The 57,671-nt window shown below is 40.0% G+C and carries 52 protein-coding genes, 1 pseudogene and 1 riboswitch (2 of these 54 cut by a window edge); of the genes and pseudogenes, 46 read left to right on the top strand and 7 right to left on the bottom strand.

The annotated features are described in order from the left end of the window. The 24 genes from ABOA58_RS11305 to ABOA58_RS11420 all read left to right on the top strand — a co-directional run. Window positions 1-814, top strand: the 3' portion of a protein-coding gene (locus tag ABOA58_RS11305; RefSeq protein WP_350302363.1) for a helix-turn-helix transcriptional regulator. Its footprint begins 656 nt before the window's first position; 814 of the gene's 1,470 nt are visible here — the last part of the coding sequence; the start codon falls outside the window, past its left edge; the stop codon is at window positions 812-814. A gap of 195 nt (window positions 815-1,009) precedes the next feature. Further along, complete coding sequence (gene hutU, locus ABOA58_RS11310; RefSeq protein ID WP_350302364.1) at window positions 1,010-2,686, top strand: urocanate hydratase; 1,677 nt, start codon at window positions 1,010-1,012, stop codon at window positions 2,684-2,686. Continuing rightward, window positions 2,683-3,981, top strand: a complete 1,299-nt coding sequence (gene hutI / locus ABOA58_RS11315) for an imidazolonepropionase (RefSeq protein WP_350302365.1) — start codon at window positions 2,683-2,685, stop codon at window positions 3,979-3,981. Before hutU ends, hutI begins: the two co-directional genes overlap by 4 nt. Before the next feature lie 227 nt (window positions 3,982-4,208). Then, entirely contained in the window at window positions 4,209-4,361 is a 153-nt protein-coding gene (locus tag ABOA58_RS11320) for a hypothetical protein (RefSeq protein ID WP_350302366.1), read from the top strand. Between the two features lie 211 nt (window positions 4,362-4,572). Continuing rightward, window positions 4,573-5,958 carry an MFS transporter gene (locus tag ABOA58_RS11325; protein WP_350302367.1) on the top strand — a complete coding sequence of 462 codons (1,386 nt, stop codon included), beginning with the start codon at window positions 4,573-4,575 and terminating at the stop codon, window positions 5,956-5,958. An 82-nt stretch (window positions 5,959-6,040) separates the two neighbouring features. After that, window positions 6,041-7,600 carry a histidine ammonia-lyase gene (hutH, locus tag ABOA58_RS11330; RefSeq protein WP_350302368.1) on the top strand — a complete coding sequence of 520 codons (1,560 nt, stop codon included), beginning with the start codon at window positions 6,041-6,043 and terminating at the stop codon, window positions 7,598-7,600. A gap of 94 nt (window positions 7,601-7,694) precedes the next feature. Continuing rightward, window positions 7,695-8,834 (top strand): N-methyl-L-tryptophan oxidase, encoded by a 1,140-nt coding sequence (gene solA / locus ABOA58_RS11335; protein ID WP_350302369.1) that lies wholly within the window; start codon window positions 7,695-7,697, stop codon window positions 8,832-8,834. Between the two features lie 254 nt (window positions 8,835-9,088). Next, entirely contained in the window at window positions 9,089-9,847 is a 759-nt protein-coding gene (gene pxpA, locus ABOA58_RS11340) for a 5-oxoprolinase subunit PxpA (RefSeq protein WP_350302370.1), read from the top strand. A 120-nt stretch (window positions 9,848-9,967) separates the two neighbouring features. Then, window positions 9,968-11,107 carry an NRAMP family divalent metal transporter gene (locus ABOA58_RS11345; RefSeq protein ID WP_350302852.1) on the top strand — a complete coding sequence of 380 codons (1,140 nt, stop codon included), beginning with the start codon at window positions 9,968-9,970 and terminating at the stop codon, window positions 11,105-11,107. Between the two features lie 89 nt (window positions 11,108-11,196). Next, the gene (locus tag ABOA58_RS11350; protein ID WP_350302371.1) at window positions 11,197-11,988 is read left to right on the top strand and encodes a putative hydro-lyase; all 792 of its coding nucleotides are present in this window, start codon (window positions 11,197-11,199) and stop codon (window positions 11,986-11,988) included. A gap of 22 nt (window positions 11,989-12,010) precedes the next feature. Beyond that, complete coding sequence (pxpB, locus tag ABOA58_RS11355) at window positions 12,011-12,769, top strand: 5-oxoprolinase subunit PxpB (RefSeq protein ID WP_350302372.1); 759 nt, start codon at window positions 12,011-12,013, stop codon at window positions 12,767-12,769. After that, the gene (locus ABOA58_RS11360; RefSeq protein WP_350302373.1) at window positions 12,766-13,761 is read left to right on the top strand and encodes a biotin-dependent carboxyltransferase family protein; all 996 of its coding nucleotides are present in this window, start codon (window positions 12,766-12,768) and stop codon (window positions 13,759-13,761) included. The genes pxpB and ABOA58_RS11360 overlap by 4 nt, the downstream gene beginning before the upstream one ends. Window positions 13,762-14,547: 786 nt before the next feature. After that, the gene (locus ABOA58_RS11365; RefSeq protein ID WP_350302374.1) at window positions 14,548-15,630 is read left to right on the top strand and encodes a hypothetical protein; all 1,083 of its coding nucleotides are present in this window, start codon (window positions 14,548-14,550) and stop codon (window positions 15,628-15,630) included. After that, a complete protein-coding gene (locus tag ABOA58_RS11370; RefSeq protein ID WP_350302375.1) occupies window positions 15,617-17,785 on the top strand; it encodes a molybdopterin oxidoreductase family protein in 2,169 nt (722 codons plus the stop codon). The genes ABOA58_RS11365 and ABOA58_RS11370 overlap by 14 nt, the downstream gene beginning before the upstream one ends. After that, complete coding sequence (locus ABOA58_RS11375; RefSeq protein WP_096338634.1) at window positions 17,786-18,346, top strand: 4Fe-4S dicluster domain-containing protein; 561 nt, start codon at window positions 17,786-17,788, stop codon at window positions 18,344-18,346. Window positions 18,347-18,357: 11 nt separating this feature from the next. Continuing rightward, complete coding sequence (locus ABOA58_RS11380) at window positions 18,358-18,885, top strand: Rieske (2Fe-2S) protein (protein ID WP_251539171.1); 528 nt, start codon at window positions 18,358-18,360, stop codon at window positions 18,883-18,885. A gap of 186 nt (window positions 18,886-19,071) precedes the next feature. Next, window positions 19,072-19,383 (top strand): hypothetical protein, encoded by a 312-nt coding sequence (locus ABOA58_RS11385; protein ID WP_350302376.1) that lies wholly within the window; start codon window positions 19,072-19,074, stop codon window positions 19,381-19,383. Continuing rightward, the gene (locus tag ABOA58_RS11390; protein ID WP_350302377.1) at window positions 19,370-19,657 is read left to right on the top strand and encodes a hypothetical protein; all 288 of its coding nucleotides are present in this window, start codon (window positions 19,370-19,372) and stop codon (window positions 19,655-19,657) included. Before ABOA58_RS11385 ends, ABOA58_RS11390 begins: the two co-directional genes overlap by 14 nt. Continuing rightward, window positions 19,650-21,155: a nitrate/nitrite transporter gene (locus ABOA58_RS11395; protein WP_350302378.1), complete on the top strand. Its 1,506-nt coding sequence runs from the start codon at window positions 19,650-19,652 to the stop codon at window positions 21,153-21,155. Before ABOA58_RS11390 ends, ABOA58_RS11395 begins: the two co-directional genes overlap by 8 nt. A gap of 197 nt (window positions 21,156-21,352) precedes the next feature. Continuing rightward, entirely contained in the window at window positions 21,353-22,003 is a 651-nt protein-coding gene (locus ABOA58_RS11400; protein ID WP_350302379.1) for a sensor histidine kinase, read from the top strand. Between the two features lie 88 nt (window positions 22,004-22,091). Beyond that, entirely contained in the window at window positions 22,092-22,745 is a 654-nt protein-coding gene (locus tag ABOA58_RS11405) for a response regulator transcription factor (RefSeq protein WP_101221836.1), read from the top strand. Next, window positions 22,735-23,196: a GAF domain-containing protein gene (locus ABOA58_RS11410; RefSeq protein ID WP_350302380.1), complete on the top strand. Its 462-nt coding sequence runs from the start codon at window positions 22,735-22,737 to the stop codon at window positions 23,194-23,196. The genes ABOA58_RS11405 and ABOA58_RS11410 overlap by 11 nt, the downstream gene beginning before the upstream one ends. A 23-nt stretch (window positions 23,197-23,219) precedes the next feature. Further along, entirely contained in the window at window positions 23,220-24,947 is a 1,728-nt protein-coding gene (locus tag ABOA58_RS11415; protein ID WP_350302381.1) for a sensor histidine kinase, read from the top strand. A 258-nt stretch (window positions 24,948-25,205) separates the two neighbouring features. Then, entirely contained in the window at window positions 25,206-25,961 is a 756-nt protein-coding gene (locus ABOA58_RS11420) for an IclR family transcriptional regulator (RefSeq protein WP_350302382.1), read from the top strand. Window positions 25,962-26,187: 226 nt separating this feature from the next. On the opposite strand, the gene ABOA58_RS11425 is transcribed toward ABOA58_RS11420, so the two are convergent. Then, window positions 26,188-27,210, bottom strand: coding sequence for an NAD(P)H-dependent amine dehydrogenase family protein (locus tag ABOA58_RS11425; RefSeq protein WP_350302383.1), 1,023 nt, complete (start codon window positions 27,208-27,210; stop codon window positions 26,188-26,190). Between the two features lie 555 nt (window positions 27,211-27,765). Between ABOA58_RS11425 and ABOA58_RS11430 the strand changes: the two genes are divergently transcribed. From ABOA58_RS11430 to ABOA58_RS11450, 5 genes are all read left to right on the top strand, one after another. After that, entirely contained in the window at window positions 27,766-29,046 is a 1,281-nt protein-coding gene (locus ABOA58_RS11430; RefSeq protein ID WP_137018415.1) for an MFS transporter, read from the top strand. A gap of 324 nt (window positions 29,047-29,370) precedes the next feature. Beyond that, entirely contained in the window at window positions 29,371-30,159 is a 789-nt protein-coding gene (locus ABOA58_RS11435; protein ID WP_241588830.1) for an SDR family NAD(P)-dependent oxidoreductase, read from the top strand. A gap of 216 nt (window positions 30,160-30,375) precedes the next feature. After that, window positions 30,376-31,170, top strand: coding sequence for an alpha/beta fold hydrolase (locus ABOA58_RS11440; protein WP_350302384.1), 795 nt, complete (start codon window positions 30,376-30,378; stop codon window positions 31,168-31,170). Window positions 31,171-31,239: 69 nt separating this feature from the next. Further along, on the top strand, window positions 31,240-31,488 hold the full coding sequence (locus tag ABOA58_RS11445; protein WP_350302385.1) for a ferredoxin: 249 nt from the start codon (window positions 31,240-31,242) through the stop codon (window positions 31,486-31,488). A 216-nt stretch (window positions 31,489-31,704) separates the two neighbouring features. Then, window positions 31,705-32,697 (top strand): NAD(P)/FAD-dependent oxidoreductase, encoded by a 993-nt coding sequence (locus tag ABOA58_RS11450; protein ID WP_350302386.1) that lies wholly within the window; start codon window positions 31,705-31,707, stop codon window positions 32,695-32,697. 323 nt (window positions 32,698-33,020) lie between these two features. Here the strand turns inward: ABOA58_RS11450 and ABOA58_RS11455 are convergent, their stop codons facing one another. Beyond that, the gene (locus tag ABOA58_RS11455; RefSeq protein ID WP_350302387.1) at window positions 33,021-33,929 is read right to left on the bottom strand and encodes a LysR family transcriptional regulator; all 909 of its coding nucleotides are present in this window, start codon (window positions 33,927-33,929) and stop codon (window positions 33,021-33,023) included. Between the two features lie 437 nt (window positions 33,930-34,366). Here ABOA58_RS11455 and ABOA58_RS11460 point away from each other — a divergent pair, with 437 nt between their 5' ends. From ABOA58_RS11460 to ggt, 4 genes are all read left to right on the top strand, one after another. Further along, window positions 34,367-35,341: a TAXI family TRAP transporter solute-binding subunit gene (locus ABOA58_RS11460; RefSeq protein WP_350302388.1), complete on the top strand. Its 975-nt coding sequence runs from the start codon at window positions 34,367-34,369 to the stop codon at window positions 35,339-35,341. Between the two features lie 85 nt (window positions 35,342-35,426). Continuing rightward, complete coding sequence (locus ABOA58_RS11465) at window positions 35,427-35,933, top strand: DUF1850 domain-containing protein (protein ID WP_350302389.1); 507 nt, start codon at window positions 35,427-35,429, stop codon at window positions 35,931-35,933. Beyond that, window positions 35,926-37,920 (top strand): TRAP transporter permease, encoded by a 1,995-nt coding sequence (locus ABOA58_RS11470; protein ID WP_350302390.1) that lies wholly within the window; start codon window positions 35,926-35,928, stop codon window positions 37,918-37,920. Before ABOA58_RS11465 ends, ABOA58_RS11470 begins: the two co-directional genes overlap by 8 nt. Before the next feature lie 222 nt (window positions 37,921-38,142). Further along, the gene (gene ggt, locus ABOA58_RS11475; protein ID WP_350302391.1) at window positions 38,143-40,218 is read left to right on the top strand and encodes a gamma-glutamyltransferase; all 2,076 of its coding nucleotides are present in this window, start codon (window positions 38,143-38,145) and stop codon (window positions 40,216-40,218) included. Window positions 40,219-40,362: 144 nt separating this feature from the next. Here ggt and ABOA58_RS11480 read toward each other — a convergent pair whose 3' ends face one another. Continuing rightward, window positions 40,363-41,547: an acyl-CoA dehydrogenase family protein gene (locus ABOA58_RS11480; RefSeq protein ID WP_350302392.1), complete on the bottom strand. Its 1,185-nt coding sequence runs from the start codon at window positions 41,545-41,547 to the stop codon at window positions 40,363-40,365. 376 nt (window positions 41,548-41,923) lie between these two features. On the opposite strand from ABOA58_RS11480, the gene ABOA58_RS11485 reads away from it, so the two are divergent. From ABOA58_RS11485 to ABOA58_RS11505, 5 genes are all read left to right on the top strand, one after another. After that, window positions 41,924-42,796, top strand: coding sequence for a transporter substrate-binding domain-containing protein (locus ABOA58_RS11485; RefSeq protein ID WP_230176422.1), 873 nt, complete (start codon window positions 41,924-41,926; stop codon window positions 42,794-42,796). Window positions 42,797-42,982: 186 nt separating this feature from the next. Further along, the gene (locus ABOA58_RS11490) at window positions 42,983-43,690 is read left to right on the top strand and encodes an amino acid ABC transporter permease (protein ID WP_137018429.1); all 708 of its coding nucleotides are present in this window, start codon (window positions 42,983-42,985) and stop codon (window positions 43,688-43,690) included. A gap of 12 nt (window positions 43,691-43,702) precedes the next feature. Next, window positions 43,703-44,416, top strand: coding sequence for an amino acid ABC transporter permease (locus ABOA58_RS11495; protein WP_241588817.1), 714 nt, complete (start codon window positions 43,703-43,705; stop codon window positions 44,414-44,416). 20 nt (window positions 44,417-44,436) lie between these two features. Further along, entirely contained in the window at window positions 44,437-45,192 is a 756-nt protein-coding gene (locus tag ABOA58_RS11500) for an amino acid ABC transporter ATP-binding protein (RefSeq protein ID WP_350302393.1), read from the top strand. Between the two features lie 348 nt (window positions 45,193-45,540). Beyond that, a complete protein-coding gene (locus tag ABOA58_RS11505; RefSeq protein ID WP_350302394.1) occupies window positions 45,541-46,071 on the top strand; it encodes an SF0329 family protein in 531 nt (176 codons plus the stop codon). 238 nt (window positions 46,072-46,309) lie between these two features. Here ABOA58_RS11505 and ABOA58_RS11510 read toward each other — a convergent pair whose 3' ends face one another. Continuing rightward, on the bottom strand, window positions 46,310-47,212 hold the full coding sequence (locus ABOA58_RS11510; RefSeq protein WP_350302395.1) for a LysR family transcriptional regulator: 903 nt from the start codon (window positions 47,210-47,212) through the stop codon (window positions 46,310-46,312). A gap of 123 nt (window positions 47,213-47,335) precedes the next feature. Here ABOA58_RS11510 and hutG point away from each other — a divergent pair, with 123 nt between their 5' ends. From hutG to ABOA58_RS11530, 4 genes are all read left to right on the top strand, one after another. Then, window positions 47,336-48,292 (top strand): formimidoylglutamase, encoded by a 957-nt coding sequence (gene hutG, locus ABOA58_RS11515; protein WP_350302396.1) that lies wholly within the window; start codon window positions 47,336-47,338, stop codon window positions 48,290-48,292. A 261-nt stretch (window positions 48,293-48,553) separates the two neighbouring features. After that, window positions 48,554-48,709: a hypothetical protein gene (locus ABOA58_RS11520; RefSeq protein ID WP_350302397.1), complete on the top strand. Its 156-nt coding sequence runs from the start codon at window positions 48,554-48,556 to the stop codon at window positions 48,707-48,709. 60 nt (window positions 48,710-48,769) lie between these two features. Next, window positions 48,770-49,441, top strand: a complete 672-nt coding sequence (locus ABOA58_RS11525) for an SOS response-associated peptidase (RefSeq protein WP_350302398.1) — start codon at window positions 48,770-48,772, stop codon at window positions 49,439-49,441. Between the two features lie 262 nt (window positions 49,442-49,703). Continuing rightward, window positions 49,704-49,811, top strand: a riboswitch (SAM riboswitch). A 190-nt stretch (window positions 49,812-50,001) separates the two neighbouring features. Next, entirely contained in the window at window positions 50,002-51,318 is a 1,317-nt protein-coding gene (locus ABOA58_RS11530; RefSeq protein WP_350302399.1) for a Na+/H+ antiporter NhaC family protein, read from the top strand. A 171-nt stretch (window positions 51,319-51,489) separates the two neighbouring features. Here ABOA58_RS11530 and ABOA58_RS11535 read toward each other — a convergent pair whose 3' ends face one another. The 3 genes from ABOA58_RS11535 to ABOA58_RS11545 are packed head-to-tail and all read right to left on the bottom strand — an operon-like array spanning window position 51,490 to window position 53,033. After that, the gene (locus ABOA58_RS11535) at window positions 51,490-51,753 is read right to left on the bottom strand and encodes a transposase (protein ID WP_434547778.1); all 264 of its coding nucleotides are present in this window, start codon (window positions 51,751-51,753) and stop codon (window positions 51,490-51,492) included. Window positions 51,754-51,812: 59 nt separating this feature from the next. Next, the gene (locus ABOA58_RS11540; RefSeq protein ID WP_350302400.1) at window positions 51,813-52,358 is read right to left on the bottom strand and encodes a chromate transporter; all 546 of its coding nucleotides are present in this window, start codon (window positions 52,356-52,358) and stop codon (window positions 51,813-51,815) included. A gap of 48 nt (window positions 52,359-52,406) precedes the next feature. Continuing rightward, window positions 52,407-53,033, bottom strand: a complete 627-nt coding sequence (locus ABOA58_RS11545) for a chromate transporter (RefSeq protein ID WP_350302401.1) — start codon at window positions 53,031-53,033, stop codon at window positions 52,407-52,409. Window positions 53,034-53,277: 244 nt separating this feature from the next. Between ABOA58_RS11545 and ABOA58_RS11550 the strand changes: the two genes are divergently transcribed. The 4 genes and pseudogenes from ABOA58_RS11550 to ABOA58_RS11565 form a co-directional block, all read left to right on the top strand. Continuing rightward, window positions 53,278-54,156 carry a LysR family transcriptional regulator gene (locus tag ABOA58_RS11550; protein WP_350302402.1) on the top strand — a complete coding sequence of 293 codons (879 nt, stop codon included), beginning with the start codon at window positions 53,278-53,280 and terminating at the stop codon, window positions 54,154-54,156. Window positions 54,157-54,395: 239 nt separating this feature from the next. Next, a pseudogene (locus ABOA58_RS27755) lies at window positions 54,396-54,691 on the top strand (IS1595 family transposase); the annotation flags it as partial. Between the two features lie 214 nt (window positions 54,692-54,905). Continuing rightward, entirely contained in the window at window positions 54,906-55,373 is a 468-nt protein-coding gene (locus ABOA58_RS11560; RefSeq protein ID WP_350302404.1) for a DUF2975 domain-containing protein, read from the top strand. A gap of 358 nt (window positions 55,374-55,731) precedes the next feature. Further along, a protein-coding gene (locus ABOA58_RS11565; protein WP_350302405.1) for an alkyl/aryl-sulfatase crosses the window boundary here: on the top strand, window positions 55,732-57,671 show its 5' portion. It continues 52 nt past the right edge of the window; only the first 1,940 of its 1,992 coding nucleotides appear in the window; its start codon is at window positions 55,732-55,734; the stop codon falls past the right edge of the window.

The raw sequence follows: 57,671 nt of genomic DNA on the forward strand, positions 1-57,671 counted from the left end.
AATGGATGAGCCCCTTGCCATCATTATAAAAGCGGCATCTTCAGATGAGTCTTTAAAAAGGATGTATCAGCAAACACGTGAATTTACGAGACAAATCTTTTTCGATGGATATGATATCATTTTAGCCGAAAGTCAACAAACTTCGCATCAAGAGATGGATCCGTTCCTCACGCCTCTTGAACAAAGACTTTGGATAGAAATGCTCGAACGACGGGATGCGAAAGCCATCAGGAACTGGATTGAGCGTGAATTCCTTACCTTTGAACGACCATACCCCGACCCGGAAATCGTTCGTATCCGCCTTACAAGCGTACTTGCGCAGATTCGTAGGCATATGAAATCATACAACTTGCAAACTGCCTCTTTAGAAGCAATATACTATGATGTATTTCAGCAAATTGTACATAAACCCGTCATTCATCAAATAGTAAAAGAGCTGCATGCGTTCACGACCCATATGCTTCTGCAGGATCATGGACAATTACAGGAAGGTGCGCGCACAATTAGTGAAAAGGCAAGAGAGCTGATCGAGTCCAACTATTGGGACGCCCAGTGGAATCTAGCAAGTTGTGCAGAGACTCTGCGTATCAATAAAAGCACACTCAGCCGACGTTTTGCGGCTGAATCCGGCGAGTCTTTTCGAAATACGCTGCATCAAGTTCGAATTAGGGAAGCTAAACGTTTATTAAAGGAAACGGATTTATCATTGGAGGAAATCTCACAATTGGCCGGCTATTCACATCAAACTTATTTCAATGCAAAGTTCAAATTGCTTGAAGCTTGTACACCATCAGCATATCGGTCTGGATTATAAAAAAGGACGATTCAATAAATGAATCGTCCTTTTTTATTTATTTCATAACAATGTAATTAATGAAATTATTCATAAAAAAATAAAGATAACTACAAAAAGTGTAATTAAATTATAAAAATATCATTAAATTATAATGAATTATTCTGAATTTTTCTTATAGAATGAAAATATAACAAACCAAGGGGGAAAGTGAAAATGAATACGATTACAAACAAGGTTATACGTTATAGAGGTACTGATTTGCATACGAAAGGCTGGCAACAAGAGTCAGTGCTTAGAATGCTGATGAATAATTTGGATCCTGAAGTCGCTGAACGTCCTGAAGATTTGGTTGTATATGGAGGGATTGGGAAAGCAGCACGTAACTGGGAATGCTTTGATGCAATCGTCAAATCACTAAAAGAGCTTGAAAATGATGAAACTTTATTGGTCCAATCAGGGAAACCGGTGGCAATTTTTAAAACGCATACCGATGCACCCCGTGTCCTGATTGCCAATTCAAATATCGTCCCGGCGTATGCAAACTGGGAAACATTCCATGAACTTGATAAAAAGGGCTTGATGATGTATGGGCAAATGACGGCTGGCAGCTGGATATATATTGGCTCTCAAGGAATCGTACAGGGTACATACGAGACATTTGCCGAGCTTGCAAAACAACATTTCAATAACTCGTTAAAAGGCACCATCACTCTTACGGCAGGTCTAGGCGGCATGGGTGGGGCACAGCCACTGGCAGTTACGATGAACGGTGGGGTCTGTATCGGAATCGATGTTGATGAGACAAGAATTGACCGGAGGATCGAGACTCGTTATACCGATGTGAAAACGGATTCTTTGGATGAAGCCATTCGTTTAGCCAAAGAAGCTAAACTTGCAGGAAAAGCATTATCGATTGGTTTGATTGGGAATGCTTCAGATATTCTTCCGGAAATGATCGCAAGGAACTTCATTCCGGATGTCTTGACTGATCAGACTTCGGCCCATGATCCGCTAAATGGATATACACCTTCAGGTATGTCAATGGCGGAGGCGGCAGAATTACGAAATGCGAATCCAGAAGAGTATATTAAACTCTCTAAAGCTTCAATGGCGAAACATGTTAGCGCGATGCTTGAAATGATGGAAAAAGGAGCCGTGACGTTCGATTATGGCAATAACATCCGTCAAGTTGCGAAAGATGAAGGCGTAGAGAATGCTTTTGACTTCCCTGGCTTCGTTCCAGCGTATATCCGTCCACAATTTTGTGAAGGAAAAGGTCCATTCCGCTGGGTCGCTTTATCTGGTGATCCTGAAGACATTTATAAAACAGACCAAGCAATTTTACGCGAATTCGCGGATAATGAACATTTATGTAACTGGATTAGAATGGCTCAAGAAAAAATTCAGTTCCAAGGTCTGCCTTCCCGCATTTGCTGGCTTGGTTATGGGGAGCGCGCCCGTTTTGGTAAAATCCTTAATGATATGGTTGCCAGCGGTGAATTGAAAGCCCCGATAGTAATTGGACGTGACCATTTGGATTCAGGCTCTGTCGCTTCTCCAAATCGTGAAACGGAAGCCATGAAGGATGGATCGGATGTAGTGGCTGACTGGCCGATCTTAAATGCAATGGTGAATGCAGTGGGCGGCGCAACTTGGGTATCCGTACATCATGGCGGTGGCGTAGGAATGGGATACTCAATGCATGCTGGCGTGGTAATTTTGGCTGACGGCACCGAAGAAGCAGCAGCCAGGATTGAGCGAGTGCTGACAACGGACCCTGGGATGGGCGTAGTGCGTCATGTTGATGCAGGATATGAACTTGCAGAGGAAACAGCCCGTGAAAGAGGTATTAATATCCCGATGCTTGATAAAGGAATTGATAAACAATGACAAAGCCAATTTGGATAAAACATGCCGCTCAACTTGCTACCCTTACATCTGAAAGGAAAGGTCCGCGTTCCAAAGAGGCAATGTCGGAGCTTGGTTTGATAGAGGACGGAAGTATATGGATCGAATCTGGGTTGATTCAAGCTGTCGGTACAACCAAGGAATTGGAAAAACTCTATGCTGATAGAATGCATGAAGCTGAAGTTTTCGATGCTACTGGCCATTTGGTGACACCAGGCCTTGTTGATCCCCATACGCATGTTGTATATGGCGGAAGCCGTGAGCGTGAATTCGAAATGCGTCTAGAAGGTGCAACATATATGGACATCATGAACGCAGGTGGGGGCATTCATGCAACCACCCGCATGACAAGGGAAGCAAGTGAAGAAGAGTTGATGGAACAAACCAAGCGCCGCCTTGATTCGTTTCTCGCTCATGGCGTGACTACTGTAGAAGGTAAAAGCGGTTATGGAATGAATTTGGAAACCGAATTGAAGCAGTTGCGGGTGATGAAGAAGTTACAGGAAGAGCATCCGATTGATTTAGTTCCTACTTTTATGGGAGCCCATGCGGTTCCAAAGGATTATAAAGGTCGTGAGGATGAATTTGTCGATCATCTGATTAATGATATGCTTCCAATCGTCTCTGAAGAAAAGCTTGCTGAATTCAATGATGTGTTTTGTGAAAAAGGGGTTTTTACCCCTGAACAATCAGAGCGGATTTTAAAGGCGGGGAAAAAGTACGGCTTGATCCCTAAAATTCATGCTGATGAAATTGAGCCATACGGGGGAGCGGAACTAGCTGCCAAAATAGGGGCTATATCAGCTGAGCATTTATTAAAGGCTTCCGAAGAGGGAATTCAAGCCATGGCTAAGTCAGGAACAATTGCCTGCTTGCTTCCAGCCACAGCTTTGTATTTAAGAGAAGATGCGGCCCCAGGACGCCGAATGGTTGATGAAGGTGTAGCTGTTGCCATTTCGACCGATTGCAATCCCGGATCCTCGCCGACGACTTCCATGCCGCTTGTCATGAACCTGGCATGCATCTCGATGCGGCTGACCCCTGCTGAAGCGCTTACGGCGGCAACATACAATGCTGCTTGTGCAATCAACAGACAAGAAAAGGTAGGTTCACTTGAAGTGGGAAAACAAGCGGATGTCGTTTTATGGAATGTTGAAAACTATCAGGAATTGCAATATTTATTTGGGGTTAACCATGTTAAGACTGTATGGAAAAACGGTGTTCAAGTTGTGAATGATAAAGTGAAGTCTGATTCCAAAAGCCTTACGGGCCTTTAAAAATCAATATTCTCAATCAATGTCTACCCATTCCATCCGCTGAAAAATTCAGGGGATGGAATGGGCTTTTGGAAGTATACAACAAATGTAATGGTGCTGAATAGTAGGATGATGATCTATCATCCTACCCATTTTCAGCGTTAAACACTTTACTGCTTTACAGTGAAATTAAATGAAAGTGTTTTAAGGAATTCGTGGAAATGATTCTTCCATGTGGAGGGAATTTTATGTGGATAATCACTATCCATTCGAAAAATGGCATAAAAATGTTTGAGTTTACCACAGAAAAGGAAGCTAGGGAAAAATTCGAGGTAATGGAAGGCTGTAAAATACTTAGTGAAGTCATTTATTTCAATGATATACAATTGATCGAATCTTAAACTATATTTTCATATATTAAATAAAATTTAAAAGGTAGTATGATTTGATATAGTTTATAAAAAGAGTATTATTTCATAATATTCTTTGCTGAATTTTTTTATAGTATTAAGCTTAATCGATTCATTCAATTTCAGGGTCACTACTGAGTTTTACAGGAAGAGTGTTTTTTGAATCGATATATCTTATAAAGCAAAAAGTGGAGGGGATTCTTTGAACGTACAAAAATTCACTATTGACGATGCCCCATTTAATAGGTTTCATTTTCGAATTGCAGGACTTACATTCGGTTCCAGCTTTTGTGATGGCTATTCTTTAGGGATCATTGCGATGGCCCTGACAGTATTCGGGCCTCAAATGAATATGAATTCAATGTGGACAGGGCTGATCGGCAGCTCTGCTTTAATCGGTCTGTTTGCGGGATCTTTAATACTTGGAAGACTTTCTGACCGTGTAGGCAGACAGAAAATCTTTCTCGTAAACTTTTTACTTATCACGGTAGCTACTATTTTACAATTTTTTGTTAGCAGCCCAGAACAGCTTTTTATTTTACGGTTGCTGATTGGATTTGGACTTGGAGGAGATTACGCTGTCGGTACGACTTTGCTTGCCGAGTTTTCACCTAAAAAGTATCGCTCCTCTCTCCTCGCGTCTATAAACGTAGTATGGACGCTTGGATATGTAGCATCAAACTTTGTTGGTCATTACCTGGGACAAGCTGGTTCAGACTCATGGCGTTGGATGCTTGTCAGCGCTGCCATTCCGGCTATTGTGGTTTTAATCTTAAGAATAGGAACGCCTGAATCACCAAGATGGCTTGTCAGCATGGGGCGAGTCGAAGAAGCTCGCCAGATTGTAAAAAAACACCTTGGATCGAACGTTGAAATGGGAGAAACGACGACTGGCACAGAAAAACAAAAGACTCTGGGATTTCGTGGACTATTCAGTAAAAGGCTTCGTAAGCGTTTGGCTTTTGGCGGAATATTCAAATTAACTCTTGTTATTCCGTACTTTGCAATTTACACTTTCCTGCCTTCCATACTTAGTACAATGGGTTTTGAACAGAACTTTTTTGCCGATACAATGTTAAATCTATTCTTGCTTGTTGGGGCAATTGTTGGTCTTTGGCTGCTTGCAAAATTTTCTCGTAGAGGATTTACCATCGGGGCTTTCACGATCCTTACCGTTTCATTGTTTTCACTCAGCTTCTTGCACAATGGTTCTCAATTCTTAATGTTGTTAGCCTTCTTGATCTTTACTTTTTTCATGTCAGCAGCATCGAACCTTACATTAGTATACCCGGCAGAGCTTTTTCCAACTGAGATCCGTGGCTCGGGAATAGGCATGGTTACGGCAATTAGTCGGATTGGTTCTGCAATTGGAACATTTTTGCTGCCTGTTTCTTTAAGTTCATTTGGATTAAGTGCCTCAATGGCAGGAATGGCAGCCATTCTGCTGGTCGGCTTGATCGTATCGATCGCCTGGGCACCTGAAACGAAGAATCTTTCATTACATGAAGCAAGTGACCCTTTGCTAGAAGCGGAGAATTCTCCGAAGGGAACCGCTCTTCCCTTTACAGAAAATGAAAAAATAACATAAGATTGACTTCCAGCGAATAAATGAGAAGGACCAAAACATTTTTCTCCTTCTTGATCAGTCATACGAGAGGAGATGTATAAGGATGACAACTACCGATTGTTTACATCCTATGGATATTAAAGAGGTTGTAATAGGAGATGATGCCATCTCAATCGAAGAGGTAATTGCGGTTGCAAGATATGGTGCAAAAGTTACTTTCACTGAGGCATATTGTGAAAGGGTGGATAAATCACGAAGCTTAATAGACATGTTTTTAGATGATAATAGATTGATTTACGGTGTAACGACAGGTTTTGGCAGTAATATGACGGAGGTGATTTCTCCAAAGGACGCCGAAACCCTTCAACGGAATATTGTTCGTTCACATGCCGTTTCTGTTGGGGAAACTCTTGAAAAAGAAGTCGTAAGAGCCATTCAATTGATGATCCTCGTGAATTTAGGCCAAGGGTATTCAGGGGTCCGTTTACAAGTTTTAAAGCTTATCGCTTCACTGTTAAATCACGATATACTTCCCTATGTTCCAGGTGATGGGTCAGTGGGGTATCTTTCTCCTGAAGCTCACATGGCCTTAGTGGTGATTGGTGAGGGAAAGGCATGGTATCAGGATGAGCTCATACCTGGCAGGGAAGCTTTAGAGAAAGCTGGTTTAGCACCTGTTACGTTAGGTGCTAAAGAAGGATTGGCACTTATAAGCGGGACTACTTCCGTTACTGCGATGGCTGTCCTGGCTTTATACAATAGTATGCAAGCCGCGAAAACCGCCGACATTACGGGAGCTATGTCTTTAGAAGTGCTAAAAGGTACAATAAAAGCATTTGATCCCCGTTCTCACGCATTGAAAAAACATGAGGAACAGGCTAAGACAGCCAGAAATGTTACAAGGATTCTTGAAGGCAGCCAAATCATTGAAACTTACAAGGAACATAGATTACAAGATGCACTTAGCTTACGATGCATTCCACAAGTCCATGGAGCCGTAAAAAGAGTTTTGAAGGACGCTGCTGTTTCGATCGAGAATGAAATGAACTCTGTAAGTGACAATCCTCTGATTTTTCCGGAAGGGGAAGATGGAATTGCCCTGATGGCGGGAAATTTCGATGGTTCATTTGTTGGGATTTATACGGATGCGATTTCCATCGCGTTAGCAAACTTAGCAAAAATAACAGAACGCAGAATAGATCGGCTTGTAAACCATCACCTTAGTGAATTACCTAATTTCTTAGTGGTTAATCCAGGTTTAAATAGTGGCTACATGATTCCGCAATATACAGCCGCCGGACTATTGAATGAAATCAGGGTGCTCTCGCATCCAGCCACAATAGATAATATCCCTACCTGCGCAAATCAAGAAGACGTGATAAGTTTTGCCTATTTCGCTGCGAAGAAAGCCTATCGGATTTCGAAGAAACTTGAATATATTTTAGCCATTGAACTGATGACGGCAACCCAAGCAATGGATTTTCATCTGCCCTTGAAACCGTCACCGGTTACGGAGGGGGTATATCATTTAGTTCGGAGCGAAGTCCCGATGGTTGAAGAAGACCGCTTTTTCCATCCTGACATTGAAGCGATATATAGGCAAATTCATGAAGGGGAAATAGTGAAGTTCGTTGAAACGTCAATCGGGGAAATAGAGTTCTAAAACTATGTGGAAGCTGTTTTACTTTATTAAATAAGGTAAAATGGCTTCCTTTTTTTAAAATGAAGGATCATATTTAAAGGAGGAGGGATGAAAGATGCATTATGATGTAATTGTAATTGGAGCAGGAACTATGGGAATGTCTTCAGGTTATTATCTATCAAAAAATGGACAAAAAGTATTATTATTGGATTCCTTTGCTCCTCCTCATAATAAGGGCAGCCATCACGGGGAAACAAGAATTATTAGACATGCTTATGGTGAAGGCAGGGAGTATATTTCTTTGGCACTTAAATCCCAAGAGCTATGGGGTGAGTTGGAAAGAAATTCGGGGAAACAATTATTTCTTCCAACGGGGGTCCTGAATGCTGGTAGCGAAAATTCCACTTTCATTAAGCAAGTGATAGCGGGTTCAAACGAATATGGGTTACCTATGAAAATCTTGGATTACCATGAAATTCATGATAGATGGCCTGGGATAAGACTGCCGGAAGACTACATTGGATGCTATGAATCGACTTCGGGCGTATTGAAAAGTGAAGAGTGCTTAAGAGCGTATCAGCAACTTGCGAAATCTCATGGTGCCGACATCAGGGTAAACAGTGAAGTGAAGAAGATAGTTGTTCATGGGGATGGGGTCACGATTAAAACGGATGAACAGACATTCCACTCAGAATCTTTAGTGGTTGCAGTTGGGGCGTGGGCACCGAAAATATTGGCGATGTTAGATTTAAATCTGCCGCTGGAACCCATCAGAAAAACATTTGCCTGGTTTCATGCAAATGAAAGATTATATAATCATAATGATTTTCCGGCTTTTTCTTTTGATACTTCAGTTGGTACATACTATGGCTTTCCTAGTATAAATGGTTCTGGAATGAAAGTAGGGAGACATGATGGGGGAACCCGTATAAATCCTGATGGCTGTATTGAAGGTTTTGGTGAATTGGATGAAGATGAGGGAGATTTGGTGAAGTTTTTGCGGAAATATATGCCTGCTGATCAAAAATTGAAATATGGGAAAACTTGCATCTACACCATGACCCCTGATGAGCATTTTATAGTGGATAAACATCCTTATTATCCACACATTGCCATAGCGGCAGGTTTCTCTGGACATGGTTTTAAATTCAGCAGTGTCATGGGAGAAATATTGAGTGACTTGATTATCTCCGGAACTAGCAAGGAAGATATTTCATTGTTTTCTATTAATCGATTTAAAAATTCATTGTCATAATATACTCCTGATTTTAGTGCTGTAATCATTGCCGTTGCTTCCTTTCAAAGGAAACAACGGCTTTTTAGCATTAAACAGTAAATGTTAGGTTACCTAACAAAATATTGTCGAAATAATTAATATATGCTAGAATGAGAATATTCCGAAATATGAAACTCTAATTCCGAATTTCGGACCTAACACATTTGAGTGATTGAAAGAGTAACTACATATTTTTATTTACTGAAATTTCCGTTAATAAAGGAGAGGGTAGTATGAACACGGTTGATTTGAATTGTGATTTAGGAGAAAGTTTTGGCGCTTATAGGATTGGTAATGATCAAGAGATTTTGGATTATGTAACATCTGTCAATGTAGCTTGTGGATTCCACGCTGGTGATCCGACAGTCATGAGAAAAACGGTTCAGCTTGCTTTAGGGAAAGATGTCAAAATCGGAGCCCACCCAGGTTTACAGGATTTAATAGGATTTGGCAGACGCAATATGAATATTTCACCACAGGAAGCTTATGATATTGTCGTCTATCAAATTGGTGCATTGAATGGCTTTCTGCAATCCGAAGGCGGAAGTATGCAGCATGTGAAACCGCATGGGGCTTTATACAATATGGCCGCAAAGAACAAAGAGTTATCCATGGCCATTGCCGAAGCGGTATATAAAGTGAATCCTGAGCTTATCTTATTTGGTTTGTCAGGCAGTGAATTGATACGTGCCGGACAGGCTATCGGATTGCAAACCGGGAGTGAAGTATTTGCCGATCGAACCTACCAACATGATGGTTCATTGACTTCCCGATTGGAAAAGGACGCATTGATCGAAAACGATGATGATGCCGTTGCCCAAGTCATTCGCATGGTGAAGGAAGGGAAAGTACTGTCTCAGCAAGGCTCAGATGTGGCTTTAAAAGCAGATACCATTTGTATTCACGGGGACGGGGTACATGCTTTATCCTTTGCACGGCATGTTAAGGAATCATTACAATTATCTGAAATAACAGTCAAGTCCTTTACTTGAAAAAAATAAACAATCAGGAGGCAGATTCCATTGGAGCCATTCAAAAATACAACAGCACAGAAAAAGAATCCGACTAAGCCAAAAACGAACCGCACTTTATTGTTAGGTGCGGCATTCCTAATGGCAACTTCGGCAATAGGACCTGGCTTTTTAATGCAAACAACCGTCTATACCCAAAGTCTTGCGGCAAGTTTCGGTTTCGTTATTCTTATTTCGGTCATTCTTGATATATTTGCCCAAACAAATGTATGGCGCATTATTGCTGTATCCGAAAAACGCGGTCAGGAAATTGCAAACATGGTCCTTCCTGGGCTGGGTTATGTACTGGCAGCTCTGATCGTCATGGGCGGGCTGGCATTTAATATTGGAAATATAGCAGGAGCTGGATTAGGTCTTAATGCAATGACGGGAATATCTCCAACAGCCGGGGCGGCAATAAGTGCAGTCATCGCCGTACTGATTTTTGTAGTGAAAGAAGCAGGAAAAGCGATGGACCGTTTTACGCAAATCGCCGGATTTTTCATGATTTGTTTGATGATTTACGTTGCTTGGACAACCTCTCCTCCTGTAGGGGAAGCGGTAGTGAAGACCTTTGTGCCTGATAAAATCGACATTATCGCGATCGTTACATTAGTGGGTGGATCTGTAGGCGGCTATATTACTTTTGCGGGAGGCCATCGTCTATTGGATGCAGGCGTGAAGGGCGTTGACTCATTACCACAGGTCACGAAGAGCTCGGTAATGGGGATCCTGATAACGACGGTCATGCGTGTTGCGTTATTTCTAGCAGTACTGGGTGTTGTATCGAAAGGTTTACAAATTAATCCGGATAACCCTGCAGCATCCGTTTTTCAACTCGCTGCGGGTGATATAGGATATAAAATCTTCGGTATTGTCATGTGGGCAGCAGCTATCACATCGGTTGTAGGAGCTGCATATACTTCGGTTTCATTTATCAGAACTTTCAGCGAAAAGATAAATAATAAGGCTAACTGGATAATCATTGGCTTTATAGCCGTATCGACCATATGCTTTCTATTGATTGGTCAACCGGTTAAAGTACTGCTTGTAGTTGGGGCCATTAATGGACTCATCTTACCAATTGCTCTTGGAACATTGCTGATTGCCGCATATAGGAAAAACATCGTGGGTGATTATAAGCATCCTTTATGGTTAACGATTTCCGGTGTATTCGTGGTAGTCATCATGGCGTTAATGGGCGTATATACATTAATGAAACAACTGCCCGCACTTTTTTAATGATTAATCAATGTAAACCCAATTAATAAAGGTGGAAGTGGCGTGCCAGTTTGTGACTGGCTGCAGTTCTTAATAGGAGATGAATACTAATGATCGACCTTTCTCAAGCTACCCCGGCTAAGTTGCGTTCAATGATTCGAAACAACGAATTGATAAAACCGACCGCTGGCATGGCTAACGGTTATGCACAAGCGAACTTAGCCATCTTAAAAAAAGAGCATGCTTTTGATTTCTTATTGTTCTGTCAGCGTAACCCTAAATCCTGTCCATTGCTGGACGTTACGGAAATTGGTTCACCCATTCCCGCATTTGCAGCAAATACGGGGGATATACGCACCGATATTCCTAAATATAGGGTATATAAATATGGAGAATTAGTGGAAGAAGTAACGGATATCTCAAACTACTGGGAAGACGATATGGTTGGATTTTTAATCGGGTGCAGTTTTACATTCGAACACGCCTTATTGAATAATGATATATCGATTCGTCATATTGAAGAGGGATGCAATGTACCTATGTATAAAACCGATATCCCTTGTATTGAAGCAGGGATTTTTCATGGGAAAATGGTGGCTAGCATGAGGCCGATTCCACAAAAGGATGTTGTGAGGGCAACTCAAGTGACATCGCGGTTTCCTGCCGTTCATGGCGCTCCGATCCATATTGGTGACCCTGAAGCGATCGGTGTTTCCAGCATTCAGCAACCGGATTTTGGTGATCCAGTAACGATTCGTGAAGGGGAAGTCCCGGTCTTTTGGGCATGTGGTGTGACACCTCAATCCATTGCTATGGAGACTAAACCGGAGATCATGATCACGCATGCACCTGGATATATGTTCATAACGGACATTCGTGATGAAAAATTAGGAGTTTTATAACGTACAGAAAGAGATGATTCCTATGCCGGAAAAGCTTTTGAAAAAAACTGCATGTACACTTTCTCCATTGGGCGATTCCGCAATCGTGATAACATTCGGGAATGGAATGGAATACAGCGTTCACAAGAAAATAAAATTGTTAAAGGATTTGCTGGAGAATGAACCTTTTGCAGGGTTTATAGAATGTGTACCGGCTTATATCAATTTGACGGTTTTTTATAATCCACTCGTTATTTATAAGGATCAAAATAAAAGCAATGGTAGTGAAACCATTTCTCCCTTTGATGTGGTCCGTTCCATCTTGGAAATGAAATTACAGGATTTACAAGAAGATAAGAAACTCATACATCGAACGGTTACCATTCCCGTGTGCTATGGGAAGGAATATGGACCCGATTTGGAATATGTTGCCCGCTATAATGATTTGACCACTGATGAAGTCATTCATATTCATTCAACCGGGGAATATTTGGCTTATATGATCGGGTTCGCACCGGGTTTCCCGTTTCTTGGCGGACTGTCAGGGAACATCGCGACACCTAGGCGTTCCTCTCCCCGAATGACCATTCCGGCAGGGGCGGTAGGGATCGCCGGTAAGCAAACGGGTGTATATCCTATATCAACGCCTGGTGGATGGCAATTGATCGGACAAACGCCAACCAAACTATTTTTACCAAATGTAAATCCTCCAAGTCTATTACAAGCAGGGGACATTGTGAAGTTCCATCCGATTACGGATCAAGAATATAAAGAAATGATTACTAAGGAGGAGATACAGTGAGCCTGCGCGTAATCAAACCGGGAATATTGACCAGTATACAGGATCTTGGAAGAAAAGGATTCCAGCAACATGGGGTGATTGTAAGCGGGGCGATGGATGCACATTCGTTACGAATTGCCAATATGCTGGTTGGCAATGAAGAAGGAGAAGCGGCCTTGGAAATTACATTAATGGGGCCGACCATTAAAGTCGAGAAAAATTGCCTGATTTCGATAACGGGTGGAAACTTATCACCTACAATCGATAATCATGCTGTACCGATGTGGAGGCCCATTCTTGTGAAAAATGGATCGATGCTTCGATTTGCAGGGTGTAAATCAGGTTGCAGGGCTTACTTAACTGTAGCGGGAGGCTTTGCTATTCCTGAAGTCATGGCCAGTAAAAGCACATATCTAAGGGCTGGGATTGGCGGCTATATGGGGAGGGCATTAAAGGCTGACGATGTCTTGGAGTTTAATGAACCTTCGAAAAATCTTGGTGATCGGACGTTCAAAGGTTCATTTTCCTTCCCAAAGTGGTTTGTCAATGAGAAGGAGTTCATGCCAGGAGGAAAAGCTCTCATCCGGTTCATCGATGGAAGCCAATATGAATATTTCACAGATTACAGTAAAGATAGTTTTGTAGCGGGTGCCTTTAAAGTTTCCAATCAATCCGACCGCATGGGATATAGATTATCGGGCCCTACACTGAAATTAAAGGATAATGGGGAGTTATTATCTGAAGCGGTCACAAATGGGTCCGTTCAGGTTCCTCCTGATGGAAATCCAATCATTCTCCTTGCGGATAGCCAAACAACGGGGGGGTATCCTAAGATAGCTCAGGTGATTACGGCAGATTTACCAAGTATCGCTCAGGTTAAACCAGGGGAATCCATACAGTTCTCAAGGGTGAACTTAAAGGAAGCTGAGCGGCTTTTCCTTCAAAAAGAACGGCAATTGAAGGAATTGCAAGTTTCGATTTCCTTGGCCCTGAACAAATGGCTGGATATATAATTGCTTCGATAAAAAACGCAAACGATGAGAAAGTACTCTTAATGAGTGCTTTCAGGCTGTAGACAAACTCGATGGAAATCGAGTTTGTCTACATTTTTTTTTGCTTGTACAAATTTGACGTTGATTGGAACGTAGGGCACTCGCCTTCCGCGGGCGGTCCGGGAGCCTCCTCGGCGCACTTGCGCCTGTGGGGTCTCCCTAGGACTCGATATTCCCGCAGGAGTCTCGCACACCCGCTCCAATCAACTATGTTTAAAAAATTGGATAGAACTCCTTTTGCCTACAGTCTTTTTTGTTTTAAAAGGGAAGTTTAAAAGTGGTTCGGAATTTTTTAATTCCGCCCCCCTTTTGTCTGCAAACTGAAAGTACTCCTAAAGAGTGCTTTCTTTTTTGTTTCATTAAACAAAGTACATGATAAAGACGTTTCCTTTCTACCCTTTATCCAATGCTGTCTTTAAAAGATGGCTTTTTTTGCTGGACCCGTTTTGCAATTCGAAAGGGAGGAGAAGTTGAGATGCATTTTTTTCTCCAAAAAAATCTTGAAATATTGAAACCTAACATCCTCATGCGTACTTATTTACATTATTACATCATTCCCAATAAAGAAGTGAGGAAATCGGTATGATGAAATTCGAAGTAATCAACATTCTGGCATCTTAATTTTTGTTTATTTTCAAAAGTTAAGGGGATTTTTCCAATAGGATGGGGAAGTTCCCCGATATCGAACAATCAGGCAAGATCTTACAATAAAGGTATGGTAATTGTTTGTAATGAGGAGGAATAATAATGCAGGCAAAAGTCGCCGTAAATCAAAAAACAGGAAAATCGATTGATGATGCTTTTGCATCACATTTTGCCAAGTCTATGTTTCTAGCAGTTTGCGGACTTGTATTCTTATCGTTTATAGGTACGAGAATGTTTACACATGTGGATTTAAACCTTTATGGCTATATGGTGGGGACGTTTATTTTTATTGGGGGTTTCTTTTACAGATTTATCGCATGGGGAGAAAGGCCGCCAACAAAGGTTTTTATAAAAAAAGGAATCAAAATTCTCTTAAGAAGATCAACGCCCAAAACAACAGTTGAACATTTAGCAACATACAATTTCATCTGGAACAGGGGGATTTACCGATGGACTCAGCACGTTCTAATGGGCTGGGGCTGCATACTTTCCTGCTTCGTGACCTTTCCTCTAGTATTTGGATGGATGTACTTCACAATGGACGACAACGGTTACTACAACATCATCGCTATGGGGATCCAGGTAATGACAGTGCCAGCTGATGGGCTTATTGCGACGTTATCATATAACGCACTGAACATTACAGCAGTGATGGTCATTTCCGGTGTATGCATGGCCCTTTATCGCCGTTTGAAAAATATGCAGGCAAGGGCAGAGCAACAATTCATGTATGACTTCCTTCCATTATTCATGCTGTTATTGGTCAGCGGTACAGGACTGGGACTAACCTTCATGAACATTTTTATGCATGGTGCAGGACAGCCAGCCATGTCCCTGATACACCAATGGTCAGTCATCATTACATTGATTTATCTTCCGTTCGGAAAACTTGCGCACATACCTTTCCGCCCATTGAGTGTATTTGCAAGAAACTACAGAGAGCATTATGCGGAACAATCCATGAAAGGATGCAAAGTATGCGGTAATGAGTTTGTTTCAACAGAACAATCAAAAGATGTCATAGAGGTTCTCGGCAGGAATGATATAGAATTTCAAGCGAAAGAAGGCCACCATCTCGCTGAAATGTGCCTACCTTGTCGAAGAAAATACAGGATTGCCCAATTTTCCGGGTTCCCCATCCATGATGTAAAAGTTAAGGAGGCAAACCAGGATGCAAAAGGATAAGTTTTTTAAAGCAGAAAGTAATGTGATACACCCGAATGAAACATTGGTCAAAACCCATTGTGCTTATTGCGGAATGCAGTGCGGAATGAATTTAAGGGTAAATGTTGCGACGAATAAAATCATTGGGGTTGAACCCCGTTATGACTGGCCTGTAACCGTTGGGAAAATGTGTCCAAAAGGGGTTACAGCTTACCAGCAGACGAATCATGATGATCGTATTTTAAAACCGCTTATTCGTGATGATGCATCATTAAAGGGAACAAAGGAAGGTTTCCGTGAAGCAAGCTGGAATGAGGCGTATGATTTAATCGCAAATAAGTTCAGGGAACTTCAAGGTAAATATGGAAAAGATTCATTATCCGTTTTCAGCGGGGTATCAATGACAAATGAAAAATGCTATTTAACAGGGAAATTTGCACGTGTTGCTCTTGGAACTCGCTACATTGATTATAATGGCCGATTTTGCATGTCGAGTGCAGCCGGGGGATTCCTTCGTTCTTTTGGAGTTGATAGAGGTTCAACATTACCCTGGACTGATATTCATGAAACGGATTGCTTATTTATTGCAGGTAGCAACACAGCAGAATGTCATCCGACTTCTATGTTCCGAGTCTGGAACGTTCAAGAAAGAGGAGGATACATTATCGTGGCAGATCCCCGTGAAACTCCTATTGCGAGAAGAGCAGATGTGCACCTTGACCTGAAACCGGGAACCGATCTTGCCCTTGCTAATGGAATCTTAAATTTATTAATTCAAAATGGTTATGCGGATGAAGGGTTTATTAATAATCATACAAACGGGTTTGAAGAAACAAAAGAGCTTGTACGAGAATTTACACCGGAATATACGAGTGAGCTTACAGGTGTGGCACCGGAAAAAATTATTCGCGCAGCAGAGATTTATGGGAAATCACCGAATGCAGTTGTGATGTTTGCACGTGGAATCGAACAGCAGCAAAAGGGTGTTGACAATGTATCTGGATATACAAACTTGGCGCTTGTGACAGGTAAAATCGGACGGCCCAAGTCTGGTGTAGCGACATTCACTGGTCAAGGAAACGGACAAGGGGGACGGGAGCATGGCCAGAAAGCCGATTTATTGCCAGGATACCGTAAAATTACAAACCCTGAACATGTAGCAGAAGTTTGTAAAGTATGGAAAATCACTCCGGAAGAAATGCCCCAGCCGGGTGTTTCTGCATATGAAATGTTTGAATTGATGGAACAAAAAACGATTCGCGGATTGTATCTGCTATGTTCTAATCCTGCAGTATCTGCGCCGAATCTGAATTTCGTCAGAAGTGCGATGAAAAATCTTGATTTTATGTTGTGTTCGGATTTCTATCTTTCTGAATCAGCAGAGTTCGCGGATGTGATCCTGCCATCTGTAACGTGGTCAGAAGATGAAGGAACAGTTACAAACCTTGAAGGAAGAATTATTAAGATAAATAAGGCACAAGAACCAATCGGTGAATCTAAGCCCGATTGGCAAATACAAGTAGAACTTGCAGAACGTCTTGGAAGAGGAAAATACTTTTCCCATTTGAAAACAGCAAAAGATATAGCTGATGAATTCAGACTGGCTAGTAAAGGAGGATATGCCGATTATTATGGTGCTTCATGGGATAAAATCGACAAACAGGACGGAGTATTTTGGCCTTGTAAGGATGAAAATGATATGGGAACGCCGCATATGTTCCTGGATAAGAAATTCTATCACGCAGACGGCAAAGCGAAAATTTGTGCGCTTCCTTACCGTCCCCCTGCTGAGGAGCCAGATGAAAAATATCCACTTCGTTTAACAACCGGGCGTGTCGTTTACCACTACTTATCTGGAAACCAGACGAGAAGAATCCAGTTCCTGCGTGATATGTGCCCGGAGCCATACGTCGAAGTACATCCGGAAACGGCAAAAAAATACAATATGGATCATGAGGATAACGTCCGCCTGTACACCCGAAGAGGCGAGGCAATCTATAAAGTGAAAATTACAGAAGCAATTCGTGAGGACACTGTATTTGTTCCATACCACTTTGGGCACGAGCAATCTATCAACCTATTAACCATCGCAGCACTTGACCCAATGTCCCGTATGCCGGAGTTTAAGGTCTGTGCGGCTCAATTGGAAAAAGTCGAAATAAAGAAGGTGCAATAAATGAAAAAGAGGCTCTACTTAGAACTTGAAAACTGCATAGGATGCCGGTCATGCCTTGCTGCTTGTACACAATGCGGAGGGCATGAAGAGCGGAACAGGAACTACGTTTATGATGTAAACCCTCTGGTCAATCGGCAGACGATGCCTCTTATGTGCCTCCATTGTGTGAATCCGGCCTGTGCAAGAAGCTGTCCTGCCCAGGCAATCCAAATACATGAGACAGGGGCCGTCTTATCAGCTCTCGTTGAAAAATGTATTGGCTGCCAAAACTGTACGATTGCTTGTCCATATGGCATACCAAAATTTGACACTGAACAAAACTTAATGTACAAATGCGATTTATGTATCGACCGGACAAAAAACGGTATCCCGCCAATGTGTGCAAGTGTTTGTCCATCCAATACACTTCAGTGGCTCACCGATGAGGAAATTGGAAATAGAAAAAAACAATTTAATCTAGATAATGGAAAATGGGTGACTAGCCTGCCTTATCTTGAAAGTGAAACGAACGTTAAGGTAAATCTGCCTGGTATTTTACAGGGAATTGAAAAGCTATTTTAGGAGGGATTTATATGCCGTCGGATAAAAATAATAAAATCCCCTTTAATGAAGATAATTACACCCATAATATTGAACGGGATAATGAAAGAAAGCTCGACAGACGAGGGTTCATGAAAACATTAGTGGGAGCTGCAGGAGTATTCGCGATTTCCTCCCTTCCTTGGGGAGCGATTGCGGCTAAAGAATTGATGGGACTTGGGGAAAAGGAGTATCCTCACAAAAAAATTACCGATGTAAGCGGACTTGCAATTGGTGACGCAGTGGAGTTTAAATTTCCAGGGGATCATGATGATGCCATTTTGATCAGATTGTCTGAAACGAAATATGTAGCATATCAAAATGCATGCACACATCTTCGTTGCCCGGTATTTTGGGTGAAAGAAGAAGGTGAAATGATCTGTCCTTGCCATCATGGGAAATTTGATGTTGAAACAGGTGCTCCAACTGCCGGACCGCCAAGGAGGCCCCTGCCTGAAATTCAAGTGAAAGTTGAAAATGGCGCAGTATACGCTGTAAGGGTGAAGCGTTATGAAGTTTAAGTACATCGGTGTCGCGTTGCTTTGTGCCTTCTTGATGATGAATATAGTATTTACCCAATTTATGGTTCACCAATTTTATTATGAAAATTATATAAATGTACTAATATTTGGTGGATTGAACATTGTTGTGTTTCCCTTAGCGTTTTTTACATATAAAAAAACCAAATACGAAAAGGCGTGAATCAAATGAACAGTGAAACATACTTTGATTTTTGTTTTGTAAAAGAAGCATCTGGAAATTTTGCTGCTGAAATCGATAAGCTCCTTTCAGGCCTTTTTAAAGATGTCCGTCTTAACTGGTATTTAGATGAAAAGTCAATAGATGGGGCCGATATTGTAGTTGCCGAAGTAAAGGGAATGAGCAATTGGGAGTCTGTAGTGGAAACAATTGAATTTATCGAGAATCATGCAGAAGATACATTCTGGGAATATTTGCAGGGTTTTCAAATGAATGTTTACACGGCAAAGAGAGGATGCAATACCTGTGGAACACATTAAAATAGAAGATATACAACCATTAATATTGGAAAAAGCAAGTGTAGCCATCTTAGATGATGATGGCCAGGGTAAAGCTCCTTTCGTTTCTAAAACGATTGTTAAGGTGAAGCTTTGTCCTGACATGACACATCTGCGTATTTACTTTGATGACATAAATTTTTTCGCTGTCCCGTTGATATCCAATGTGACTAAAAATGAAAATGAGTGGTCAGCTTTTGACGAAAATGCGAGATTACAATATGTAATTAGAAGAGAGAGTGGTCAGGATGTTTAGAAAAATTCAGCTTCCATTACAAACCTTAAACCTCGTTGTAGGATTTATGGTGTGGGTATTAATTTCGTCCCTGCTGCCTTTTATTAAAGAAGATATCGCAATACAGGATGGTCAGCTTGCACTGGTAACAGCTGTTCCTGTTATTTTAGGATCTATTCTTCGCATTCCCCTTGGCTTTTACGCCAATCAGTTCGGGGCCAGGAAAATTTTCCTGATTAGCTTTATATCGCTGTTATTCCCTGTTTATTATATCAGTATTGCGGATTCTCTTGCTGATTTGTTGATTGGAGGGCTATTTCTTGGTATTGGGGGAGCTGTATTCTCTGTTGGAGTAACCTCTTTACCGAAGTACTACCCTAAGGAACGCCATGGCTTTATAAACGGAATTTACGGTGCAGGAAACCTCGGAACGGCTATATCAGCATTTGCAGCACCTGTTGTAGCTACGAAGTTTGGCTGGTCAACAACCGTACAGCTTTATCTTGTGATTTTGGCGGTATTTATCGCAGGTAACTTCCTATTAGGGGATAAAAAGGAACTGAGAGTAAAGACACCGCTTTTAGAACAAATTAAGGGTGTCTACAAAAATGAAAAACTATGGCTGCTAAGCTTATTTTACTTTATAACATTCGGTTCTTTTGTTGCATTTACTATTTATCTGCCAAACTTTCTTGTAGCGAACTTTGGATTGGATAAAGTTGATGCAGGTGTAAGGACAGCAGGCTTTATTGTTCTTGCCACTCTTATGAGACCTATTGGCGGGTGGCTTGCCGACCGCTTCCATTCTCTTATTCTGCTCATGTTTGTTTTTGGAATTTATACGATTTCAGCAATGATCCTATCCTTTGCTCCATCAATTGGCTGGTACACATTTGGCTGTTTAAGTATTGCTCTCTGTGCTGGAATGGGAAATGGTGTTATTTTTAAACTGGTGCCGATGTATTTCCAAAAGCAGGCCGGTATTGTGAATGGAATTGTGTCCGCAATGGGAGGTTTGGGAGGATTTTTCCCGCCGTTAATTCTATCCTTGTTATTCAATATCACAGGACATTATGCAATCGGGTTCATGGCATTGTCAGAAGTTGCCCTTGCAAGTTTGATTTTAGTAGTCTGGATGTATTTCCAAGGTAAAATGGGCCTTGCCAAAGAAGTGATTGACAATACAATAGAAGGCATTTTGATCACCGATACCAATGGTAAAATCATTTCAGTAAACCCTTCGTTTACAAGGATTACTGGCTATCAGGAAAATGAAGTAATTGGAAAGAATCCTAGTATACTTAAGTCAGGTAAACAGCCTCAAACTTTTTATGAGGATATGTGGAAATCTATTGAAAAAAATGGTTTCTGGCAAGGTGAAATCTTGAATAGCCGAAAGGATGGACAGCAATATCTACAATGGCTGACAATTAGTGCAATAAAGAATGATGCTGGGGATGTTGTTCAATATGCCGGAATGTTTAGTGACATTTCAAGTCATAGAGTGAAGAAAGCATAAAATGAACTGCGCGCATGAAATTATTGGATTTGAAGGCTGAATGTAGTTTTCAAGAACAAGAAGTTCTAATGCTAGGTCTCTGGTGGGAAAGAAGGTATACGTCAGTGTTCTCACCACTCTGCCGAAAGTGTAATCGGGAGAGCATGTCGCATTTTGAATGGCCAATAATCAGCGACTATTGAAGAAGGAGGGTGGGAATGAATACTCAGCCACTTAAAAACAACATCAGTTCTTATATCATACAAACACATGAAGAAGAGATTAAAAGAATTGCCATGGAGCTTCATGAAGGTGTGGGGCAGTCCCTTTCCAGTCTCTTTTCCGGAATGCAGCTCATTGAAACGGCAATCGAACAGCCTGCCATGAAAATCTATGCGGGTGATATGAAACAGCTATTGGAGAAGGCAATACAAGAAATCAGGCTTTTGGCTGTAGAATTGCATCCTCCTACCCTTACGACTTTTGGGCTTATTTCAGCTATAAAAAGCTACATAAAAATATATACTTCAACCTATGGAATTGAGGTTGAGATGGAGAATCTGGGAATTGAATCGCAAATCTCTGATAGAGACAGCATTACACTTTTCAGGGTCTGCCAAGAAGCATTGGTGAATATAGCAAGGTATGCTGATACAACAAAAGCAAGTATAATATTCAAATGGGAAAAAAGCTTGTTATTAATTATGATAAAAGATTCAGGGAAAGGGTTTGAGGTTGAAGCCGCCATGAATAAGTTGAGCGGGATTGCTGCCATGTGTGAAAGAATGCATTTGATTGGCGGGAATTGTACCATTTTTTCAAAAATAGATGATGGGACTTCTATAGAGATTTCTCTGCCATTATATTAAAATGCTAAACAGGGGTTTGCGAATTGTGCAATCCCCCTTGTTGTTTCATATAACGATACAAACACGAACAAAGCTAGGGGGAGCTGCTTTGATAAAAATTTTGCTTTGCGATGATCACGCCGTTGTAAGAATGGGCTTAAAGATGCTATTAAACAATCATGCTGATATGGAAGTCATAGGGGAAGCTTCAGAAGGGAACGAAGGAATAGAACGAGCACTAGAGCTTCAGCCTAATGTGGTAGTCATGGATTTAAGCATGCCTCATGGGAAAGATGGCTTATCGGCTACTTCCGAACTGAAAAAACTAATGCCTGAGGTAGCCATATTAATACTTACCATGCATGATGATGATGAATATTTGTTCAGAACTATTCAAGCCGGGGCTTCAGGATGTATTTTAAAAAGTGCACCCCATGAAGAATTATTGGTAGCCATCCGATCATTATCGAACGGAAATGCTTACCTTCATCCATCTGCTACAAAAAGGGTAATGGAAGAATATTTAGGCAGTGTGAAGCAGGGAACCGCTGATTCTATCAATCTGTTGTCTGACCGTGAAAAAGAGGTACTTACGTTGATTGCGAAAGGGTTTTCCAATAAAGAAATTGCCGGACAGCTTGTCATAAGCGTGAAAACGGTTGAAAGCCATAAAGGAAACCTAATGGAAAAGCTCAAGATGAAAACAAGGCATGAACTTGTTGCATTCGCTTTAAAAAAGGGGTTATTAGGGTATGGAATTTAACGGGGACAGTAAATCGAAAGAGGATCAACCATTTAAAAAAGCGTGTGAACATGTATTAGAAGAAATGAATGGTGATTTTGTAGGCCTTGCCTTACAAAACAGAAATGGTCCTGACATAAGCTGGCATTATGCCGCCGGAAACAGAAATGATAAGTACAAAAGGATAACTGTTCGATATGGAAAAGGAATAGCAGGTAGGGTCATATCAACGGGGACGCCGATGAAAATTGAGGGTTTCCCCAATAATATCCACGGCAAAGCTTTAGATTATCCCATTATGCTTGCGGAAAATCTCAGTTGCGCCTTCGCAGTTCCGATTCAATTTAAAGGTGTTCCCAAGGGGGTATTATTAGTAGGTAAACGAACAGCTCAGCCTATTTCTGAAAGCGACCAGCATAAGATCCTTGATGCAGCGAATAAACTGGAAAAGGAATTGAACAGCTCTATTTAACAGGGCAACAAGGAGGATTATGTATGGACTTGAATAAACATTTGGAAATGGAAAAAGGGGTTACGCCTGGATCTAGCGATGCGACAATCCTTGTCAATGAATCTGGAGTCATCTCTTTTGCGAATCAACAGGTATATGAAAACTTTGGTTATGATCATCATGAATTGAACGGGGAAAAGCTTCTGAATCTTATACCAGGGGCAAACCTGCAGCACAGCGGGGAAGGGGAGATTATCCACCAGTTGGGGATCCACCGGGATGGTCATGCTTTTTCGCTTTTTTTCAGGGTGAACTCCTTTCAGCTTGCGAAAGAGCTTTATTACTTAATTGTAGCCCATAAAGTGAAAGATCAATCACGGATTAACCAGCAGCAATCCTATCCGATAAATGAACTGGTTGATTTAATTTACGCACTTGATGAATCAACGATTGTTGCATTTACGGATGAAAAGGGCAAGATAATAAACTTTAATAAGAAATTTTGTGAGGTATCCAAATATTCAGCAACAGAGCTTATCGGGAAGGATCACCGAATTATTAATTCAGGTTATCATTCAAAGGAATTTATGCAAGAGCTTTGGCGAACAATTTCATCAGGAAGTGTTTGGCGGGGTGAAATCAAGAACAAAGCGAAGGATGGAACTTATTATTGGGTGGATACCACAATTGTCCCTTTCTTAAATGAAAAAGGGAACCCTTATAAATACCTGGCAATTCGGAAGGAAATTACCGAATATAAACGAGTTTTAGAGGAATTAGGGAAGTTTGTAAATAAAATGGCCGATTTCCAATTTGCTTTGGATGCTTCCTCAATTGTAGCAATAACCGATCAACGAGGGACGATCAAATATGTCAATGATCAATTTTGCCGGATTTCAAAGTTTTCAAAAGAAGAGCTGATCGGACAGGATCATCGAATTATTAACTCGGGATTTCATTCGAAAGAGTTTTTCGACAATCTTTGGAAAACAATATCATCAGGGGAAGTATGGAAAGGCGAGATTAAAAATAAGGCCAAGGATAATACTTATTATTGGGTGGATACGACAATCGTTCCATTTCTTGATGAGTTCCAGAAACCTTACCAATATTTAGCGATTCGATATGAAGTAACCCAGCGTAAGCTTGCGGAAGAAGAGATTCAGAAAATGACCGGGAAAATCATTGATGTGCAGGAAGAAGAAAGAAAACGCATTTCCAGAGAGCTTCATGATGATATCGGACAAAACTTATACAGCCACCTCATAACGATTAACAGACTGCAGACAGAAATGGATCATCCCCTGTTAGATCAGATGCAAGATGAAGCGACCGAAATTATCGAAGCACTCCGGCATCTATCCTGGGAATTAAGGCCATCTGTACTTGATGATCTTGGACTGTTCCCTGCCATTCGCTCTTTATTGGGGCAATTTTCAGAGCATCATCATATCAAGGTCCATTTTGAATGCTATTTGAATTGCCGTCTGAATACAAACAAAGAAATTACCATTTACCGTATTATTCAAGAGGCATTAACAAATATTAGGAAATATGCTCAAACCGAAGAAGCTACAGTGACGATCCAGGAAATAGAGGAAGTAGTTCGTGTAGAAATAGAAGATAAAGGAAAGGGCTTTGATTTAGAAAAAGTTACCCGTGGAGTAGGCTTATTCAGTATGGAGGAAAGAGCCAGAGTTTGCGGCGGAAACCTTATCCTTCATTCTCGTGAAGGGAAAGGGACAAAAGTAATATTGAAAATGCCTTTGTAGTGGATGGATTTTCGTAATGATCAAGTAACTTAATCCGCTAAACGCTTCAGCATATCCCATCAATATTCGTTCTATGGGCTTGCGGGATGATAAAATGATACGATCAAATTGAAAATAATGCCGGAAAATCAAATGAGAATACAGTCAGAGCATTCCCGAAATCACAATGAATACGGTTATTTTCATTACATCCTTTCTTCCATGTTTTATAATAGAATGATAGTTAAGGAAAACATGTATCATGAAAGGAGACATTGTATGCAGGCACATAACAAAACGGTCGTGAAATCCATGCAAATCCTAACCCTTTTCATAAATCATCCAAAACTGACCTTTAATGAAATGATGGAACTTTCCAATTTGCCGAAAACGTCGTTACACCGTATGGTGGGATCATTGGAAGAAATGGGGTTTTTAACAAAGGACGATGATGGCCACTATTCACTTGGACTTATATTCCTGCAGTTTGGTCAACTGGTTGGGGAGCGTTTGGATATCAGGTCAATCGCCTATCCCATCATGAAAGACCTGCGGGATGATGCTGAAGAAGCAGTGAATTTAATTGTGAGGGATAAGGATGAAGCGATGTATATTGAAAAGGTGGACACCCTGCACCCTGTTCGACTTTATACATCCATTGGAAGGCGTTCGCCATTGTATGCTGGAGATTCTCGAATCATCCTAGCGTATTTGCCGGAAGAAGAGCGTGAAAATTATTTGGGAAGCATTCAATTAAAACCAATCGCCATTGGAACGATAACGGATAAAACTGAACTCCGTCACGCTTTGGATGAAGCGAAAATGAATGGTTACACGATAACTTCATCAGAACTTGAGGATTATACAAAAGCGGTGAGTGCACCGATACTCAATGGTAAAGGTGAAATAGTAGCTGGTATTAGTGTGGCTGGGATTGAAGCAAGATTTCAGGAAGATCGCTTGCCTGAATTGATTGACAAAGTAATGAAAGCTGCCAAAGCCATTTCCGTGAAACTTGGTTCTCAAACACATTAATGAAAATAGTAAAATCATGTCATTTTCGGAATATATTTTTCTGAAATAAGATAACTTACATAAAATGGTCGATTCCTACATACTACATATAGGAAGTAAAGCCACCGCTTATGGTGGTTTTTTGTCATGCTGGCATGCTCAGCTGAACCAAAACGAAAAGGTGAACCATTCGGGGTTCACCTTTTCCAATATCGTAAGACTTTATCGCAAGATTGTTGGTTAGCCGTTACAAACGCACAAAGTCTGTTTGATTTATATTTCTAGGCACCCCGATGTCAGCCATTGTAAGTAAACCTGGTTTACGGAGCGCATCAATTTGCTTAGCGGTATTGATAATCATTGCTGCGGTGGCGGTATCTCCAAAAATGCCGTTTGGAACAATTAACCTTTGGGTTTCGTTACCCTCAATAACGATTTCATCTTCCTGTTTAATACCTGCAGACATCGTTAAATCCAAGGAAATTTCCTTTCCGTCCACCGTCTTGCCAGTGGAAATTTGATGAAGCCCATTAACATCCCCTGGTTTTAAGACAGTTAGCGGAACTGTCATTTCTTCGCTTGCAATCGTTGGTTCTATGGTATTGGTTACATTTGAAAGTTTCCAATTCAGCCCATAAGCGATCAACCTGACAGACTCCTCAAGTCCTACATGCCCAATTTTATTCCGCTCAGCTAAAAATTCAAACTCTTCCCTGGTCATCCCGATTCCGACCTTTTTTTGTAAGGGGAGGCGCCTTTTCGAAACATCCACTTTACGATTGACCTTAATTTGGTTAACCGTGGTCAATACTGTCGTAAATGAAATGGCCATAGTATCCATGATGTACCCTGGATTGATTCCGGTCCCAATGACACTAAGCCCTTTAGCTTTAGCATAATCATCTATTTCCTTTGCAAGTAGAGGGTAGCGATGCCAAGGGAAGGAAAGCTGTTCACAGGTGGAAACCACTGAAAAGCCGTGATCTAGAAGCTCTTTGATTTGGGGCCATACTTGTTGTGCGTCGGAGCCGGTTGCATGTAGGGCGATAGGGTGGCCAGCTTCGGTATTTACATCCCGTATATGAGAGACTACACACTTGTTGGTTTCCTTTTCATGGATTAGTAACCCAATATCCTTTCCTACCTTATCGGGAGCAATATCGACAACACCGATAATCGATTGCGGATTCGTTTGATAAGCACTGCGGAGAATTTCAATTCCGATGGGGCCCAGCCCGAATACTGCGAATTCAGAATAGTTCATAGACATTCATCTCTCATCCTTTCAAATAACTTATAACAAAATGCTAACATTGGCTGATAAATAATAAAAATAGTTAATTTTTATATCTTTATAATGAATCGTTATAAAAGGAAAGACGGCAATGAATGAGGTGAGATATTGGAGAATCATACTACTATTTTGGGGTTACATATGCGGGAATTGCGAAATGGCGGTTCACGACTCAAGCGGCAGCATTTGGACATTATTTAACTAAGGCTCGAGAATTAGCAGAAACGTTATCCGGTTTTATGTGATAAAGGGTTAAGGTATTGTTTCAGGTTGTTTTGATCGAAGCAACGCCTTTAATAGTTTTGTATATAAAACTACTTTTTCTGTTGGGAAAATTAAAATCTGAATAATATTGACTATTGTGAAAATTCAATATAACATTAAATATCGGTAACATTGTTTTTTATATAAAACAATAGTTGCTGCTATCTTTTGAAAGGAGGAATTGGTAAAGTTGCTAGTTTGACAGGCATTTTTTTTATAGAAATCATGAGAGCGCATTCAAAAGAGCTGCTATAAGGGGGAAATAACATGTTACAAGGTCAAAAAAGATGGTTGTACATTGCGATTCCTATTTTTTTCTTCTGGTTTTTCGGTCAGATTGATAAAGTAGGTATCTCTGTTATCCAAACCGATCCGGGATTTTTAAGTGATCTTGGTTTAACTGGCCCGGATAAAAATGCGAAAATTGGCTTGATCTCCTTTATATTCATGATTTCATACTCCTGTTCCAACATTTTTTGGGGAGTTATCATCGACAAGTTAGGGGCACGGAAAACAGCAGTTTTAGGTTTACTGGTATGGACAGCGACAATGGTAATGGGCGGGCTGTCCACTTCATACGAAATGTTTTTAATCAGTAGGGTAATCCTCGGAATTGGGGAAGGTATGATGATCCCGATATCGGGAAAATTCATTTCGAATTGGTTTAATAAACGAGAGCTTGGCAGGGCACAGTCATTCTGGATCACTGGAAACTACCTTGGCCCGGCAGTGGGTACCGTTATGCTCATACTAATTATTTCAACGTTTCATTGGCAGGCCGCGTTCTTTGCACTCGCCGCTTTTAACTTGTTTATAAATATTCCCATGTTCCTGTTTTTGGCTCGTAATACGCCTGAAGAGCATCCACGCATGAGTAAAGAAGAAGTCTCCTATATTCGCCAAAAAGACGAAGCGGATGATGTGCAGTCGAAGCAATTCTTTGCAAAGGATTATCGTTATTGGATTGTCTGGTTTGGCAATTTGATGTCGTCCTTTCTTTTCTTTGGAATCAGTATTTGGCTGCCTACATATCTCGTTGAGGCCAAAGGGTTTGAAAGGGAAGCAATGACTGGTATTACTTCATTATCGTGGCTATTCGCGCTTGGATTTGTCCTGGCTGGCGGATTTTTGGCGGACAAAACGAAGCGTCCGAGCTTACTTGCGACAATTCTTTTCATACTAACAGCTGTATTTTTGACAATCGCTGTCATTGCACCAAATCCTATTTTCGCTGGCGTTTCCATGGGGCTTGCCATGGGAACCCAAGGAGGTATGTTTCACCTGACCAATTTCTTCATCATCAAATTTTCAACACCTGAAACAGCTGGCCGCGCAGCCGGTTTAATGGGATTCACAAATATTATGGGTGGATTTTCAAGCTACATTATGGGGTGGAGCCGCGATTTGTCTGGCGGTGATTTTGGTCCCTCCATTGCCATGCTGATTGTAGCAGCCATTCTTGGGTTTGTGGCGTACTTATTTATGATTAAACAAGAAGTTGCCGAATATCACCTAAGTAATGCGACAGGAAACAAAGTAACACTATAAGCGCTAAAAAGTTAATATGTTTTTTAGAAGGGTTTCTCGGTAAGATTGGCGCTAGAATCTTACTGAGAAACCACAAAAAAATCATACTTATTGACGAGTGCCGCAGTAGTAAGGATAACCGCAGAATGATATAGACAGTGTATTCCCGAACGATCGTTTCAGTTTTTTTACATTGACAATAAAGCGATTACATTTTAGAATTATTTATATAAAAAACATTGTTTTGTGTATAAAACACTATGTGGTCGTTATGAAAAAATATGTGCTCGCGATCTTTGTATAACCGTTCATCACGTTTGAAAGATAATAGAAGGGGTGGAGACAATGGGCATGGCCTTAAAAGATAAAGTCGTATGGATTACAGGGGGAGCTTCTGGAATTGGAGAGGCTGTCACTCGCCGTTTTATACAAGAAGGAGCAAAAGTGAGCATTATCGGCCGCTCGAAAGACACGTTAGCGAAAATGAAGGAAGAATTTGGTGAAAATATCCTTACATATCAGGGAGATGTAAGCAAATACGAAGACAATGAGCAAGCGGTCCAAGCTACTGTTGAGCAATTCGGAAAGTTGGATGTTTTCGTGGCGAATGCCGGCGTGTTCGATGGATTTGCCAAATTTGCCGATGTGACTCCTGAGGCGCTTTCCGAAGCGTATGATTTCCTTCTCAATATTAACGTAAAAGGGTCTTTTTTCGGGGCGAAAGCCGCTCTTGAAGAACTGAAAAAAACAAATGGCAATATTATTTTTACCGTCTCCGGTGCAAGTTTTTATCCAGATGGCGGCGGTGTTTGGTATACAGCGAGCAAACACGCCCAAATTGGATTGATGCGCCAGCTTGCGTTCGAACTATCTCCTTCCATCCGGGTAAATGCGGTAGCCCCAGGGGGGACATTGACAGCACTTACTGTGATCCCGCCGCTGCGTCCATTTGTGAAAATAGTCGATAATGATACGAAAGCAAGCAGCATTAAAAAACGGAATATCCTTCAACTTGCCCAGATGCCGGAAGATCACGTTGCGGCGTATGTACTGTTAGCTTCCGACGAATCACGCGCCATCACCGGTGAGGTCATTTCCAGCGATGGCGGATTGTCAGTGCGAGGACTTGGCTAAGCTGGCACAGTTCTTTAATACTGTTTTAGCTAAATTAGAAGGGAACGGAAGTGGGATTTCCTGCTTAACTTCAGGATAGGAAGCACTTTCATAATAGAAAAGAAAGCTAGTTCCAAGCGAAATATAAAAATAGTTTATCATTCGCTTTTTTAGAAAGATATTTCAAGTACAGGTGTTTTAAGAGTCAGAGATTCACCTTAAAAGGGGATTGATATTATGCCATACGTAAAAGTAGAAGATTTAAGCATTCATTATGAAATAGAAGGTCATGGAGAACCTTTAGTATTATTACACGGCATGAGTAATAATTCACAGTCATGGAAGGAGCAAATCCAGGAATTAAAGGAGCATTATACAGTAATTGCATGGGATGCACCGGGTTATGGGAAAAGTTCAGATCCAGCAGAAGAATTTAAGTATTTCAAAGAGTTTGCACGTATTCTGAACGGCATGCTAGATCAGCTAAAGTTGGAAAAAATCCATCTGCTTGGCCATTCAATGGGAGCGGCAATCGCGATAGAGTTCTGTAGCCTGTACCCTGATAAGATTAATAAACTTATATTGGCCGATTCGACAAGAGGGGCTGCTGCTCTAACCCCAGAGGAGAACGAGACGAAATTGAAAAATCGATTATTTTCAATTGAAAACCTTTCTACTGAGGAGATCGCGGAAAAGAGGATACAAGCATTGCTATCTCCCCATGCTTCAGAAAAAGTCTATAAGCGAGTAAAAGAGATTATGACACAGGTAAGACCGGCAGGATATCGTTCGGTAGCAAATTCACTTTATCATCTGAATCAAATGAGTTTGTTATCTCATATAAATGTCCCTGTTCTTGTAATTTGTGGAGAGTTGGATACTGTAACTCCTATAAAGGAGTCGGAAGCAATTCATGAAGAGTTAATGAACTCCCGGCTCGTGATAATTCCAGAAGGCGGGCATCTGTGTTATCAGGAAAATCCTGAAAAGTTTAATTCGAGCATTTTGGAATTTTTGAACGATATTGAGTAGGAAAAGGCTTCTGCAAATACCTTAGTAAAAAACCAGGGCCTAGATTAGAGAGAGGAATGGATAGAGATAATGGCTAATTATACAATCGTGGATAAAGAAACTTGTATTGCTTGCGGAGCTTGTGGTGCTTCAGCTCCGGATATTTATGATTACGATGAAGAAGGTATTGCGTTCGTTATATTGGATAATAATGTTGGGGCAGCGATTATACCTGATGAACTTGAGGACGATATGATAGATGCTTCAGAAGGATGTCCAACCGATTCTATAAAAGTGGCTCAATTATCCTTTGATGGTAACCCTAATAAATTTGAATAATAATTCTAGGTGCGTTTGTGACAGATAATAGCTTTATAGATTTTTAAACTGGTGACATATCCAGATTGTCTTTGAAAGGGTGGATATTCAATTGCTCTTATCCATCATTTCTGGAATTCGAAAAAGAAAGAATTACTTGTAGGCTAGTACATCCCTTACCACCAATAAATCATATTCAGTATGAGCAACCATCCTGGAAGAAAAGGAGTGATTACATTGACAGAAGAAAAAACGGTCTATGACATAACAATTATTGGCGGCGGCCCAGTTGGTTTGTTTACGGCGTTTTATGGAGGAATGAGGCAAGCAAAGGTGAAAATCCTTGAAAGCCTTCCTCAATTGGGAGGACAGCTATCAGCCCTTTATCCCGAAAAATTCATTTATGATATAGCTGGTTTTCCAAAAGTAAGGGCCCAGGAATTGATAGATAATTTAAAAGAACAAATGAAAGTATTTGAACCAACAATTTGTCTTGAAGAAGCAGTTGAACAGATGGAAAAGCAAGCAGACGGAACATTTAAAATCACTACAAACCTCGATACTCATTTTTCTAAATCAGTAATCATTACTGCTGGAAATGGAGCCTTTCATCCCCGTAAACTGGAATTGGAAGATTCAACACAGTTCAAAAATAAGAATTTGCATTATTTCGTGAATGATATGAACCGCTTTAAAGGAAGAAAAGTGGCGATTCTTGGCGGTGGGGATTCTGCTGTTGATTGGGCCCTTATGTTAGAGCCGATTGCTGAAAAGGTAACATTGATACACAGAAGAGATAAATTCCGTGCCCATGAACATAGTGTGGAAAAATTAGTGAATTCCTCTGTTGAGGTCAAAACACCTTATATTCCCTCCGAATTGGTAGGAGCAGAAAGAATTACGCAAATTGTTTTAGAACACACTAAGACGCAACAAAAAGAAGTGATTGATATAGATGATTTAATTATTAATTACGGATTTGTCTCTTCTCTTGGTGCGATTAAAGAATGGGGACTAAACATCAACAAAAATGCAATTGTCGTTAATTCCAAACAAGAAACGAATATTCCAGGCATTTATGCAGCCGGGGATATTTGTACGTATGATGGAAAGGTTAAATTAATTGCATCCGGATTTGGTGAAGGTCCTACGGCAGTCAATAATGCCAAAGCCTATATTGATCCGATGGCGAAAGTTCAGCCGTTGCATAGTACTTCCTTATTTGGCTAACCTCTATCTAGCTACATGGCTCTTCTGAAGAAATGAATTAGTACATAGGCGAGACCCTTAAAGATGGATGGGGGTGGGCGATTGTCCTGAATTTAATGGAAATGAAAAGTAAATAGAGGCTTTCCAGGTTTTGTTGCCTAACAAAGGGAACAGGCTAATATGACAGTAAAATAAAAAGTCGAATTCCTTCTCAGCAAGGAATTCGACTTTTTAGATTGTTTTAACCAATACCCGTATTGTGATACTCCGCTTAATTCTTCGAAGACAAATTCCAGGAACTCCAAAAACATTTGTCGTTTTGCTGCCTTTTCCAGTCTAGAATCTCATTTATCATGAGAATGATCATTCTCTAACGTTTTCAAAATATGCTTGGTCAGAATGGATGTATCCGTGCTTTTCCAAACTGCCGATATGGAACTGAATAATTCCGAGTTATCGATGTTCAAGGCTTTAACTTGGCTTTTTCCCAACAAACTCACCATATCTTCCGGCATGAGGGCTACGCCGAGGTTATTGGATATTAGATTGGCGATCGTCAGTAATTCAGAGCCTTTACATAATTCTTTTGGTGAAAATCCAGCAGTCATGCAAGCTTTTTCCAAAAGGAATTGAAGGGAGTGTGCTTGAACGGCATCATAATGGATAAAAGGTTCGTCTTTTGCTTCGTATAAATGTATCGCATCCTTTTGGGCCAGTGGATGATCAATGGAGACGACTAATTGTAAAGGGAACCTCATGAATTCAATCATGCTTAATCCTTCATTGGCGATGATGTTACTGTGAATGGGCGTTCTGATGAAACCGATATGATAATTTTGTTGGTTTACGAGTTTTACAGCTCTTGAGGATGTTGTTTCATGCACGTAAAATTCTGTATCCGGGTATTCCCCCACTATCTTTTTCAATAACTTCGGGATATATATACTAGCTGCAGAGGGGACGGTAGCAATCTTCAATTTAGGCTTGGGGATGGCTTTATTTTCAACTATGTAATTTACTGTTTTCTCAATATCTTCAAAGGAAGGAGCAAGTTTTTTATAGATGTACTCTCCTTCTTCCGTCAATGTAATTTTTCTTGTGGTTCGATTCAAAAGTTTAAAGCCTAATTGTTTTTCGAGGGATAAAATCTGTTGGCTAAGTCCGGGCTGGGATATATGCAGGGTTTTGGAAGCCTCACTGAAACTAAGATGGTTAGAAACCTCTATGAAATAGCGGAGGGATAGGAAATTCAAACAATCACCCACTTCAGTTGGATTTGAAAATACAGAGCTAAAATGGCTGGAAAAGAAAGGGTTGGACAGTTGATTCCCTCTCAAACAAAGCTGGATATAACGATTAAAGGCTAGGAAGATCGTTTTATAACATCTACTTATAAGTTTATAACAATAATATATTTCTAAAATGGAAGAGTCAATATTATCCTTAAAGAAAGGAAGAATAGGTAATAAAAGGTAAAATATTACTATTGGATAGCGAATTTTCCTTGTTTTTAATAGGTGTTTTTACACATTTAAGCTTGGTGATTGGATTTCTATAAAACTATTTAATGTAATACTAGTGCTTTTGGATGGTGTGTCTAATTTTGTAAAAAAAGGGAAAGTAAGGTGGTCGGTAGAATAATAACATTATCATCTTTTGCAGATGATGAAAACACATGAGGGGGAGTTTTATGAAAAAATTTCATAAGTGCTTTTTATTGGTCATGATTTTGACGGTATCCGGTATTATTACTGCCTGCGGAGACAGTAAAACAGGTGTCTCGGGCAGCGGAAACCAAAATTTGAGTTTGTTGACTGGTGGTACGGGAGGTACATACTATCCGCTCGGAGGGCAAATTGGAAAAATCATTTCCGATAAAACAAAAGCGAACATAACACCTCAGACATCTGGCGCCTCCGCCGAAAACATGGAAACGTTAAGGGCTGGAGAGGCTGAAATCGCTTTTTCGCAAACGGATATCGCCGCATATGCACTTGAAGGAACGGAAATGTTCGACGGGAAACCCATTGACAATATAATGGCGATCAGCTCTTTATATCCTGAAACTGTTCAAATTGTAACGACTGCAAAAAGCGGAATTAAATCAATCGAGGATTTAAAGGGTAAAAAGGTATCAGTAGGTGCACCGGGTTCTGGTGCATATATCAATGCCATGCAAATCCTGGAGATTCATGGTTTGTCTGAGAAAGATATTAAAGGACAAAATCTGTCCTTCGATGAGTCGGCCGAAGGAATTCAAGCAGGAAATATTGACGCAGCTTTCATTACTGCCGGAACACCAACAGGTGCAGTTGAGGCGCTATCCGTACAAAATGATATCATGGTCCTGCCTATTGCAGAGGACAAAATTCAAGCATTGGTTAAAAAGTATCCATACTATGCTGAAGATACAATTCCAAGTGGAACGTACAAAATCAAATCCGAGGTAAAAACAGTTGCAGTTAAAGCGATGTTAGTGGTTACAAAGGATCTTGATGAAGATTTAGTTTATGAAATGACTAAAGCTGTTTATGACAACACAGATCAAATCACACATGCAAAAGGCAAGTTCCTTACAGCAGAAACTGCCCTAGAAGGATTAGGGGAAATGGAAGTGCATCCTGGAGCAGCAAAATACTTTAATGAAAAAGGTGTTTCCAAGTAATGCAATTGGGTCGGTAGCTCGCTTTATGTGGCCTATCGACTTCGTTTTTTTCTAAATGGGATATCTGGTTTTGAAAGGGGTACCTATGAAATTCAAGAGATTCATGGCATTTGGTATACCTCTGCTCATCGCTTTTTTATTCTTTTTTCCTTATAAGCATGTAATTGCCTTTTCCTTTGAGGATCAAGGGGAATTAATCGCATACTTTCCTTTGAAAAAAGAAAAAGAATTCAAGATTGAGTATACACACTCCATCCACCTCACGGATGTTTTGGAATCATATCGTTTATCGGATAAGCAAATCGAACAAACTGAACTTTCTTATCATGATTTTGCAGTCGGTATGCCTTCTAATGCGGAGGGGGAGGAAGTATTTGAAGAAAAAGACGGTACCTATTTCATAAAAAATATGAAACGCAATTTCACCCATATCGATTTACGGGTAGGACAAGTTAAAGCTAACCATCGTTTAATATATGATGAAAAAACATACACATTGGCAGACTTCATTAAACCAGGGACATGGGTCAGGATTTCATCGGAAAGAATTTCATTGTGGGAACAGTTGAAGGGAGTGAAGATTAGTGTCTGATAATGAAAAAATCAAATATTTAACCGAAGCGGAACAGCAGGAGTTATTGGAAAAATATGATCCAGAAGCCGGGACTAGGAAATTAACTGGTGTCTTGGGCCACATTGCGTTTTTTGGACTCCTGGCTTTTTCGCTATTCCAATTATATACTGCCATTTTTGGTGTTTTTACAGCACAAATCCAAAGGACGATACATTTAGGGTTTGCACTCTCCTTAGTATTTTTACTATTTCCCGCAAACCGGAAGAAGCGTGAAAAAGGAAAGTTTCAAATTGCCTGGTACGATATCATATTAGCGATCCTTAGTATCGGGGTAGGTGCATATTGGCCCTTATTTTTCGAAGATATCGTCATGAATGTAGGACGTTTGGGCGCATTGGATTTTGCCGTTGGTTTATTGGCCATTCTCCTGGTTTTGGAGGCAACCAGGCGTGCAGTGGGACTTCCCATTATGGTCATTGCTTTGATATTCATTTTCTATGGAATTTTTGGACAGTATATGCCAGGATTCCTCGCTCATCGGGGTTTGACTCTAGAACGGATGGTACAAACGATGTTCTTCTCGACAGAGGGCATTTTAGGCACTCCGTTAGCGGTGTCGTCGACATTCATCTTCCTATTTTTACTGTTTGGATCCTTTCTAGTCCGAACAGGTGTCGGTCAATACTTCAATGATCTTTCAACAGCCATTGCCGGCAGAAGGATAGGGGGACCTGCAAAGGTTGCGATTTTTTCCAGTGCTCTTCAAGGAACGATTAGCGGAAGTTCTGTAGCTAATGTTGTCACTTCGGGAGCATTCACGATACCGATGATGAAAAATCTGGGTTATAAGAAGGAATTCGCTGGGGCAGTGGAGGCAGCCGCTTCGACAGGCGGTCAATTGATGCCTCCGGTAATGGGGGCAGCGGCATTCTTAATGGTTGAGTTCATTGGGAATGGGATAACGTATTGGGATATAGCAAAGGCGGCTGCGATTCCAGCTATCCTTTACTTTTCAGGAATTTGGATCATGACCCATTTTGAAGCGAAACGACTTGGGCTGCGTGGGTTAACGAAAGAAGAGATGCCAAGTAAAAAGGAAGTGTTCGGCAAATTTTATTTACTAATACCGATCCTTGCCATTATTTTATTGCTCATGCTGAATATCACGGTTACACATGCAGCACTGTATTCCATTGCTATCTCGGTTCTTGTAGGTTTCATAAACAAGGATGTCCGCATGAAATTCATCGATATCATTTATGCATTGGTCGATGGAGCCCGAACGGCACTTGCGGTTGCAGCTGCAACCGCAGCAGCAGGCATTATTGTAGGAATCGTTACGAAAACCGGATTAGGGCTGAAGCTGGCTAATGGTTTGATCGATTTGTCTGGTGGATATTTGATTCCAACACTGATGCTAACTATGGTAGCGGCCCTTATATTAGGAATGGGTTCACCTACGACCGCCAATTATGTCATCACATCGACGATTGCAGCACCTGCGATCATTTTGCTTGGTGTTCCTGATTTATCTGCACATTTATTCGTTTTCTATTTTGGCATTATAGCAGATATTACTCCTCCAGTTGCTTTAGCGGCATTTGCAGCGGCAGGGGTGGCAGGCGGTGAACCGATAAAAACGGGAATTGAGTCATCAAAACTTGCTATCGCTGCATTTATCATTCCATATATTTTTGTTCTTTCCCCACAAATGCTGATGATCGATACAACTTGGATGGAGGTTGCCTGGGTCGTACTTACAGCAATGTCAGGCATGATTGCAATTGGTGCGGGTGTTATAGGTTACTGGATGAGGGGGATGCACTGGTTAGAAAGAGTCCTCGCGATAATCGTTGGTTTACTATTAATCTATCCTGAAACGATATCGGACATCATTGGGGTATCCGCTTTTATCGTATTACTGGCTTTACAATACCTTTGGAAGAGTGACAATCACGACAGCTCCAAAATCTTGGAAAATAACCAAAGCATAGAGAAAAATTGAGTCTAAGAATATCGATCCTAAAAGTAATTGATAGAGCTGAACCATTCAGGGGGGTGATTTTTTGTAGTGAAACATCATTGAGAACACAACGCCCAATCGGAATGTGCAGACTGCTTTTCTATCGAGAACATCTAGAATACTCCTACTAGGGCCATCAGCTCGTATTTTCAGTTGCATTATGGTAAAACCCTAATTGGTTTTAATTTGAAAGGAGACTAATTCATGAAATTTTTAAAAAGTTTTATTTTAGTTACTTTCAGTTTCTTTTGCATCATCACACCAGCTTTTGCAAGTGTCCCTGGAGTGGATACTTCAATGAAAAAAGGAGCAACAAAAGGAATCGTATCAGTTTCCCACCCTTTAGCGGCGGAAGCGGGCATAAAGATATTAAAACAAGGTGGAAACGCAGTCGATGCAGCAGCAGCCATTCAATTATCGTTAAATGTAGTTGAACCGATGATGTCTGGAATCGGCGGCGGTGGTTTTATCATGATTTATAATAAGAAAGAAAATAAAATAACGATGATCGATAGCCGCGAAATGGCACCGCAAAATGTTACGCCTGAACTATTTTTAGATGAAAAGGGAAAACCCGTACCTTTTAGTAAACGGCACACAACCGGAAAAGCCGTTGGTGTTCCTGGAACCCTTAAGGGGATGGAAGCTGCCCTAGATAAATATGGAACATTGAAATTATCACAAGTTATGGACCCGGCAATTAAACAAGCTGAAAAAGGAGTTAAGGTCAATTGGATAACAGCGCAATATATCGATGAAAATGTAAAAAAATTAGAAAATAACGAAGAAGCTGCAAGAGTATTTATGCCTAACGGAAAACCATTGGAAGAGGGAGACACCCTCATTCAGCCTAATCTGGCAAAGACTCTTAAGTTAATAAAAAAACAAGGTTCAAATGTTTTTTATAAAGGTGAAATCGGGGAAGCCCTCACCAAAGAAGTTCAAAAACGTGATGGGACGATGACAACTGAAGATTTGGAAAACTATGTGGTGAAAGAGAGGGAACCAATTAAATCGGAATATAGGGGATTTGAAGTGGTCGGGGCGGCTTCACCAAGTTCAGGCAGCTTGACTGTCCAACAGATTCTTGAGCTTTTGGAAGGATACGATGTGCAAAAGATGGGGGCGAACTCTCCTGAGTATCTTCATCATCTAACCGAAGCCATGCATCTGGCTTTTGCCGATCGAGCTGCCTATATGGCAGATGAAGATTTTTATGATGTACCCACTAAAGGACTATTAGATGAAGAATATATAAAAGAAAGAAGAAAACTCATCAATCCAAATATATCAACAGCCGATGTCAAAGAAGGCGATCCATGGAAGTACGAAGGCCAAGAACCGGTTTCAATGGAGAAGGTAAAAGAAGAGAAAACACCGATCGGACAAACGACTCACTTTTCTGTAATGGATAAGTGGGGAAATATGGTTTCTTATACGACTACGATCGAGCAAGTATTCGGTTCAGGTATCATGGTACCTGATTATGGATTCATGCTTAATAATGAAATGACGGATTTTGATGCCACACCGGGTGGCGTTAACCAGGTGGAACCAGGAAAAAGACCAAGAAGCAGTATGTCACCGACCTTCATATTAAAAGATGGCAACCCTTTCATGGCGATTGGGTCACCAGGTGGAGCCACGATTATAGCATCGGTATCTGAAACGATAATGAATGTGATCGATCATCAAATGACAATTCAAGATGCGATACTTGCGCCGCGTGTATACTCTGCTGGCTATCCGACAGTCAGATGGGAACCGGGAATCGATCAAAATACAAGGTTGGAGTTAATGGCAAAAGGGCATGTTTATGAAGAAAAACCGCAGCATATCGGGAATGTGCAAGCTGTTATTTATGATTATGAAAGGGGAAGAATGTATGGGGGTGCCGACAATACAAGAGAAGGAACAGTTCTCGGGGTGGATGGGGTTTCCTATAAATCGAAACAGCCAAGAGAAATGAAAGAAGAAAAAAAGGGGCCGTTTACCTTAAAAGTGAATGGAGCCGTTTATCCTTACACTGCAAAACAAATGAAACTGATTGATGGAAAACCATATATCCAATCAGACAAATTGCTTCTAGGTTTGGGTGCAATTGAATCGGTGGATTTAGAAATATTTAAACCAGATAAAAAATCCTACTTACCGGTGCTAAAAGTCGCAAAATCATTAGGATATAAAGCAAAATGGAACGAAAAAGACAAAGTTGCACTTTTGGAAAAAGATCCGGCTGATATTGAAGACCCAGACGATGATGGCAGTGTCACGAATTAATTTCTTTTCTTGAGGGAGCCAAGCCTGCTCCAAGAATAAAATCGAATTCTGTATGACTCAAAAAATGGAAAACCCCTGGATTCTCTATGAAAAGAGAATTCAGGGGTTATTTATAGTTCATAGCGTTTCTTTTATCAAATCTGATCATTTCAAATGTGGATGGCCGCTTAAATTGGATTTTGTCTGTTCAATTGCCAATTTTGCTAAATTCTTTATCGTTACATCGTCCATCGGAGGATTGTGTAAACCAGCTCTTACATCCCTATAGTGCCTTTGTAGTGGATTATTGCGTTGAAGACTTTTTGCACCGACTATTCGCATGGCTTTATCGACAATTGTAATGGCTGCGTTTGTAACAATATGTTTTGCAGCCCCCAGCTCATTTGTGAAATGAATTCTTCGTGATTCATCATCATAAGCCTCGGCAACGCTATATAAGAAATGCCGGGCTTTCATTAATTCCAAATCAATTTCTCCTAACAGTTGTTGGACATTAGCCAGCTGGCTGATAGGTGCATTTATACTGTTTGGAGTATAGTTATTGGCAAAGTGTATGGCGTAATCCCTTGCAGCTTGCGCAATGCCAAGGTAACAGGCTGGAATATGAAGGATCCATGCATTGAATCTGTTTCCACTTGGCATTTCAGGTAACTCAACAAGTTTTGAATCATCCACTTCAACATCTTTAAGGACTAAATCATGACTTCCTGTCCCCCTCATTGAAATTACGTCCCATGTTTCATCTATGTAGAGCCCATCCAAATCTTTATGCAGGAGAAAAAATCCAACCTTTTGCCTTTCCTCGATCCATGCTGAAACTAGGAAATAAGTTAAAACAGGGGACATGGTTGTATAGGTTTTACGTCCGGAAATAACCCAATAATCTCCCTTTTTGACTGCCTTCGTTCCGGGGCGTCCCCCGCGAGTCGGACTGCCAGTTTGCGCTTCACTAACGGAACGGTTCACTAAAGCGCCATTTAGAACTTCCCCAGCAATAAAATCTAAGTTCGTTTTTGTCCAACTTTTCTGTTCAAAAAGGTCTCCTATCACTCCAAGGTTCCAACCAATGGATAGCGCAGTCGCTGAATCAAAACTAGCCAATGTTTCTTGAAGGAGAATCATATCATAAACTTTTAACCCTTCGCCACCATAGGATTTGGGAAGAGTTGAGCTTGTATATCCCATACGAATTAAATCTTGAATATGTTCTTTCGGAAAAAAGGCCAATTCATCAATTTGAGCAGAATTATTTTTGAATTTTGATTCTACTTCATATAATTTTTTCAGCCACGCTTTTTGACTCTCCGTCTTAATGAATAGGTTAATCACACGGTTCCCTCCTTCTATTACCTTCTGTTTTTGTTTCAATTCCTATTAATCTTATTGGTTTAAATGATAATTAAGGTGTGTTTAGTTGTCAAGGAAATTAAGGGTTTGCAGATAAACGATGCCTCTGGAAAGACTCTTGTATTTTCATATAACTACAATTCTTTTAATAAAACAGGTGTGTGCAGTTGCTTGAAAATTTTAAATATACACATTGACTTTACAAAAGTATCCATTTATTATGTTTATAACCAAATAACTTACTTAACCTACCTAAATAGTTGGTATTGAGTGGTGAAGGTGATGTATGTATTTCCTTTGAATTTCAGGAAATACAAATGCAAGTAAAAAAACATCGTAAAACGAAAGGGGATTCACTATGAAAAATAAAAAATTTCGCCATGTTTTAACTATCGGTTTAGCGTTTGTAACCATATTAGCGGGGTGCGGATCAGGTACATCAACGAGTAATGAAGCCGATGCAAATTCAGGTAGCACTTCAGGTGTCCGAAAGGTAAAAGTAGCATATGACCAAGCGTCAAAACCTATGTCTTGGCTGGATGAGAAGGGAAATCCAACTGGATATGATGTGGAAGTTATGAAATTGGTTGATGAATTACTACCGGCATACGAATTCGAATATATTGGCACATCAAGCGATGACCTGTTAGTAGGCATTGAACAAGGTAAATATCAAGTGGGGGTTAAAAATGCTTTCTGGACAGAGGAAAGGACTGAGAAGTTCATCTTTCCTAAAGAATTCCTTGGATTAAGCAGTGCGGGCCTTGTTTTAAAGAAAGAAAATTCAAAGATCAAAAATCTCAAGGACTTTGCTTCAGAGGGCTTCTCCTTAGCACCAATCGCAGCAAATAACGCTCAATACACGATCGTTGATGAGTATAATCAGGCCAATCCGGACAATAAGGTGAAATTGAAAGCCGGAGATGCATTCACTGTAGATGTAATTCAATGGGTAAATGAAGGCCGTGTCGACGGTGGAATAGCGATCGAGGGAGCTTTTAAGAAGCAAGTGGCCGACGATGGCCCCTATCATAATTTAGTGGATGATCTAGTTTACAATGAATTTGCAGTCATTAAAACCTGGCCATTATTCAACAAAAAAGAACAAAAATTCGCAGATGCTTATGATGAAGCGATTAAAAAAATTAAAGACGAAAAGAAGACGAATGAGTTAAGCAAAAAGTTTTATGGCCGGGATTTATTCGAAGTTTTGGGAACTGTAGAGAGATAACGAAGCCCTTAGCAAAACAAGCATTAAAATGTCAATCAATAGGTTATGACTTGTCATTTTCTTAATATGGGTTTTCTTGGATAACTCTGGTATTTTAAGAGATGGCAAGTTTCTAGGTACTGGCCTTCAATAGAATGATTGGATTTGAAAATTCGAATCTTCAATGAAAGCAGATGGAGGTGAAACATGGAAAAATACTTTGATTTAGCTTACATAGTAGAGTCGGTACCAATGTTAGTTCCCTTTCTAAAAGTAACATTAATCGTTACGGGTCTATCGGTCTTGTTCGGGACAATCATAGGTTTCATCTTAGCGGTCATGAAACTTGGAAATAGTAAAATCGCCAGGAAAATTGCCTATGGATATACAACGGTATTGAGATGTACGCCCTCTATAGTTCTGCTTTTTTTGACTTACTATGGTATACCTGCAATTGCAGGGAAATTTGGCATAAATCTTAATGATATTGATAAAGCAGTATTTGTAGTCATAACCTTTTCGCTTCAATTTGCGGCTGCAATGTCAGAAGTGATTAGAACATCGCTTGAATCTATTGATAGAGGGCAATTTGAAGCGGCAGTAAGCGTTGGATTAAGCAATACGCAAGCTTACCGGAGAATTATTTTACCCCAGGCTTTCGTAGTCGCATTACCAAACTTCGGTAACAGCTTACTTGAATTAATGAAAGAAGGGTCTTTAGCATATACAATCGGCTTGATAGATATCATGGGGAAGGCAGAGCTTATAATCGCCGGGAACTATAACACACATGCATTAGAAATTTATCTTGCATTGGCGGTTATTTACTGGACATTGTCGATTGCCATTGAACAACTGTTCTTAAAATTGGAAAAGGCATTCAGTAAAGGAAAACAAGTGATAACAACTGCATAGAGGGGTGACAGAATGTCAGAAGGTCTGGATTATAGGTTTTTAGTGGAAACCTTTTTTGTAGCGTTATCGGGGGTGCCGACCGCATTATTCATTACAATTGTTGCTTTGATTATTGCCTTGCCATTAGGGTTTTTACTTGCTTTATCAAGAATAAATCAAATCCCGGTATTGAATCGCTTAGCACAGATATACGTTTCATTTGTCAGAGGAACGCCCGTCATTATCCAAATTTTCATTATATATAGCAGTGTGCCATTAATGCTGACTTCTATATTTGAAAAGTATGCTGTCGAAATGAATGTATACGATGTAAATCCGATATGGTACGCATTCATTGTTTTCTCGTTGAATACGACAGCTATTCTCACAGAGGTGTTTCGTTCGGCAATTAGCACAGTGAGCAAGGGGCAACTTGAAGCTTCTTATGCTGTCGGATTAACAACTGTGCAAGCATTTAGAAGAATTATCATTCCACAGACATTGGTAGTGGCATTACCGAATATATGTACAGCAACAGTCAATCTGATTAAAGCGACATCATTAGGTTATGCTTTGTCATTGCAGGAAATCACTTTAAAAGCAAAGGTAGCTGCCAATGTTGGCTACAATTATGTTGAAGCATATATTGATATCTTTCTTGTTTACCTAATTTTATGTAGTTTGGTGGAATACTTGTTTAAAAGGTATGAAAAACGAGTAAGCAGGTTTAAAGCCGTGAGTATCTGAAATGAGGAGGTGTGGCCGAAATGCTAGAGATTAAAAATATTCATAAATCATTCGGTGAGAATGAGATTTTAAAAGGTGTGGATTTAAATATAGACAAGGGGGATGTGGTGGTAATTCTGGGTCCAAGTGGTTCAGGTAAGACAACTTTACTCCGATGCATTAACTTTCTTGAAAAAGCAGATCAAGGACATGCCGTTTTTGGTGATATTGATGTAAGTCTTAAAACGGCATCGAAAAAAGTGATTCATGGAATAAGGCAGAAGATAGCCTTTGTTTTTCAAAATTATAATCTTTTCGCTAATAAAACGGCATTGGAAAATGTGACGGAAGGACTGGTTATTGGAAGGAAGATTGCGAAAGCAGAAGCATATGAAATTGGTAAAAAAGCATTGGATAAAGTAGGCTTGTCAGAAAAATATGGTGCTTACCCTAGTGAACTCTCAGGCGGGCAGCAGCAAAGGGTGGGCATTGCGAGAGCGGTTGCTTTAAACCCTGACATTATTTTATTTGACGAACCAACTTCGGCATTGGACCCGGAATTGGTCGGTGAAGTACTGACGGTGATGAAGCAAATTGCCAAAGAAGGAACTACGATGTTAGTTGTCACGCATGAAATGTCTTTTGCAAAGGATGTTGCAAACAGAGTGATTTTTATGGATGCAGGTGTCATAGTGGAAGAGGGATCGCCTAAAGAAATTTTTGTGAATCCAAAAGAAGAAAGAACGAAGAGGTTCTTAAAAAGAGTCTTGCCGGAGGATTATATTTTTTATATTTAGGTTATGTTCACTTTCTCTTTTGATATGTGATTGAAACAAACGAATAAAAATAACGTTTGTTAGAGGGATTCAGAATGACGTTAAGTGAATTGATAGTAAAAATTCAAAAATTGAATTAAGCAAAAATACATCGGTTTAAAGAATTCTTTATCCATTTACTTGCAACATCATTTTCTGCAAGTGAACAAGCATTTCAAGAAGTGACCGAACGCAAAAATAAAGATGGCTAAACTTGTGTAGATTTTGACTCTTTAAACATATACCTCTACAGTTCATTAACAAGCAGAATAGAATAATGAAAGAAATATACTTTGGTGGAAATTGAAAACTGTAAAGGAGAATAAAAACTTGCGTAATCAACAATGGAGTAAAGTAAAGAAAAAGTTAGAGAGTTTTATCTGTGACTCTCTAAAAAATAGAGTTCAGTTTACTGTTACGAATTATCGAAAGGCTCACGACCGATTAGGACGAGCTTTTATTACTGTTGATAAAAAGGAAATCCTAAATATGTGTACGATAACGTCTGATAGAGAAATGTTCAGAAAAGAAAATGAAATAAGAAATGCCAAAAGTATTGAATACGATGTCTATAATGGAAATCAGAACTATGAGATAGGGATACAAGCACATGAAATGATTAAAGCAGAGGGGATTTTTGCACAGTATGACTTTTTTAATGCGGTTGAAGAATATTTTAATTTACCAATAGAAATTTCCTTAAAATCAGATGATATGATTATAAAGATTCTTTCTCTGATAGATAGAAGAGTTGGGATGCGTACGTTACAGGGGCTTAAAAAATCCATCCTAAATGAAAAGGAAATTATCCAGTATTTTTATAACTTGCGATGTGAAGCAGAGGGAATAAGAACTTCCTAAAAAGCGCTATAATGAATTTTTATTGAACAAGTATTTTACTTGGCGTGGAAGTGTGAGCGTTAGGACGTTATTAATTAGTGAGGAAAAACAATATGGATGGATAGTGAAAACACATGAACCTCCTGCAAATATGAGTGGGAAACCTAGCTCATTGGCAGGAAGTCTAAAGTGTTTTCTTTATACAAAGTGAATCACAATGAGCCATGGTGTCTTTTCCATTAAATTAGAGAATCAGCATTTAGGCATCGTTCCTAACATCCCACTTAAAAAAGCTATGTATTTCCTCTACTAACTTACATACTGCAGGAGACAGATATCGATCTTTCAAATAGGCCAGGTAAACAGTCCTTTCCAAAGAATTCGAATCTATTGCACGAATTGCAGTATTGCGTGTTGCAGCGGATTTTATATAGCTTTCCGGTAAAATTGTAACCCCAAGACCTTCTTCCACCAAACTGCAAGCCGTTTCAAGCCTTTCTATTTCGTATAGGATATTTGGAATTGCATGTTCTTCCTTAAATGCTCTTAAGATATCATCTCTTGTTTGAAATCCAGTTGTACTGATGATCAATTCTTTCTTTGCAATGTCTTGGAAAGTGATGGACTCTTTTTCATTTAACTCGTCATCTTTATGAATCAAAAGCATGAATTTTTCATTATAAAGGGGAGTGGACAGAATTTCATCATTGTTGATGGGCTGGTTCGTGATGGTGAAATGAACATTATACCGATTTAACGAATCGAAAACTTTCTCTTCCCCTAATATTTCCCTTACTTTTATATGAATATTAGGATAATTGGTTTTAAAATTCCTGATTATCTTCGGGAACCAAAATTTGAATGATTCTATGGAACCTATAGATACTGTTCCGCTTCCAACATCCTTCATTTCCTTAAGCTCCACTTGCATATTATCGAATTTTCTTAACAGATCAACAGATCTCGTATAAAAAAGCCCACCTGCTTCCGTAAGCTCAAGACCCCTTGTATTACGTTCCAAAAGCTGAAAACTAACTTCATTTTCTAATTTCATTATGGCATTACTTAGGGAAGGTTGTGATATATGCAGCATTTTTGCCGCTTTTGAGAAATTCTTTTCCTGGACGATGGTAGTGAAATACCGAAGTTGACGAAGATCCATTTATTCTCCTTACTATAGCTTTAAACTATAGATATATTGAATTTTTGTATTGGTAATTATATATTATCTCATTTATAATTTTTAAAAAAGATATTTCGGAATTTTTTAAATAAAGGAGAAATTATGTATACTAATCCGACTTCAAAATATTGGAATGGAAGAATTGATTCCCAATCTGACATGGACAGCTTCAGATACCACCAAAGAGTACGGTTGGCTCCGATATCGGAATTAGCCATCTCTTCCAATGCATCAAAGACCTTTGGGTTGATTGGCTTCAAATGTGATGAAGGCGTCAAAAGGAATAAAGGCAGGATTGGTGCTGCAGAGGGTCCTGATCATATTAGGCAGTACTTGGCGAAATTACCCTGTCATTTACCGTCCCAAACCGAGCTGGTGGATGCTGGCGATGTAAAATGTGAAAGTACGGAAATGGAGGCCGCCCAGTTCGAATTGGGATCGGCTGTTGACCGGATATTGGAGACTAAAGCGATTCCTATCATACTTGGGGGAGGGCACGAAACCCTGTATGGCCATTATCTTGGGATTAGGAAATCCATTGGACCAAAAGCTAGATTGGGGATCATTAATATTGACGCGCACTTTGATATGAGGCCTTATGAAAAAGAAAGTTCATCAGGAACGATGTTTAAGCAGATTTTGGACGAAGATCAAAGTTGTGGATATTTATGTGTCGGAATTCAGAAGCAGGGGAATACGAAGGCACTGTTTGAAACCGCTGAGAGAAGTAATGTCGACTACATTTTGGAAGAAGATTTGTCATTGAACGAAATGGATGAAACAAAGCGGCGGATAAATGAATTCGTTAATAAAAATGACTACATTATGCTTACATTATGTACGGACGTTATTGATTCAGCCTACGCACCTGGGGTAAGTGCACCATCGCCGTTTGGACTGAATCCAAAATTGGTCCGTGCGATTATTAGGCATATCGTATCGAATGAAAAGATCCTCTCCTTTGACATTTCGGAAGTGAATCCTTCGTTGGACGAAAATAATAAAACCGTAACATTGGCAGCACATTTAATAAATGAAGTTTTGCTGCATTTTAAATAATGGATGGACATGGAAGAGGGGCAATTCCAATTTGGTTCTTCCAGCTTTCCTCAATGTTATCTCCATGATCAATTATCATAAAAACCTTAGAAAGCACCCAGGCTGTCCGTGAATCATTCATGGACAGTCTTTTTAGTGGTTAATTGCCCCGGCTATTGCTTGACTCCCCGTTTTAGGATTAACAATGACTCTTCCAAAGTTCACTACTGATACTTGTGGGTTTTTGGTTTATAATAACAACCATCTAGGGGGGGATTTTTTATGAATGAATATAAAGTGACGGTCAGGAATGGCAGTACCTTGATCTTGTCGGAAATCATTAAAGCTGAAGATGAAAGAGAAGTCCTTGGAACTCTTTTGATTTCCAGCGAATTATTTAATCAACCATTTACCGACATCAAAATTTTAGAACGCTGATTTGTGCCTGTCCGTTCGATTTGTTACACTGTAATAAATTCTAATACGGTAGGCGATAGTATGTGTGGACGTTTTACCCTTTTCACTGACATTGAAGAAATAAAAGATCGGTTTGATATTCAAGGATCGTTTGATGAGGAATACCAATTCAGCTACAATATTGCTCCCTCCCAATCCGTGCTCTCCGTCATTAATGACGGGGCAAGGAATCGACTTGGATATCTTCGGTGGGGGCTCATTCCTTTCTGGGCAAAAGACGAAAAAGTGGGCTACAAAATGATCAATGCCAGAGCGGAAACCATTGCTGAGAAAGCAAGCTTCAGGAATGCGTATAAGAAGAAGAGATGCTTGATAATCGCTGACTCTTTTTATGAATGGAAGAAGACAACGGAAAGAAAAATACCGATGCGAATAAAACTGAAGAATCATGCTCCATTTGGAATGGCGGGTATCTGGGAATCCTGGAAATCTCCTGAAGGCATCAGCATCTATTCGTGCTCCGTTATAACAACCGTTCCTAATGAGCTAATGACCAGCATTCATGATCGTATGCCTGTCATCCTTAAACCGGAAGATGAAAAAGATTGGTTGAATCCAACCAATAATGATCCTGCATATCTGCAGCAGTATTTAAAGTCATTTGATTCGGAACAGATGGAAGCCTTTGAGGTATCGACTGAAGTGAACTCGACCAAAAATAATTCATCTAACCTAATACAACAAATTTGCTGAGAGGTCATTAGACCTCTTTTTTATATGAATTCCGTCCCGATAAATGAAAATAACTGATTAACTGCAAATGTCAAGATCTCTTTATAATCAGTAAGGAGTCCATGTAAAATAATTTAAAATTAACCTTGCGAAAATAGACAAAATGCTGTACTGTTATATTTGCTTTTCAAAACGACTTTCGATGTCACGAACTCAGGCAAGTTTCCAGCGTGGTACTTTTCTGGCAGGCATCGTAATTTTTGATAAATTATATAATGTAATCTTCTTATCAAGAGAGACGGAGGGACTGGCCCGAAGATGTCTCGGCAGCGGACTTAAATGGAGTGCTGTGCCAAATCCAGCAGGCTGATTTTCGCCTGAAAGATAAGAAGGGTGTTTTTTATAAATTAAAAGACCTCTTCTTGTTGTTAAATAGAAGGGGTCTTTTTTATGCCAGTTTTTTTGCTATAGCTCCATGACTGGATAATCAGGTAGGTTCAAATTGGAGTTATTTGCGAAAACTGTTAATAGAATAAGAGCTGTGACAAATGTCGCGGGAAAAATAAAAAGAGGTGTACATCATGAGTGCAAACAATAAAGGGAATCCATGGGCATTGATCCCGTTTGTCGTATTTTTAATTTTATTTATAGGGTCCGGAATCATCACTAAAGATTTTTATTCATTTCCGGTGATTGTAGCGATTTCCATTGCATCGGCAGCTGCATTGGCGATGAATCGGAAAGAGACATTCAATGAAAAGGTTGATATCTTCTGTAAAGGTGCCGGGGACGCCAATATTATGTTAATGGTTATCATTTTCCTTTTGGCCGGGGCTTTTGCCGAAGTTGCCAATGGCATGGGGGCAGTTGAATCAACAGTGAATCTTGCCTTAGCTGTTTTTCCGCAAAATCTATTAATGGTAGGGATTTTCATCATCGCTTGTTTTATTTCTTTATCAATGGGGACAAGCATGGGAACGATTGTTGCACTGGCACCTATCGGGGTTGGGATTAGTGAGCAAACAGATATTTCGCTTGCCCTATCAATGGCGGCCGTTATTGGTGGTGCAATGTTTGGGGATAACCTTTCCTTCATTTCAGATACGACAATCGCTGCAGTTCGAACTCAAGGAACGAAAATGAAGGATAAGTTTAAAGTGAATTTTTTCATCGTTTTACCTGCTGCCATCATCACATGTGTCATCCTAGGAATTTTAACGATGGGCGAACAAGCCGACATCTCCCAACAGTCTTATGATTGGGTGAAGATTCTTCCATATCTTTGCGTATTGATCACTGCATTGGCAGGAGTCAATGTGTTCTTGGTCCTTTCCATCGGAATCGTATTTGCCGGAATTATCGGCTTGGCTGATGGAAGTTATCAACCGTTGGGTGTCATTCAAAAAGTTGGAGAAGGAATGGCGGGAATGTATGAAATCTCCTTCCTTGCCATTTTAATTGCAGGTATGGTAGCTGTAATCAAACATAATGGTGGCATCGATTATCTACTCCACCTAGTGACCCGAAATAGCAAATCAAAAAAAGGGGCGGAATTCAGCATTGCCGGGCTTGTTGGTTTGACAAACCTTTCAACGGCAAATAACACGATTTCGATTATCATTGCCGGGCCACTTGCCAAAAATATCGCTGAAAAGTATGGGATTGATCCGCGTAAATCAGCGAGCTTGCTTGACATATTTGCATGTTGTATCCAAGGGTTGATACCATATGGAGCACAACTGCTGGTTGCAGCAGGGGTAGCAAAGATTTCACCAATAAGCATCTTGCAGTATTCATATTACCCAATACTAATTGGACTTTGTGGCGTCATTGCCATCCTGATTGGTTTTCCACGGTTTCAGCCGGGAAATGATGAAACGAAAAAACATACTTCTTAAAAAGAGAATAATAAGAAAACACCCTGAATCATTGGATACAGGGTGTTTTCTCAGTTTGTAGACAAAAGGGGTTCGGAATTAAAAAATTCCGAATCCCTTTTAAAATTCCATTGAAATTTTGACCAAAGGTTAAGAGATTTTCGAGCCACTATGTTAAGCCATTTTAGGGCCTTACCATGTCCACGTAGCCATCTTCTTTAAATTAATGGCAGCGAAAGTAAGCATAGCTTGCATCGACAATTTTTTAAGTCCCCTTAAAGTAGTCCAACGCATACCATGCTTTTCTTTTGCATCTGGGAATACACGCTCAATCGTTTCACGCATGGAACGAATACCGAAGGTATATTGAATGAATGTCAGTTTAACTAAAATAACTAGATCAATACTTGGGCTTCCTATCTCTGAACTAAGCTTTTGGTAAACAATTATTTTCATAACCAAAATAACTGCTTAATTCCAGTCCATATAGATAATGGTTGTGTGGTGGACATTTGTCATGAATAGAGGACGATTCCAACTAAACCAGAAAGAATAATTACATAGGCTGGGTGCCAACGTAATTTCATTAAGGCAAATAACGATAATCCAAAAACGAGTAATAAGCTTATCGTATGCCATGAAAAGTTCAGCGCTATCATATGATTGGAAAGTGCAAAGCTGATCGCTGCAAAGAGGATTAAACTAGTGACAATGGGTCTTAGTCCATAGAACATGGATTGAATAACTGGATAATGATTCAATTTGCTGAAGAAGGTGGCTATAACGGTTACGAATATAATAGCAGGAAGCAAGATTCCGAAAGCAGATGATATGGCTCCTGCGTATCCAGCAGTCGAATAGCCAACGAGAATGGCACTATTGGCAGTGACAGGTCCTGGGGACATCCCGGAAATGGCGATGATATCAGTAAATTGCTGCGTCGTCATCCATCCATGCTGTGAGACTTCCGATTCTATTACGGGAATCATGGCGTATCCGCCTCCAAACGATACAAAGCCGATAATAAAGAAGGTGCTAAACAACTCCCACAATTCCATCATTCTATCACACACTTTCTTGAAAATTAGTTAGACCCTTTTTTGATATACTTATATGCCAGCACCCATGAAAGGTTCGAAAACATCTTCTTCATTTCCTTTATTTCTGTCCATCTTAACATCGTAACCTAATTTTCTCTTAATGGAGATGGTCACAATACCAGCTACAGCTCCTGCTAATATAACCATCACAGGGTGCAGAAAGAAAAGGACTGGAATTCCTACTATTAAAATACAGAAAGTTGTTTTGTCTACAATAGCCGTTTTTCCAATCTTGATAGCCGCATAGGCGATGATGGCTACTATGGAAGCTCTGATCGATACGAATGCGGATTCTATCTTCGGGTTATCATGAATGAAAAAATACAAAATGCCTAGGAGCAGAACAATTAAAAAGGTAGGTAATGAAACACCGATCATGGCTGCCATTGCCCCCTTCATTCCGGCAATCCGATGGCCGATAAAGGTGGCGGAGTTGATGGCGACAGCTCCCGGTACGGACTGAGATAATGCAAAAACATCCGTAACTTCTTCGCTTTTCATCCATTTTCTCTTTTCGACCACTTCTTTTTCGATTAAAGGGATCATCGCAAACCCGCCTCCGAATGTGACAGGTGCTATTTTAAAAAAGGTCCAAAATAATTGGAATATAATTTTCCATTGTCCTTTCATTGACATCAGTCACTTCCTTTGCATGCTTTGCTTAATTCTTATCATTAACATATCAAAGAAAAAGGGCTGGGTAAATTGCAACAAAATCATCGGGTATAACAAAACGTTATACCCAGAAGATTTATCCGTTTTATAAAGAATGCCGCCAATAATTAATAGCCTTGGAATGTATCACACTATTTTCATTTCACCATTTACCTAATGATGCTATCATTTTAATAAACTATCTAAAAACATGGAGGTCGTTTTCTTGAAATTGGAAAATCTGAAAATGTTTTGTTTAGTGGTGGATGAAGGAAGTATAAGCCAGGCAGCGAGGTTAAGTTTCCTATCACAGCCCGCTGTAACACGGCAGATCCATCAACTGGAAAATTATTATAACACTTTGTTATTCGACCGTGAGGAAGGAAGGCTGAGAGTTACAGAAGCAGGAAAGCTGTTATACCCCTTTGCAAAAGCCATAGTAAATGACTTCAACCATTCAAAAGAAGTGATTCAGCAATCGACGGGGAAGTACAATGCAAATCTCATAGTAGGGGCTTCCTTGACTATCGGTGAGTATTTGTTGCCGAGCTTGCTTGGGAGATTCAAAAAACAACAGCCAGAAATAAAAGTGACATTGACGATAAAAAATACCCCCCGGGTTCTGGAGGATCTTTCAAACGATGTCATTGATTTGGCCTTGGTGGAAGGACTTGTGGAAAACACCGATTTCATTGTAGACAAGTTCGCCGAAGACGAATTGATATTGGTATGTCCATCCGACCACCCATGGAAAGACAGAAAAGAAATTCAGCTAGAGGAATTGGGAAATGAAAGGATGATTTGGCGTGAATCCATTTCCGGAACACGGCTTATCGTAGAAAACATGTTAAGGGAGCATGGGGTTTTAGAAAAAATAGAAAGCTACATGGAGATTGGCAGTACACAAGCGATAAAAAGTGCGGTTGAAGCTGGACTTGGAATCAGCATTTTGCCAAGGTTGACAGTGGCTAGAGAATTGGAGCAAGGCTTTTTGCAGGAAGTGGATATATACAGAATAGATATGGCAAGAAATTTATGGCTAGTCAGGAAAAACAAGCGTTTTAATAAAATAGGGGTGTCTAAATTTGTTGATTTTCTTCGATAAGGAATGAAAGCTACCTTCGTTTACCATTACAATTTGGCAGCGTTTTCAGTTTTGTGGTTAATGGCGTGGCCCCGGCAGCAAGCAAAAGTCATGGTAAATTGAATATACCGCATTGATTATAAAAGCTCTTCCCAACCGGGAGGGGCATTTTGTATTTGGTTGTTCAGCCTTCGGTTAGACAAACAAAGGGATTAATGGGCATAATAAAAGATATAATGATGGTTCGGAGATGATATAGCGTGGAGTTAAAGGAAATAAAGAAGCTCGCCAATGCATTAAATGAAAGCGGTAAACAGCAAATTGTATATTTCTTGCAGTCTCGAACGAAACCGATGTCGGCTCCTATTCGTGCAATTGATGAAATCCAGGTACAAAAGCATTAAGCTAGTCTTGTCTGCCCACTGTGCGATTTGGTAAATACGTTATCAAAACATGTGCTGGAGATGTGAAACAGCAGCGTTACAGCTGTAAAGCCTGCCATCAAACCTTCAATGACCTCACAAACACGCCTCTTCAACGCACCAGAAGACCACATAAATCTAAACGGGCAGTTTTGTTGAACAAGTTGTAAATTTAACATTTTAAAGTAAGAGCATTTCTTTGTAATGAGAAGTGCTTTTTATTTTTGTCAAAATTAAAGAGATATTTCAATAACAATAATAATATAAATAAAAACAATATAAATTTACTGTAATACAATAAATAATATGCTAAAATCATGTTGTCATTAAATAAGTGAGGTGTTTTAAATGAATGTTAAACGAGGTTCAACGACTTTCTTAAAGGTAATTATTTTTCTGGCTGGAATTGCAGTGCTTGCTTTGTGTATCTGGTTGCCTGAGATAGCCGTTAGAGATGCAAGGGTACATCCAGATACGGCTTACTTCCTAATCCCCTTTTTAGTATGTGCATACGGATTATGTATTGCGTTTTCTGTTGCGTTGTATCAAGCATATAAACTATTAACCTACATCGAAAAGAACAATGCTTTCTCTGAATTATCCCTTAAATCTTTGAAGATTATAAAGAAATGTACTTTTACAGTCATTTTCCTCATTTTGTTAGGAATAGTAAGCTTAAGGGTGCTTGCTAAAGTTACAGGTAGTGATGATGCAGCGGGTCCTACATCATTATGTCTAATGGGTATTTTAGCAACAAGTATCATCGCAGCCATTGTGGACGCACTTCAAAAGCCATTAAAAAATGCCCAGATATAATGTCAAAAAATGAATGATTAACGGATATGTAAGACTTTGGATTGTCAGCCAGGTGATTTTTGGAGTACAAAAGCGACGAAGACACTCAATAAAAACAAACACAACTAATTTATTTAACTACGGGGACGATAGTTCAATGAACCGCCTTTTCACCAAGGCGGTTTTCTTATGTTCTAATATCAACATTAGAATTTAACATAGCCTTTATATAAATAAAATTGAAGTTACCATTAGAAATAGGAAATATACTTAAAGGCAAATTAATTATAAAATAAATTCATATTATTCAAAAAAATCTAAAAAATATGCTTCAACATTCGTAAAATAGAAATGATATCTACTTAGAAAGGGGTATGAAATGTCCAAAGCATCTATTATTAAAGGAATTGTATCCGTTCCCATTGTTTTTGTTTTACTGGCAGGGTCTTCTGTTACAAAGGCTGCGTCAGATGAGCCGATGCCGGCGACAGATGCAACAATTTCAGCAAATAAGGCTTTTTATGAACAGTTGAATTTTAAAGATAAGGAAGATTTCAAGAATGCACATAAAGGATTCATTGCGCCTTTGAATATGAGTCCAATTAAAAATTCAAAAGGTGACGTGATATGGGATAGTAATCGATATTCATTCATCAAAGAAGATCAGCCGGCAAGCTTTACTGTTAACCCAAGCTTGTGGAGACAGGCTCAATTGCAAAATATAGCAGGCTTATTTAAAGTGGTGGATGGCGTTTATCAAGTTCGGGGCCAGGATTTATCAGTGCTTACCATTGTGGAAGGAAAAACAGGATTAATAGTTTTGGATACACTTTCTACTATTGAAACGGCCAAAGCAGCCATGGAGCTTTATTTTGAACATCGGCCCAAAAACCCAGTAAGTGCAATTGTTATTAGTCACAGTCATGCGGATCACTTCGGTGGTATGAAAGGCATTGCTCAATATGCTGAAAATCCAGCTAAGGTGCCGATTATTGTCCCAGCAGGTTTTAACGATGAAGCGCTAAGTGAAAACATTCTTTTAGGCAATATAATGTCTCGCCGTGCAGGTTATATGTTTGGAAATCTTTTACCCGCTAATGAAAGGGGATTTGTTACTTCTGGTATCGGACCTGGATTAAGTAACGGAACTTTTAGCTATTTACCTCCAACAATGGAAGTGAAGGATGATATTCAAACGGTGGAAATAGACGGAATAACATTTAAATTTTTATTGACGCCGGATTCGGAAGCTCCATCTGAAATGCATTATTATATCAATGATTACAAAACTTTAGTGGTAGCGGAAAACACCGGACACACGTTACATAATATTTATACATTAAGGGGAGCTAAAACCAGAGATACCTTAAAATGGGTGAAAGCACTTGAGGAAACAGTTGATCTGTTTGGAAACGAAGATATAGATGCTATGGTTACGGCCCATACATGGCCCATATGGGGAAGGGACAATGTTCTGGAGCAGTTGGAAAGTCAGCGTGATTTGTACAAATATATTCATGACCAAACCATACGATTAGCTAATTTAGGTCTTACACCGGATGAAATCGCGGAAGAGTTAAAGCTTCCTGAAAAGTTGGATAAAGTCTGGGCCAATCGGGGGTATTACGGAACATTGAAACACAACGTAAAAGCGGTGTACAACTTTTATTTAGGATATTTCAATGGTAATCCATCCGACTTGGATCCATTACCACAAGAGGAATCGGGCGCTAAATATGTACAATATATGGGTGGGGAAAAGAAGGTCATTAAACAGGCAAAACTTGATTATAAAAAAGGGGAATATCGCTGGGTGGCTCAAGTCTTAAAGCATGTCGTCATGGCCAACCCGAAAAATACAGAAGCAAAAAATTTATTGGCAAAAGCTTATGAGCAATTAGGATACACAGCTGAATCTTCTGTGTGGCGTAATTTCTATCTTACCGGCGCAGATGAGTTAAGGAATGGTGTGGCAGACTCGAAGGGAAGTGGCGGAATGATGAATCTCGATACGCTGCTCAATATGCCAATGGATGATTTTCTGAAATTCTTGTCCATTAAATTAAACGGAATAAAAGCGGAAAATAAAAATATGACATTCAATTTGACATTTACAGATTCGAAAACCAATTACACGATATATCTGAATAATTCTGTATTGAACTTCAAAAAAGGGAAAATGGCGTCCAACCCTGATACAACATTAACATTAGATAGAATAACTTTCTATCAGATTGCTCTGGGACGTGAAGGTTTATCCAAAATGGAAGCAGCCGGTAAAGTTTCCATTTCCGGTGATAAAAAACAGTTTGAAAATTT

This window comes from Peribacillus frigoritolerans (assembly GCF_040250305.1).
Lineage (GTDB): Bacteria > Bacillota > Bacilli > Bacillales > DSM-1321 > Peribacillus.

Bases quoted from the DNA above. Each gene is read 5' to 3' on its own strand.
- ABOA58_RS11430 (WP_137018415.1), top strand. From the start codon at position 27,766: ATGTTACAAGGTCAAAAAAGATGGTTGTACATTGCGATTCCTATTTTT.
- pxpA (WP_350302370.1), top strand. From the start codon at position 9,089: ATGAACACGGTTGATTTGAATTGTGATTTAGGAGAAAGTTTTGGCGCT.
- ABOA58_RS11385 (WP_350302376.1), top strand. From the start codon at position 19,072: ATGAACAGTGAAACATACTTTGATTTTTGTTTTGTAAAAGAAGCATCT.
- ABOA58_RS11490 (WP_137018429.1), top strand. From the start codon at position 42,983: ATGGAAAAATACTTTGATTTAGCTTACATAGTAGAGTCGGTACCAATG.
- ABOA58_RS11495 (WP_241588817.1), top strand. From the start codon at position 43,703: ATGTCAGAAGGTCTGGATTATAGGTTTTTAGTGGAAACCTTTTTTGTA.
- ABOA58_RS11365 (WP_350302374.1), top strand. From the start codon at position 14,548: ATGCAGGCAAAAGTCGCCGTAAATCAAAAAACAGGAAAATCGATTGAT.
- ABOA58_RS11460 (WP_350302388.1), top strand. From the start codon at position 34,367: ATGAAAAAATTTCATAAGTGCTTTTTATTGGTCATGATTTTGACGGTA.
- ABOA58_RS11320 (WP_350302366.1), top strand. From the start codon at position 4,209: ATGTGGATAATCACTATCCATTCGAAAAATGGCATAAAAATGTTTGAG.
- ABOA58_RS11420 (WP_350302382.1), top strand. From the start codon at position 25,206: ATGCAGGCACATAACAAAACGGTCGTGAAATCCATGCAAATCCTAACC.
- hutU (WP_350302364.1), top strand. From the start codon at position 1,010: ATGAATACGATTACAAACAAGGTTATACGTTATAGAGGTACTGATTTG.
- ABOA58_RS11425 (WP_350302383.1), bottom strand. From the start codon at position 27,210: ATGTCTATGAACTATTCTGAATTCGCAGTATTCGGGCTGGGCCCCATC.
- ABOA58_RS11370 (WP_350302375.1), top strand. From the start codon at position 15,617: ATGCAAAAGGATAAGTTTTTTAAAGCAGAAAGTAATGTGATACACCCG.
- solA (WP_350302369.1), top strand. From the start codon at position 7,695: ATGCATTATGATGTAATTGTAATTGGAGCAGGAACTATGGGAATGTCT.
- hutI (WP_350302365.1), top strand. From the start codon at position 2,683: ATGACAAAGCCAATTTGGATAAAACATGCCGCTCAACTTGCTACCCTT.
- ABOA58_RS11375 (WP_096338634.1), top strand. From the start codon at position 17,786: ATGAAAAAGAGGCTCTACTTAGAACTTGAAAACTGCATAGGATGCCGG.
- ABOA58_RS11545 (WP_350302401.1), bottom strand. From the start codon at position 53,033: ATGTCAATGAAAGGACAATGGAAAATTATATTCCAATTATTTTGGACC.
- ABOA58_RS11530 (WP_350302399.1), top strand. From the start codon at position 50,002: ATGAGTGCAAACAATAAAGGGAATCCATGGGCATTGATCCCGTTTGTC.
- ABOA58_RS11410 (WP_350302380.1), top strand. From the start codon at position 22,735: ATGGAATTTAACGGGGACAGTAAATCGAAAGAGGATCAACCATTTAAA.
- ABOA58_RS11540 (WP_350302400.1), bottom strand. From the start codon at position 52,358: ATGATGGAATTGTGGGAGTTGTTTAGCACCTTCTTTATTATCGGCTTT.
- ABOA58_RS11395 (WP_350302378.1), top strand. From the start codon at position 19,650: ATGTTTAGAAAAATTCAGCTTCCATTACAAACCTTAAACCTCGTTGTA.
- ABOA58_RS11440 (WP_350302384.1), top strand. From the start codon at position 30,376: ATGCCATACGTAAAAGTAGAAGATTTAAGCATTCATTATGAAATAGAA.
- pxpB (WP_350302372.1), top strand. From the start codon at position 12,011: ATGCCGGAAAAGCTTTTGAAAAAAACTGCATGTACACTTTCTCCATTG.
- ABOA58_RS11350 (WP_350302371.1), top strand. From the start codon at position 11,197: ATGATCGACCTTTCTCAAGCTACCCCGGCTAAGTTGCGTTCAATGATT.
- ABOA58_RS11345 (WP_350302852.1), top strand. From the start codon at position 9,968: ATGGCAACTTCGGCAATAGGACCTGGCTTTTTAATGCAAACAACCGTC.
- hutG (WP_350302396.1), top strand. From the start codon at position 47,336: ATGTATACTAATCCGACTTCAAAATATTGGAATGGAAGAATTGATTCC.
- ABOA58_RS11400 (WP_350302379.1), top strand. From the start codon at position 21,353: ATGAATACTCAGCCACTTAAAAACAACATCAGTTCTTATATCATACAA.
- ggt (WP_350302391.1), top strand. From the start codon at position 38,143: ATGAAATTTTTAAAAAGTTTTATTTTAGTTACTTTCAGTTTCTTTTGC.
- ABOA58_RS11465 (WP_350302389.1), top strand. From the start codon at position 35,427: ATGAAATTCAAGAGATTCATGGCATTTGGTATACCTCTGCTCATCGCT.
- ABOA58_RS11485 (WP_230176422.1), top strand. From the start codon at position 41,924: ATGAAAAATAAAAAATTTCGCCATGTTTTAACTATCGGTTTAGCGTTT.
- ABOA58_RS11535 (WP_434547778.1), bottom strand. From the start codon at position 51,753: ATGAAAATAATTGTTTACCAAAAGCTTAGTTCAGAGATAGGAAGCCCA.
- ABOA58_RS11445 (WP_350302385.1), top strand. From the start codon at position 31,240: ATGGCTAATTATACAATCGTGGATAAAGAAACTTGTATTGCTTGCGGA.
- ABOA58_RS11520 (WP_350302397.1), top strand. From the start codon at position 48,554: ATGAATGAATATAAAGTGACGGTCAGGAATGGCAGTACCTTGATCTTG.
- ABOA58_RS11380 (WP_251539171.1), top strand. From the start codon at position 18,358: ATGCCGTCGGATAAAAATAATAAAATCCCCTTTAATGAAGATAATTAC.
- hutH (WP_350302368.1), top strand. From the start codon at position 6,041: ATGACAACTACCGATTGTTTACATCCTATGGATATTAAAGAGGTTGTA.
- ABOA58_RS11500 (WP_350302393.1), top strand. From the start codon at position 44,437: ATGCTAGAGATTAAAAATATTCATAAATCATTCGGTGAGAATGAGATT.
- ABOA58_RS11510 (WP_350302395.1), bottom strand. From the start codon at position 47,212: ATGGATCTTCGTCAACTTCGGTATTTCACTACCATCGTCCAGGAAAAG.
- ABOA58_RS11435 (WP_241588830.1), top strand. From the start codon at position 29,371: ATGGGCATGGCCTTAAAAGATAAAGTCGTATGGATTACAGGGGGAGCT.
- ABOA58_RS11560 (WP_350302404.1), top strand. From the start codon at position 54,906: ATGAATGTTAAACGAGGTTCAACGACTTTCTTAAAGGTAATTATTTTT.
- ABOA58_RS11525 (WP_350302398.1), top strand. From the start codon at position 48,770: ATGTGTGGACGTTTTACCCTTTTCACTGACATTGAAGAAATAAAAGAT.
- ABOA58_RS11415 (WP_350302381.1), top strand. From the start codon at position 23,220: ATGGACTTGAATAAACATTTGGAAATGGAAAAAGGGGTTACGCCTGGA.